45 protein-coding genes and 1 pseudogene (2 of these 46 running past the window's edge) are annotated in these 57671 nt (G+C 44.6%); 33 read left to right on the top strand and 13 right to left on the bottom strand.

Translation table 11 applies throughout. The features are described 5' to 3' along the window. Both KO533_RS00795 and ubiG read right to left on the bottom strand, forming a co-directional pair. Nucleotides 1–528: the 5' portion of an HAD-IA family hydrolase gene (locus KO533_RS00795; RefSeq protein WP_219252436.1), read on the bottom strand. The gene continues 144 nt to the left of window position 1, outside the view; only the first 528 of its 672 coding nucleotides appear in the window; it begins with the start codon at nt 526–528; the stop codon falls past the left edge of the window. A 1-nt stretch (nt 529) separates the two neighbouring features. Further along, the gene (ubiG, locus tag KO533_RS00790) at nt 530–1240 is read right to left on the bottom strand and encodes a bifunctional 2-polyprenyl-6-hydroxyphenol methylase/3-demethylubiquinol 3-O-methyltransferase UbiG (RefSeq protein ID WP_028759866.1); all 711 of its coding nucleotides are present in this window, start codon (nt 1238–1240) and stop codon (nt 530–532) included. A 385-nt stretch (nt 1241–1625) separates the two neighbouring features. Here ubiG and gyrA point away from each other — a divergent pair, with 385 nt between their 5' ends. The 3 genes from gyrA to KO533_RS00775 all read left to right on the top strand — a co-directional run bounded on the left by gyrA (nt 1626) and on the right by KO533_RS00775 (nt 6867). After that, nucleotides 1626–4376, top strand: coding sequence for a DNA gyrase subunit A (gene gyrA / locus KO533_RS00785; protein ID WP_028759867.1), 2751 nt, complete (start codon nt 1626–1628; stop codon nt 4374–4376). 135 nt (nt 4377–4511) lie between these two features. Then, nucleotides 4512–5603, top strand: coding sequence for a 3-phosphoserine/phosphohydroxythreonine transaminase (serC, locus tag KO533_RS00780; protein ID WP_219252434.1), 1092 nt, complete (start codon nt 4512–4514; stop codon nt 5601–5603). Between the two features lie 343 nt (nt 5604–5946). Then, on the top strand, nt 5947–6867 hold the full coding sequence (locus KO533_RS00775) for a LysR family transcriptional regulator (protein WP_168827065.1): 921 nt from the start codon (nt 5947–5949) through the stop codon (nt 6865–6867). Here KO533_RS00775 and KO533_RS00770 read toward each other — a convergent pair. The 3 genes from KO533_RS00770 to KO533_RS00760 all read right to left on the bottom strand — a co-directional run bounded on the left by KO533_RS00770 (nt 6864) and on the right by KO533_RS00760 (nt 10873). After that, entirely contained in the window at nt 6864–7724 is an 861-nt protein-coding gene (locus tag KO533_RS00770) for a YjjW family glycine radical enzyme activase (RefSeq protein WP_219252646.1), read from the bottom strand. The two genes, KO533_RS00775 and KO533_RS00770, sit on opposite strands and share 4 nt — an antisense overlap. 26 nt (nt 7725–7750) lie before the next feature. Next, complete coding sequence (locus KO533_RS00765; RefSeq protein ID WP_219252432.1) at nt 7751–9307, bottom strand: YjjI family glycine radical enzyme; 1557 nt, start codon at nt 9305–9307, stop codon at nt 7751–7753. Nucleotides 9308–9682: 375 nt separating this feature from the next. After that, nucleotides 9683–10873 carry an amino acid aminotransferase gene (locus KO533_RS00760; protein WP_219252430.1) on the bottom strand — a complete coding sequence of 397 codons (1191 nt, stop codon included), beginning with the start codon at nt 10871–10873 and terminating at the stop codon, nt 9683–9685. Between the two features lie 435 nt (nt 10874–11308). On the opposite strand from KO533_RS00760, the gene aroA reads away from it, so the two are divergent. The 10 genes and pseudogenes from aroA (at nt 11309) to KO533_RS00710 (ending at nt 21508) form a co-directional block, all read left to right on the top strand. Continuing rightward, a complete protein-coding gene (gene aroA / locus KO533_RS00755; RefSeq protein ID WP_219252427.1) occupies nt 11309–12589 on the top strand; it encodes a 3-phosphoshikimate 1-carboxyvinyltransferase in 1281 nt (426 codons plus the stop codon). A gap of 186 nt (nt 12590–12775) precedes the next feature. Continuing rightward, nucleotides 12776–13468 (top strand): (d)CMP kinase, encoded by a 693-nt coding sequence (cmk, locus tag KO533_RS00750; RefSeq protein ID WP_028759874.1) that lies wholly within the window; start codon nt 12776–12778, stop codon nt 13466–13468. 99 nt (nt 13469–13567) lie between these two features. Then, a pseudogene (gene rpsA / locus KO533_RS00745) lies at nt 13568–15238 on the top strand (30S ribosomal protein S1); the annotation flags it as partial. A 73-nt stretch (nt 15239–15311) separates the two neighbouring features. Next, on the top strand, nt 15312–15599 hold the full coding sequence (gene ihfB, locus KO533_RS00740; RefSeq protein ID WP_006081718.1) for an integration host factor subunit beta: 288 nt from the start codon (nt 15312–15314) through the stop codon (nt 15597–15599). A gap of 122 nt (nt 15600–15721) precedes the next feature. Next, a complete protein-coding gene (locus KO533_RS00735) occupies nt 15722–15997 on the top strand; it encodes a lipopolysaccharide assembly protein LapA domain-containing protein (RefSeq protein ID WP_028759876.1) in 276 nt (91 codons plus the stop codon). 1 nt (nt 15998) lies between these two features. Continuing rightward, nucleotides 15999–17159, top strand: a complete 1161-nt coding sequence (gene lapB / locus KO533_RS00730; RefSeq protein ID WP_219252425.1) for a lipopolysaccharide assembly protein LapB — start codon at nt 15999–16001, stop codon at nt 17157–17159. Between the two features lie 45 nt (nt 17160–17204). Further along, nucleotides 17205–17900: an orotidine-5'-phosphate decarboxylase gene (gene pyrF / locus KO533_RS00725; RefSeq protein ID WP_113940395.1), complete on the top strand. Its 696-nt coding sequence runs from the start codon at nt 17205–17207 to the stop codon at nt 17898–17900. 186 nt (nt 17901–18086) lie between these two features. Then, entirely contained in the window at nt 18087–18908 is an 822-nt protein-coding gene (locus KO533_RS00720; protein WP_219252423.1) for an SDR family oxidoreductase, read from the top strand. Nucleotides 18909–18978: 70 nt separating this feature from the next. Then, nucleotides 18979–19521 (top strand): DUF2058 domain-containing protein, encoded by a 543-nt coding sequence (locus KO533_RS00715; RefSeq protein ID WP_028759879.1) that lies wholly within the window; start codon nt 18979–18981, stop codon nt 19519–19521. Between the two features lie 229 nt (nt 19522–19750). Further along, the gene (locus tag KO533_RS00710; RefSeq protein ID WP_219252422.1) at nt 19751–21508 is read left to right on the top strand and encodes an acyl-CoA dehydrogenase family protein; all 1758 of its coding nucleotides are present in this window, start codon (nt 19751–19753) and stop codon (nt 21506–21508) included. Nucleotides 21509–21609: 101 nt separating this feature from the next. Here the strand turns inward: KO533_RS00710 and dacB are convergent, their stop codons facing one another. Together dacB and KO533_RS00700 are read right to left on the bottom strand one after the other, a co-directional pair. Then, nucleotides 21610–23103, bottom strand: a complete 1494-nt coding sequence (gene dacB, locus KO533_RS00705) for a D-alanyl-D-alanine carboxypeptidase/D-alanyl-D-alanine-endopeptidase (protein WP_219252418.1) — start codon at nt 23101–23103, stop codon at nt 21610–21612. Nucleotides 23104–23162: 59 nt separating this feature from the next. Further along, the gene (locus KO533_RS00700) at nt 23163–23339 is read right to left on the bottom strand and encodes a hypothetical protein (RefSeq protein ID WP_006081710.1); all 177 of its coding nucleotides are present in this window, start codon (nt 23337–23339) and stop codon (nt 23163–23165) included. A gap of 429 nt (nt 23340–23768) precedes the next feature. Here KO533_RS00700 and KO533_RS00695 point away from each other — a divergent pair, with 429 nt between their 5' ends. Together KO533_RS00695 and pssA are read left to right on the top strand one after the other, a co-directional pair. Then, complete coding sequence (locus KO533_RS00695; protein ID WP_028759882.1) at nt 23769–24101, top strand: DUF1904 domain-containing protein; 333 nt, start codon at nt 23769–23771, stop codon at nt 24099–24101. Between the two features lie 11 nt (nt 24102–24112). Continuing rightward, complete coding sequence (gene pssA, locus KO533_RS00690) at nt 24113–25426, top strand: CDP-diacylglycerol--serine O-phosphatidyltransferase (protein WP_219234133.1); 1314 nt, start codon at nt 24113–24115, stop codon at nt 25424–25426. A gap of 153 nt (nt 25427–25579) precedes the next feature. Here the strand turns inward: pssA and emrD are convergent, their stop codons facing one another. After that, a complete protein-coding gene (gene emrD, locus KO533_RS00685; protein WP_219252416.1) occupies nt 25580–26812 on the bottom strand; it encodes a multidrug efflux MFS transporter EmrD in 1233 nt (410 codons plus the stop codon). Between the two features lie 378 nt (nt 26813–27190). Then, nucleotides 27191–28375, bottom strand: a complete 1185-nt coding sequence (ampC, locus tag KO533_RS00680) for a class C beta-lactamase (protein WP_219252414.1) — start codon at nt 28373–28375, stop codon at nt 27191–27193. A gap of 396 nt (nt 28376–28771) precedes the next feature. On the opposite strand from ampC, the gene KO533_RS00675 reads away from it, so the two are divergent. Beyond that, nucleotides 28772–29536 carry a tRNA-uridine aminocarboxypropyltransferase gene (locus KO533_RS00675; RefSeq protein ID WP_219252412.1) on the top strand — a complete coding sequence of 255 codons (765 nt, stop codon included), beginning with the start codon at nt 28772–28774 and terminating at the stop codon, nt 29534–29536. A 147-nt stretch (nt 29537–29683) separates the two neighbouring features. Here the strand turns inward: KO533_RS00675 and KO533_RS00670 are convergent, their stop codons facing one another. Together KO533_RS00670 and KO533_RS00665 are read right to left on the bottom strand one after the other, a co-directional pair. Beyond that, nucleotides 29684–31741, bottom strand: a complete 2058-nt coding sequence (locus KO533_RS00670) for a PhoX family phosphatase (RefSeq protein WP_173496890.1) — start codon at nt 31739–31741, stop codon at nt 29684–29686. A gap of 420 nt (nt 31742–32161) precedes the next feature. Next, nucleotides 32162–33277, bottom strand: a complete 1116-nt coding sequence (locus KO533_RS00665) for a tyrosine-type recombinase/integrase (RefSeq protein ID WP_219252410.1) — start codon at nt 33275–33277, stop codon at nt 32162–32164. A gap of 590 nt (nt 33278–33867) precedes the next feature. Between KO533_RS00665 and KO533_RS00660 the strand changes: the two genes are divergently transcribed. The 4 genes from KO533_RS00660 to KO533_RS00645 all read left to right on the top strand — a co-directional run bounded on the left by KO533_RS00660 (nt 33868) and on the right by KO533_RS00645 (nt 37506). After that, the gene (locus KO533_RS00660; protein ID WP_219252409.1) at nt 33868–34395 is read left to right on the top strand and encodes a hypothetical protein; all 528 of its coding nucleotides are present in this window, start codon (nt 33868–33870) and stop codon (nt 34393–34395) included. Between the two features lie 167 nt (nt 34396–34562). Then, a complete protein-coding gene (locus KO533_RS00655) occupies nt 34563–34901 on the top strand; it encodes a hypothetical protein (protein WP_219252408.1) in 339 nt (112 codons plus the stop codon). A gap of 348 nt (nt 34902–35249) precedes the next feature. Continuing rightward, a complete protein-coding gene (locus tag KO533_RS00650; protein WP_219252407.1) occupies nt 35250–37238 on the top strand; it encodes a RecQ family ATP-dependent DNA helicase in 1989 nt (662 codons plus the stop codon). Beyond that, entirely contained in the window at nt 37231–37506 is a 276-nt protein-coding gene (locus tag KO533_RS00645; RefSeq protein ID WP_028759892.1) for a hypothetical protein, read from the top strand. Before KO533_RS00650 ends, KO533_RS00645 begins: the two co-directional genes overlap by 8 nt. 86 nt (nt 37507–37592) lie before the next feature. Here the strand turns inward: KO533_RS00645 and eco are convergent, their stop codons facing one another. Continuing rightward, nucleotides 37593–38144 (bottom strand): serine protease inhibitor ecotin, encoded by a 552-nt coding sequence (eco, locus tag KO533_RS00640; protein ID WP_028759893.1) that lies wholly within the window; start codon nt 38142–38144, stop codon nt 37593–37595. Between the two features lie 640 nt (nt 38145–38784). Here eco and KO533_RS00635 point away from each other — a divergent pair. From KO533_RS00635 to KO533_RS00615, 5 genes are all read left to right on the top strand, one after another. Then, nucleotides 38785–40062 (top strand): cation diffusion facilitator family transporter, encoded by a 1278-nt coding sequence (locus tag KO533_RS00635; protein ID WP_219252406.1) that lies wholly within the window; start codon nt 38785–38787, stop codon nt 40060–40062. Continuing rightward, nucleotides 40063–40542, top strand: a complete 480-nt coding sequence (locus KO533_RS00630; RefSeq protein WP_173244777.1) for a MarR family transcriptional regulator — start codon at nt 40063–40065, stop codon at nt 40540–40542. It abuts the gene before it with no gap. Between the two features lie 211 nt (nt 40543–40753). Beyond that, nucleotides 40754–42847 carry a prolyl oligopeptidase family serine peptidase gene (locus tag KO533_RS00625; RefSeq protein ID WP_219252405.1) on the top strand — a complete coding sequence of 698 codons (2094 nt, stop codon included), beginning with the start codon at nt 40754–40756 and terminating at the stop codon, nt 42845–42847. 268 nt (nt 42848–43115) lie between these two features. Beyond that, nucleotides 43116–44741: a phosphoethanolamine--lipid A transferase gene (locus KO533_RS00620; protein ID WP_219252402.1), complete on the top strand. Its 1626-nt coding sequence runs from the start codon at nt 43116–43118 to the stop codon at nt 44739–44741. Nucleotides 44742–44929: 188 nt separating this feature from the next. Next, entirely contained in the window at nt 44930–45958 is a 1029-nt protein-coding gene (locus KO533_RS00615) for a GGDEF domain-containing protein (RefSeq protein ID WP_028759897.1), read from the top strand. 132 nt (nt 45959–46090) lie between these two features. Here the strand turns inward: KO533_RS00615 and KO533_RS00610 are convergent, their stop codons facing one another. Further along, entirely contained in the window at nt 46091–48796 is a 2706-nt protein-coding gene (locus tag KO533_RS00610) for an acetate--CoA ligase family protein (RefSeq protein ID WP_219252399.1), read from the bottom strand. A gap of 276 nt (nt 48797–49072) precedes the next feature. Here KO533_RS00610 and KO533_RS00605 point away from each other — a divergent pair, with 276 nt between their 5' ends. The 8 genes in view from KO533_RS00605 to KO533_RS00570 are tightly spaced (at most 17 nt apart) and all read left to right on the top strand, a layout consistent with a single transcriptional unit that may run on beyond the window. After that, entirely contained in the window at nt 49073–50215 is a 1143-nt protein-coding gene (locus KO533_RS00605) for a methyl-accepting chemotaxis protein (protein WP_219252397.1), read from the top strand. A 14-nt stretch (nt 50216–50229) separates the two neighbouring features. Beyond that, on the top strand, nt 50230–50514 hold the full coding sequence (locus KO533_RS00600; protein WP_219252395.1) for an STAS domain-containing protein: 285 nt from the start codon (nt 50230–50232) through the stop codon (nt 50512–50514). Nucleotides 50515–50522: 8 nt separating this feature from the next. Next, the gene (locus KO533_RS00595) at nt 50523–52256 is read left to right on the top strand and encodes a SpoIIE family protein phosphatase (protein WP_219252393.1); all 1734 of its coding nucleotides are present in this window, start codon (nt 50523–50525) and stop codon (nt 52254–52256) included. Nucleotides 52257–52259: 3 nt separating this feature from the next. Beyond that, complete coding sequence (locus tag KO533_RS00590; RefSeq protein WP_028759902.1) at nt 52260–52625, top strand: response regulator; 366 nt, start codon at nt 52260–52262, stop codon at nt 52623–52625. A 17-nt stretch (nt 52626–52642) separates the two neighbouring features. Further along, entirely contained in the window at nt 52643–54799 is a 2157-nt protein-coding gene (locus KO533_RS00585; protein ID WP_219252391.1) for a chemotaxis protein CheA, read from the top strand. Nucleotides 54800–54809: 10 nt separating this feature from the next. Further along, nucleotides 54810–55322 carry a chemotaxis protein CheW gene (locus KO533_RS00580; protein WP_049821692.1) on the top strand — a complete coding sequence of 171 codons (513 nt, stop codon included), beginning with the start codon at nt 54810–54812 and terminating at the stop codon, nt 55320–55322. A 5-nt stretch (nt 55323–55327) separates the two neighbouring features. Beyond that, nucleotides 55328–57325 carry a methyl-accepting chemotaxis protein gene (locus KO533_RS00575; protein ID WP_028759905.1) on the top strand — a complete coding sequence of 666 codons (1998 nt, stop codon included), beginning with the start codon at nt 55328–55330 and terminating at the stop codon, nt 57323–57325. Then, on the top strand, nt 57326–57671 hold the start of the coding sequence (locus tag KO533_RS00570; protein ID WP_028759906.1) for a CheR family methyltransferase. Its footprint extends 500 nt past the window's final position; the window shows 346 of its 846 coding nt (coding positions 1–346); it begins with the start codon at nt 57326–57328; its stop codon lies off the right edge, out of view.

Here is a 57671-nt window from a genome sequence, read left to right as displayed (position 1 = left end):
GAGCAGATCTCGCTCGGCATCCCCAAGATACAAAATGTGCTCTGGAGCACAGTTTAGTTGTTGTGCGCCTAACAGCATTGGTGCGGTGTGGGGTTTTGGGTGTTTTGTAGAATCGCCGCTGATGATAACGGGCATACGCAAGTGTAAATTCAGTTTTCGCAATAAGGGACGGGTAAAGCGCGCAGGCTTGTTGGTGATCACCCCAAACGGCAACTGAGTTAACTCGAGCCAGTCGAGTAATGCCACTATGCCTGTAAATAGCGCACAATGATCGCCATTTATACGCTGATAGTGGGCGAGTAGCCCTTGCTGAACTTGAGACCGAAGATCTTCTGCCGCATCAGGGATCGCGGCATCGACTAAGGCAAAACTGCCGTGGGATGCGGCGTAGCGCATGGCCGCTAACGGCTGCGCGGCGATGCCGACGTCTTGAAGACTTAAATTGAGGGCCTGCACTAGATCCGGCGCGGTATCGGCTAAGGTGCCGTCGAGATCGAACAGTACGCCTTTGATCTGTGCCAGACTCATATTAATCAACCTTACGCGTCGCTATCATGTAATTCACATCAACCTTAGGCGTGTACTTAAAAATGCCCGTCAATGGGTTGTAGCTTACCCCTAAGGCATCGGTACAGATAAGATCGGTATTATCTACTAGCTCAATCAGCTCTGAAGGCTTAATGAATTTTTTATGCTCGTGGGTGCCAACTGGTAGCATTTTTAGCAAATATTCCGCGCCTAAAATGGTGTGCACGTAGGATTTAATGTTGCGGTTGATGGTGGAGAAAAACACATGACCACCGGGTTTAACCATGTCACAGCAAGCCTTGATCACAGATTGTGGATCGGGTACATGTTCGAGCATTTCCATGCAGGTCACCACATCGTAATAGGCTTGATGATCTTGGCTATGGGCCTCGGCAGTATTTTTTACATAATTAATGCTCACGCCCGTTTCGAGGGCATGTAGGCGGGCGACTTCTAAGGGCTCATCACCCATATCTAAGCCATCAACCTCGGCGCCGATGCGGGCCATGCTTTCAGACAATATGCCGCCACCACAGCCGACATCGAGCACTTTCTTGCCGAAAATACCGCCAGCGGTTTGATCGATATAGTTTAAGCGCAGCGGGTTTAATAGATGCAGCGGCTTAAATTCGCCGTTGAGATCCCACCAAGTTTCGGCCATACGTTCAAACTTTGCGATTTCCTGTGGGTCTACATTGGTATTCTGATGCATGCTATTACCTGAAGAAGCTGTATTGTGCGGCTATTATAACGACTATGTTTGATAAACAAAGTGCTCGACTGAGCTAAGCCCTTGTGGTTGAGTGAATTTTCAGCAGTTATCTGCTTTTATGTTAATTGTTGTGCTCCGTATCGACCTTTTACTTCATCCCGTTGACGATTTTTCCTCATCGTAAGCCGTGTATTTCAACGCTTGTTTATAGCTCAAACGACCAAATTGACAGTGTTTTCATCTATTAAGCCACCAGACTCTCAATTCGATAATGATAGGTCTGGCGACATTAAATAACTGTGTTAGAATGCCAAATCACGTTTTTGGGCTAGGCAATGATACGGATTATACGTTGTCGGCTATTTTTCAGGGGAACGAGCAGTTTATGACTGATCTGGCATCATCTATTTCGCCAATTAATATCGAAGACGAACTAAAGAATTCGTACCTTGATTACGCCATGAGCGTTATCGTGGGACGTGCATTACCAGACGTGCGCGACGGCTTAAAGCCGGTTCATCGTCGCGTTCTGTTTGCCATGAGTGAATTGAAGAACGATTGGAACAAGCCTTACAAAAAATCTGCCCGTGTGGTTGGTGACGTCATCGGTAAATATCACCCCCATGGTGATTCTGCTGTTTATGACACTATCGTCCGTATGGCCCAGCCATTCTCACTGCGTTACACCTTAGTAGACGGCCAAGGTAACTTCGGTTCGGTCGACGGTGACTCAGCGGCGGCAATGCGTTATACCGAAATCCGTATGGATAAGTTAGCGCACCAATTACTGGCCGATCTTGAAAAAGAGACAGTGGATTTCGTCCCTAACTACGACGGCACAGAACAGATCCCAGCTGTATTACCTACACGCGTACCTAACCTGTTAATTAACGGTTCATCGGGTATTGCAGTGGGTATGGCAACCAACATCCCACCCCACAACTTAACAGAAGTGGTGAAAGGCTGTTTGGCACTGATTGAAGAACCCTCACTGTCGATTGAACAGTTGATGGAATACATTCCTGGTCCGGATTTCCCCACAGCAGCGATTATCAATGGCCGCAAAGGCATTATTGATGCCTATAAAACTGGCCGTGGCCGCGCGATCATGCGTGCTCTGGCAGATGTGGAAACCGAAGATAATGGCCGTGAGCGCATTATCGTCACTGAAATCCCGTATCAGGTGAATAAAGCCCGTTTAATCGAGAAGATTGCCGAGCTGGTTAAAGATAAAAAGCTTGAAGGCATCAGCGGTCTACGCGACGAGTCTGATAAAGACGGTATGCGTATCGTTATCGAAATTAAGCGCGGTGAAGTGGGCGAGGTTGTACTCAATAACCTTTATGCTCAAACGCAAATGCAGTGTTCTTTCGGGATTAACATGGTGGCCCTGACCAATGGTCAGCCTAAACTGTTTAATCTTAAAGAAATGCTCGAATGCTTTATTCTGCATCGCCGTGAAGTGGTGACGCGTCGTACCGTATTTGAACTGCGTAAAGCCCGTGAGCGTGCCCATATTTTGGAAGCGCTGGCGGTTGCACTGGCTAACATTGACCCGATTATTGCACTGATCAAAGCCTCACCCACGCCTGCAGATGCCAAAGTGAAATTGGTTGAGCAAGGTTGGGAATTAGGCCACGTTCAAGGCATGCTGGAAAAAGCGGGCGATGACGCCGCGCGTCCAGAGTGGTTAGAGCCACAATACGGTATTCGTGACGGTCAATATTTCCTGACTGAGCAACAAGCTCAGGCCATTCTGGAACTGCGTTTACACCGTTTGACCGGTCTTGAGCACGATAAGATCATCGCCGAATACGAAGAACTGCTCGAATTTATCGCGGGTCTGCTGTTTATTCTGCGCAGTCCTGAGCGTTTGATGGAAGTGATCAAGGAAGAATTAGTTCAAATCCTTGAAGAATATGGTGATGCGCGCCGTACAGTGATCAATGCCAACGAAGTCGATATGAGTCTTGAAGACTTGATCAACGAAGAAGACGTTGTGGTAACACTGTCGCACTTAGGTTATGCCAAGTATCAACCGTTGACCGATTACCAAGCTCAGCGCCGTGGTGGTAAAGGTAAAGCCGCGACGAAAGTGAAAGACGAAGATTTCGTCGAGAAACTGTTAGTTGCCAATACCCATGACACCATTTTGTGCTTCTCTGACTTTGGTAAGATGTACTGGCTCAAAGTGTATCAATTGCCATTAGCGAGCCGTACGGCCCGTGGTCGTCCAATTGTTAACTTGTTGCCGTTATCCGATGGCGAGCGCATTACTGCGATTCTGCCAGTACGTGAATACGCGGCTGACAAGTACATCATCATGGCGACCTCACACGGTACTGTGAAGAAAACCGCACTAACTGCTTATAGCAATCCACGTGCAAACGGTATTATCGCCGTTAACCTCAAAGACGGTGACCAACTGATCGGTGTCGATATCACTAACGGTGATGACGAAATCATGTTGTTCTCGAACGAAGGTAAAGTGGTTCGCTTTGGTGAGAAAGTACGTGATTCTGAAACAGGCGAAGTGAAAACCGATCCTGAAACCGGCGAAGAAGTCTTGTCCTTACGTCCTATGGGCCGTACTGCAACAGGCGTTCGTGGTATCCGTTTAGAAGAAGGTCAGAAAGTCGTGTCGCTTATCGTACCCAAAGGCGATGGCGCGATTCTGACTGTGACTGAAAACGGCTACGGTAAACGGACGCAACTGTCTGAATATCCAGCGAAGAGCCGTGCGACTAAAGGTGTGGTTTCAATCAAGGTGAGCGAACGTAACGGCGCTGTTGTTGGGGCTGTTCAAGTCGGTCTTAACGACGAACTGATGCTCATCAGTGATAAAGGTACCTTAGTGCGTACACCTGCGAGCGGCGTGTCTATCATTGGCCGTAACACGCAAGGTGTAACGATTATCCGTACTGCGGGCGACGAGAAAGTGGTCGGCCTACAACGTATCGACGAAATCCAAACTGAAGAAGATGAAGTCGAGCTGGATGAAAACGGTTTACCGATTGTTCCTGTCATTATCGAAGGTGAATTAGCCGACGAGGCGCTTGAAGAAGCGCTGGATGATGAAGAAGAGTTGGACGAAGATGAAGACGAACTTGCTGATGATGAGCAAGACGAAGAGTAATTAAGTGTCATATTAACGAGCGTCCAATTGGACGCTCGTTTTTTTAATGGCATTGATGTTGATAGCATTGTTCGTTTTAGAATGGTTTCGTATTTATCAATACATACATCATGGTTGGGATTAAGGAGAGTGTCAGTGAGCGCGATTTATAATTTCTGTGCTGGACCTGCAATGTTACCCGCAGCGGTAATGAAAAAAGCACAACAGGAATTACTTGATTGGAATGGCCAAGGCGTTTCCGTGATGGAAATCAGCCACCGAAGTAAAGAGTTCATCGCGCTTACACAACAAGCCGAGTCTGATTTACGTGAACTGATGCAGATCCCCACAAATTACCATGTGCTATTTATGCACGGCGGTGGTCGTGGACAGTTCTCCGCTGTTGTGAATAATTTTTTAGGTAATCATGGCAGAGCTCTGTATTTAGTCAGTGGTCAATGGTCATCTGCCGCATTAGCCGAAGCACAAAAGCTCGTGGGTGAAGAGCAGATTGATAGCTTGAATATTGTTGAAAAACACAATGGACTCAATGCGGTTGTCTTGCCTGATTTACATAAAATCGATGCCGATTATCGCTATGTTCACTACTGCCCTAATGAGACAGTAGATGGTATCGAAATTTTTGATGAATTAGACTCACCTTGGCCAATTGTTGCCGATTTATCGTCAACCATTATGTCACGTGAAATCGACGTCAGCCGCTACGGTTTGATTTACGCTGGCGCACAAAAGAACATAGGTCCATCGGGTCTGTCGATAGTGATAGTGCGCGATGACATGTTAAAACTGCCGAGTTTACCGCAGTCGTCCATCATGGACTATCGTTTAGCCGTTGAGCATGACTCTATGTTCAACACACCGCCAACCTTTGCTTGGTATCTCGCCGCTGAAGTCTTTGCTTGGCTTAAGTCCATTGGCGGCATTGCGAGTATTGCAAAAATTAATCAACAAAAAGCGCAGATGTTATATCAATGCATTGATGGTAATGCTTTCTACCGTAATGGGGTTGTTGCAGCGAACCGCTCACAAATGAACGTGACTTTCCAATTAGTCAACGAAGCGCTCGATAGTGAGTTCCTAAAGCAAGCGCAAATTGCTGGACTCGTTGCCTTAAAGGGCCATCGTATCGTAGGGGGTATGCGTGCTAGCCTCTATAATGCAATGCCACTCGATGGCGTAGTTGCCTTGGTCAAGTTTATGAATGAGTTTGCAAACAAACATAGCTAGGCTTAGCTGTATTGAGTCACTCATTAGCTTGCGACGCTTAGCGTCTAGGCTTTGCTGCCTGAAAATCAACGTTATGCTTATTGAATGTTGATCATCAGTTAGCCATCTCAAAAGCGAATGCTCAAATGCATTCGCTTTTTTGTTAGCTTTAATTTATCGACAATGGCGTTAAGCAAGATGACGTTGAGACCAGATGCCTTCAAGAACACTCGCGGTGAGAAAGCCTGTGAGCTGACGCGCATTACTGAATAAGATGATGGGTTAGTTGTATGTTATTGTTTATCATAATTAAAAGAACGTATTTCTGGATGCGTATACACGATAAATCAATAGGATGTCACCGATGGATTTGGCCAAGCTTTCGCGGATTAGTATGAAGCATTTGATCACTTTGCATGTGATGCTCGATACCCTGAGTGTAACCGCCAGCGCCGAACGTTTATGTTTAAGTCCCTCATCCGTCAGTAAAACCTTAAGCCAGCTCAGGGACAGCTTGAACGATGAACTGTTCTATCGTAACGGCAACTCACTGGTAGCAACCCCATTGGCAAGACGATTAGGGCCAAGTGTGCAGCAGATGATCAATGATATGAATCAGATCATGAGTCAGGATGCGTTTAACCCTGCACATTTTGAGGGGCGTTTCTCGCTTGCGATGCGCGAAAGCACCTTTGAACTGCTGGCCGCCAAGCTAAGCGCCCATATTCTGAGCTTGGCTCCTAATATCCGCCTCGATATTTACAGCAAAGACAATATTGGTTTTGATGGATTGCTTAAAGGTACATTAGATTTTGTGCTGTTACCCCACGATCTGAGTCAACCTAATCCTCTTCAAGACGATCTGGTGTGGGAAACCTTGTTTAGCGATGAAATGATCTGCCTGATGAATTCATCCCATCCCTTGGCTAAACAGCCGCATATCAGCTTCGATGATTACCTGAGTTTTAGCCATATTGGCATTACAGACACAGATTTGAGCACGCCTTTTTTTGATATTTTGCTCGCCCAGCAATCTAAAAAACGGGCCGTCCCCATTTCGGTCCCAGACTTTGGCAGTGCGGCGTTAATGTGCCATCACAGTGAGCTGCTCTTTACCTGCTCGCGCCGCTGGGCATCCATCGCCAGCCAAGCTCAAGGCTTAACGATTAAATCTTTACCCATAGAATATGGTAAAGTGGCTTACAGCCTAGTTTGGCATAGTCAAAGCATGAAAGATCCCGCACTGCGCTGGCTTTATGAGCAAATTTTGCTTTGCAGTCGTTAAAGGTATATAGAAGGTAACACGAGATTGGTTACGCCTCGCTTTGCAAGCGTTGCGGCTAAGCGTTCAATATCGGCTTGTTTACAGCTTGGCCAATTGAGAGCTTCATCGACAACACCATGATGGTGAAAGGCATTTAACTTAACTCGCGTATCTGGGCCTAGCAGAAGTAAATAGGTCGCTAGCGCTTCTATTTCGTCCTCATAATCCGTGATGCTCGGAATGTGCAGCAATCTCACCTCATACAGTTTTTGCTGTTTAGCCAATAACTGGATTGATTTGAACACGGCATGGTTATCACGACCAGTAATGTATCTATGGGTATCTTGCTGCCACGCTTTAAGATCCACCATAGCGCCATCTAAAAACGGCAGCAGTTTATGCCATCCCGTTAGACTCAAACTGCCATTGGTGTCGAGCATACAAGTCAGGTGTGATAACGGTTTTGAGGCCTTAATCGCTTGAAACAAGGCAATAATAAACGGCAGTTGCAGGCTCGCTTCGCCGCCGCTAACCGTAATGCCATTAATAAAGTGACGCTGACTATGGAGAATCGTCAGTATCTCCTCAACGGTGTAACGAGTGAGCTTGGGGCTCGCTTGTTTTGGGCACACGGCAAGGCAGGTATCGCATTGGCTACAACGCTCACTATCCCATTGAATATGATGCTTATTATTGAGATTTATCAATGTCAGCACATTTTCAGGGCAGGTGGCGACACAATCGCCACAGGCATCGCATAAACCTATGGTATGTGGGTTATGGCAGTTTTTGCATTGATAGTTGCAGCCCTGCAAGAATAACACGAGCCTGCTGCCAGGCCCGTCGACGCATGAAAAGGGCAATAGCTGACTGACTATTGCCTGTTTATTTATGGCCGGTTCATTTAACAACACAGGGGGGAGTGCTCATGGGCGATAACGCGTGCTTGTCGTTGCAATATTCCCGTATTAACCGCAGCTTCTGCGGCTAAGCCTGTGGTATTGAGACGCGAGCCGCACTGTTTAAACGCGTCAATATCTGAGCGTTTTACCATATAGCCAGTCACGCGCATTAAATCGTTAGAGGCGACATTGGCGGTAAACTCCCTAAAACCTAACTCAAGTGCGGCTTTACATAGTTGGAACATGGCTTGAGGATTGGATTTTACAGTTTCATCTATGGTCAAAATATCGCTAATCCCCGCCGTATAATACTGATGATGCTGCGCTAAGGCTTGAATATGGGCGATGGGATTCGGTTCAGTGCCATAGGGGATGCGAACGCCAGGAGTCACATCGTTGTCGATACTAATACCGCCCTGTGAATGCAGTAGTGCCCGCCCATGGTAACCATGTGCGACGGGTGTGGATTTCACTATGGCATCGAGCGTGGCAGAAATACGGTAGCCAAGTTGATTTGCGTCCGTGCTATGGCCATAGCCAGTGTGTTGATCTCGTTGAGATAACTTCGTTGCATCAGTAGCCGTAAATGTCCGCAGAATATTCACGGCTTCTGCCATGCCGTAAATACCAAACATGGGTGCAAAGCGCGATTCATCAATCAATTGCTCTTTAACTAAAAAGCTGTCAAAGAAGTGTGATTCTTGATGCAAAAATGCCGAGCGCGCGTCAATGAGCTCGAAGGTGAGTGAGCAGTAATTTGGCAATACAGTATCAAAAAAATCGTTTATAGAATTGGCCTTTAACGCAACTTCTTTAAGATTAAGTCGAACTAAGGTATTGGCGCCGCCCGCTAACGGCAACGCGTTGTAGCAACTGACAATACCAAAACCGCGCTCATCAAACGCACTGGCATGCAGTGGGTAATTCGCGATATGCGGCTTACTGCACTGACAAATATTGGTGGTCGCAAGCAACAACAATTCATCCGGTGTGACGGCGGGGTCGTACATAAAAGTCAAATTGGGTGCAACTTGTTTTAACTCGGCATCAATGCGCAGCAGGGTGCGGCAAACGATGTTATCTGTAGGGCCAATATTCACATGCATAAAGGCATCGGGCAGGGTTCTGTCGAGCATGATCCAAAACAGTTTTAATTTACGATAAAGGATTTCCGCATCCATTCCTTCAACGAAAGGCATCAAAATGTCATCCAGCTGACCTAAATACACAGGGATATTGGTCACCGATGGCACGTGATGATACAGAATCGTTAAGGCATTGATGGCTTCGTCCAAGTTTTTTGCCGCAGATAACTCTAAGTATTCAGAGCCTTGTTGAAGGTAGCGGGCATAATCTGGCAACACATAGCGTGGTTTAAACGGCGCATGGCCTTCAAACATGTCGCAAATAATACCGTCATTCATCGCCGCTTTTACCTCGGGCGATATCGACATATAGGGCAAACTGGCTTCCGCTTCTAATGCTAAATAGTTGGATTTTTGCTTGGGTGAAAGCAGCGGGTTGGTGACGATTTGCACTAATTTATCTTGTAATAACATGGCTGAACATCCACAAGTTCTATGATGACCACTAATCTACTCAGTGGCGTTGGCTTTAAAAAGTGAAAATAGCCGCAGTCCTGATTAATGAAATGGAAATCCGCCGACCGAGGTCACAATCTGTGGCTTATTGCGATAACGCCGCGATGATAAAATCGCTAGAATGTGGTTTTACGATTAAAAATAAATGCTTGAACAGTGAGACGTGGCCTTGCTTGTCATATTGTGAATATGAAACTGAGGTTAATGAACTGCCAAAACTGATCGGGTGGGATGATTGAAAAATTTAACATTTGAGGCGGTAAATGAACTCTGCTGTATTCCTTTATTGCGGGAATACAGCAGAGTGAGCGGTGCAGATAAACTCAGCGGCGCTTAGAGCACTTTAGCAATTGATTGGGCTAAGTAATCGACGTTATCTTCACTGATCCCAGCAATACTGATGCGGCTTGAACCTACCATATAGATGCTGAATTCTTTTTGTAGGCGCGCCACTTGCTCTGGAGCCACCCCAAGGAAAGAGAACATACCTTTTTGGCGGGCGATAAAGCTAAAGTCACGGTTTACGCCGTTGGCTTTAAGTTTATCCACTAAAATGGCGCGGTTGCCGTTGATGCGATCGCGCATCACTTTCAGCTCATCAAGCCATTCTTGGGTTAATTCTTTTGATCCTAAAATCGTCTCAACAATCGCCGCACCATGGGCAGGTGGCATAGAGTAAAGGCAGCGAACCACATAAAGCAGTACAGATTGCGCGATATTGGCGGTATTGGCATCTTTGGCAATCACAGAGCAGGAACCAATACGCTCACGGTACAAACCGAAGTTTTTCGAGCATGAGCTGCACAGGATCATATTATCGACCGCTGCCGCCATATGACGCACGCCGTAGGCATCAATATCAACGCCATCACCAAAGCCTTGGTAGGCCATGTCAATCAGCGGCGTAAAGCCTTGATCTTTTGTAAGGGCAACCACTTTATCCCATTGCTCTGTGGTTAAATCCATTCCGCTTGGGTTATGGCAACAGGCGTGGAATAACACCACATCATCAGGACTTACTTGCGATAATGCAGCAAGCATCTCATCAAATTTCAATGATTTGCTATCGTAGTCATAGTAAGGATAGGTTTTAACAGTAATGCCAGCCGCTTCGAATAAACCGATATGGTTTGCCCAAGTTGGATCGCTTACCCATAACACAGCATTCGGGTTGCAGCGTTTAATAAAGTCACCCGCCACGCGCAGCGCGCCTGTACCACCGGGTGTTGAAACGGTGCGGATACGGTTAGCGATAATGGCACTGTGGCCAACACCAAAGGCTAATTCCGTCATCAAGGTGTTGAATTGTGGTGAGCCTGTTGGGCCGATATACACTTTGGTGGTTTCGGTATCGAGACGGAATTTTTCCGCTTTTTTCACGCAGCTTAGAATAGGGGTAACGCCGGTAGGATCTTTATAAACGCCCACACCTAAATCCACTTTTTGTGGGTGAGAGTCTTCGCGGTACTGAGTTAACAAGCCAAGGATGGGGTCCGCTGGCATTGCGATGAGTGAGTTAAACATAGCTCCATCTACCTTTCTGGTTATAGTGCAAACGTGATTGTTCGTATCAGATATGCGTTATTTATCGTTTGGAGGTTAGAATAGCGCGGAAAGGTAAAGTAATTAAAGTGAAAACTGTGATTACACGCCAGTTATCTTGGCAAAAAAGCCTGCCAAAAATACGGTTAAATCATAAATTAACCGCTTTAATTTTGCGTTTTTGTTATTTTTACACTGATCTCAGCAAATAATCTGACCAAAATGCCATTTTTCTCGAAAAAACGGTTGAATCCTTAGCGACAATCGGTAATTTTATAACGACGAAGCACCAACAAGGCCCCAATCTCCTTTTATTTGTAATCTTAACTTGACGCGCTGTAGCGTGAAGTTGCCATTTTGCGTATTCAGTCCGCGTGATCGTGATGATGACGCCCTATAGAGAAAGAAGATTTATTCATGAAGCAATTACGTCTTGAACCTGTTGTGCAAGTCCGCGGTGAAATCAATATTCCGGGCTCAAAAAGTATTTCAAATCGAGCCTTATTATTGGCCACCTTAGCCCAAGGTACGACTACGCTCACCAATCTGCTCGACTCAGATGATATCCGCCACATGTTGGCCTCCCTCAAGCAGTTAGGGGTGAACTACCGTTTATCGCAAAACAATACTGTGTGTGAACTCGATGGTTTAGGTGGTGTGATTTCCTCAGCATCCGCGCAGGAATTGTTTTTAGGCAATGCGGGTACCGCAATGCGCCCCTTATGCGCCGCCTTAACCTTAGGCCAAGGTGAATTTATTCTCACGGGCGAACCACGTATGGAAGAGCGTCCGATTGGCGATTTAGTCGATGCCTTAAGGCAACTCGGTGCCAATATTGTTTATCTTAAAAATGACGGTTTCCCGCCACTGACGATTAATGCCACTGGCCTTAATGGCGGTGATGTTGAAATTGCAGGCGATTTATCGAGCCAGTTTTTAACGGCTTTGTTGATGGTGGCGCCGCTTGCTAAGGGCAGCGTCAATATCCATGTCAAAGGCGAGTTAGTCTCTAAGCCTTATATCGATATTACTATCGCCTTGATGGCGCAGTTCGGCGTTAACGTCATTAACCATGACTACGCGCGTTTTGAGATTGTTGCAGGCCAGCGTTATATATCACCAGGCAAAGTACTGGTAGAAGGCGATGCGTCATCGGCATCGTATTTCCTCGCGGCAGGGGCGATTAAGGGCGGCGAAGTCAAAGTCACGGGTGTGGGTCGTTTAAGTATCCAAGGCGATGTAAAATTTGCCGATGTGCTCGAAAAAATGGGCGCAGATATCGAGTGGGGCGATGACTATATTATTGCCCGCGGTTCCCAATTAACGGCCGTCGACTTAGACATGAACCATATTCCCGATGCGGCCATGACCATTGCAACGGCCGCATTATTTGCTAAAGGCACGACGGTTATTCGCAATATCTATAACTGGCGTATTAAAGAAACCGACCGGTTAGCGGCTATGGCAACTGAACTGCGAAAAGTGGGCGCCGAGGTTGAAGAGGGGAATGACTACATTAAAATCACCCCGCCAGCCGTGATTAACACCGCTGAAATTGATACCTACAATGATCACCGCATGGCCATGTGCTTTTCTATGCTGGCATTTGCCGATTGCGGTATCACCATCAATGATCCAGATTGTACTTCTAAAACATTCCCTGACTACTTTAAGCAGTTTGCGAGCCTGCAAGGCTAAGTCTGTTTGTTTCGTCATTGTTACAACCATCGATGTCAAGAATAGCAAGCCGTATTTGTGCGGCTTCTAATCTTCATAAAAAATCCACGGATTTTGTTTGTCTTTTGTTGTACAATGCGGCGCGCTCATTTTCGGGGGCTCACTTGATGAACTCACGGATGATGGTTATTTTTTGCGGAGGAATGTATGTCTGAACGGGCTCCTGTAGTCACAATCGACGGCCCAAGTGGTGCTGGCAAAGGTACAATTAGTCAATTATTGGCTCAGCATCTAGGTTGGCAACTACTTGATAGTGGTGCTATTTACCGAGTTCTTGCGCTTGCAGCAATTCATCATAACGTTGAACTGGAAAATGAAGAGTCTATCACGTTGTTAGCGGCACATCTGGATGTGAAGTTTCTAACAGGCAATGATAAAGATCCGGTTCAAGTGATATTGGAAGGTGAAGACGTCACCAACGACATTCGCACCCAAGAGTGCTCGAATGCCGCTTCAAAAGTCGCTGCCTTTCCACGGGTGAGAGAAGCCTTATTACGTCGCCAACGGGCCTTTAAAACGGCGCCAGGATTAATTGCCGATGGTCGTGACATGGGAACAGTGGTTTTCCCAAGTGCGCCGGCAAAATTATATTTAACCGCCTCAGCTGAAGAGCGTGCCCAAAGACGCTATAATCAGTTGCAGGACAAGGGCTTCGATGTTAATATCGAGCGCCTTTTAAGTGAAATTATCGAACGTGATGACCGCGATATGAATCGTCCGGTGGCTCCTTTAGTCCCCGCCGATGACGCGCTCATTATCGATACTAGCGGTAAGGGTATTGATGAAGTGCTAGCGCTTGCGCTTAACTTTATCAACCAAAAATTATCCGGCACTAACTAAGTTAGTCCACCGGATAGGTATTCGTATTAAGGATGATACGGATAATTTGACTGACTCCACGTCTAGGACGGACAGTGGTTTAATAAAGAAAGTAACCTAAACATGACTGAATCTTTTGCTGATCTATTTGAACAATCCCTTCAAACTCTGGAATTCCGTCCAGGCTCTATCGTTCGTGGTACTGTTGTATCAATCAAAAACGGTATGGTACTGGTTGACGCGGGTCTGAAGTCTGAAAGCCCAATCCCAGCTGAACAATTCAAAAACGCTCAAGGCGTTTTAGAAATTCAAGTTGGCGATGAAGTTGACGTAGCTCTTGACTCTGTTGAAGACGGCTTCGGTGAGACTCAACTGTCTCGCGAAAAAGCGAAACGTCATGAAGCTTGGATCGTTCTGGAAAAAGCTTATGAAGATGCTGAAACTGTAATCGGTATCATCAATGGTAAAGTTAAAGGCGGTTTCACTGTTGAATTAAACGGTATCCGTGCCTTCTTACCAGGTTCTCTAGTTGACGTGCGCCCAGTTCGCGACACCGCTCACTTAGAGTACAAAGAATTAGAATTCAAAGTTATCAAGCTAGACCAGAAGCGTAACAACGTTGTTGTTTCTCGTCGTGCAGTTATCGAATCAGAAAGCAGCGCTGAGCGTGATGCACTGTTAGAAAACCTGCAAGAAGGTCAAGCAGTTAAGGGTATCGTTAAGAACCTGACTGACTACGGTGCATTCGTAGATTTAGGTGGTGTTGACGGTCTGCTACATATCACAGATATGGCGTGGAAACGTGTTAAACATCCATCAGAAATCGTCAATGTTGGCGATGAAATCAACGTTAAAGTACTGAAGTACGATCGTGAGCGCACTCGTGTGTCTCTAGGTCTGAAACAACTTGGCGAAGATCCATGGTTAGAAATCAGCAAACGCTACCCAGAAAACACACGTTTAACTGGTCGCGTTACTAACCTAACTGACTACGGTTGCTTCGTAGAAATCGAAGAAGGCGTTGAAGGTCTGGTTCACGTTTCTGAAATGGATTGGACTAACAAGAACATTCACCCATCTAAAGTGGTTAACTTAGGTGATGAAGTTGAAGTTCTGGTTCTGGACATCGATGAAGAGCGTCGTCGTATTTCTCTAGGTCTGAAACAATGTAAGACCAATCCATGGGATGACTTCGCAACTCGTTACAACAAAGGCGACAAGGTTTCTGGTAAGATCAAGTCAATCACTGACTTCGGTATCTTTATCGGTCTTGACGGCGGTATCGATGGTCTAGTTCACCTGTCTGACATTTCTTGGAACGGTACTGGCGAAGACGCAGTTTCTGAATACAAGAAAGGCGATGAAATCCATGCAGTGGTTCTGTCTGTAGATCCAGAGCGTGAGCGCATCAGCTTAGGTGTTAAGCAAACTGAAGATGATCCATTCAACGCATACTTGGCTGACAAGAAGAAAGGTACTATCGTAAACGGTACTGTTTCTGCTGTTGATGCTAAAGGTGTGACTGTTGAACTGGCTGACACTGTTGAAGGTTACATCCGTGTAGCTGACATTTCACGTGAGCGTATCGAAGATGCATCTACTGTCTATAATGTAGGTGATGCAATCGAAGCTAAGTTCATGGGTGTTGACCGTAAGAACCGCTCTATCAGCCTGTCAATCAAAGCGAAAGACGAAGCTGAAGAGAAAGAAGTAATGGCGACTCTGAACAAACAAGATGACGCTGTTATTAGCAATGCAATGGCTGAAGCGTTTAAAGCAGCTCGTAAATAATCGCCTGTTGTTTGGGGAGGCATCTCTCCCCATTAGGCGACTGTGTTTGGCTTGATAATAGGGGATAGCTAGGATGACGAAATCTGAACTTATCGAAAAACTCGCCACCAGGCAGTCGCAGCTGTCGGCGAAAGAGGTTGAAGGCGCAATCAAAGAAATGTTGGAGCAAATGGCAACAACATTAGAAAGCGGTGATCGTATTGAGATCCGTGGCTTTGGTAGTTTCTCGCTTCACTATCGTGCACCGCGGACTGGCCGTAATCCAAAGACTGGTTCATCAGTCGATTTGGAAGGTAAATACGTCCCGCACTTTAAGCCAGGCAAAGAACTGCGCGAGCGTGTTGACGCCGTTAATGTGTGATTGACCGCATAGTAAAAAGCCTCCGTTAGGAGGCTTTTTTGTATCTATTGCAAGGCAATGCTGGTCAGCTTAGTAAATTTCTTGGATAATCATTAAATTGAAACGCGTTTAGGGAGTGCAGCGTGAAATCATTTGTAGCAACTGTGCTTGTGGCACTGTTATTTATTCTGGCGTTGATTTTTGGCGCGCGCAACGAACAAGTGGTGACCATCAGCTATTTTGTCGCACAGGGTGAATATCGTTTACCTGTTGTCTTAGCGATTGTCTTTTTTGCTGGTTTTATTTTGAGTTGGTTATTTGCTAGCTACTATATTGTCCGCTTGAAATTAAGTTTAGCGGCAACTAAAAAGAAACTAAATCAAGTGATCGCTAAAATCCCTCAGGATGTAGACGCCTAATATGCTTGAGATCCTCTTTCTGTTGCTTCCCATTGCTGCCGCCTATGGCTGGTATATGGGGCGACGGAGCATAAGGCAGAATCAAAGTAATCAACGTAAACAATTGAGCCGGGATTATTTTACTGGCCTCAATTTCTTACTGTCGAACGAATCGGATAAAGCCGTCGATTTGTTTATCAGTATGCTAGATGTTGACGATGAAACCATCGATACCCATCTGTCACTCGGTTCGCTGTTCCGTAAGCGAGGCGAGGTCGACCGCTCTATTCGTATCCATCAAAATTTAATCGCGCGGCCTACATTAACTAATGAGCAGCGCGACATCGCTATGATGGAGCTGGGTAAAGATTATCTAGCAGCAGGTTTTTACGACAGAGCCGAAGAAATTTTTATCAACTTGGTCAGCCAAGACGATCACAGTGAAGAGTCTGAAACTCAGCTGATTGCTATCTATCAAGTGATTAAAGAGTGGCAGAAAGCCATTGATATCACTAAGCGTTTGAGTCGTAAACGTCAGCAAGTTTTAAAGCCGTTAACGGCGCATTTCTATTGCCAGTTAGCCGATGAAGCCAGTGATGATGCGCAGAAAATTAAACTGCTGCAACAGGCGCTGAAGCAAGATGCCCAATGCGGTCGTGCATTATTGACCCTAGCGAAAAAATTCCTCGATATTCAAGATTATGCCGAGTGTAAGCAAATGCTGCTGCAACTGAAAAAAGCCGATATCGAGCTTTTTGCCGATGCAATTCCAACGGCCAAACAAGTTTATCGCGACACGCAAGATAAAGAAGGTTTTCAAGAATTACTCGCGGGCGCCATGGCCGATGGCGCTGGAGCTTCTGTGGTGGTCGCCTTAGCGCAGCACATGATAAGTCTTGATGAGATTAAAGCGGCAGAGACCATGGTGCTCGATGCGTTATATCGCCATCCGACCATGAAAGGTTTTCAGCACTTGATGCAGATGCATTTGCGCCAAGCCGAAGAAGGGCAAGCTAAGCAAAGTTTAACTATGCTAGAGCAGCTCGTTGAACAACAAATTAAATTCCGTCCGAGTTACCGTTGTAAGGAGTGTGGTTTTCCTTCCCATGCGCTTTACTGGCATTGTCCTTCCTGTAAAAACTGGGGCAGCATTAAACGGATCCGAGGCCTAGACGGCGAATAATCTATTAGAAGAATACACAGTTTGTGTAACCCCGTTGGAGAGATGATGACGACTAAACCTATCCTCGTAGCGCTTGATTACGATAATAAAAACCATGCTTTACAACTGATAGAAAAACTCGATCCCAACATGTGCCGCCTTAAAGTCGGCAAAGAAATGTTTACTTTGTTTGGCCCGCAACTGGTGAAAGATATCCATGATCGTGGTTTTGATTTATTCCTTGATTTGAAATTTCACGATATTCCCAATACTGTCGCCAAAGCCGTGGCCGCAGCCGCAGAGCTGGGCGTATGGATGACGAACGTACATGCCAGCGGTGGCTTAGCCATGATGGAAGCGGCAAAAAAAGCATTACTGCCATACGGCGATAAAGCGCCTATGCTGATCGCGGTCACGGTATTAACCTCGATGAGTGATGACGATCTTAAATTACTCGGCATCAATGTTCCTGCGTTTGAGCATGTGCAACGTTTGGCGAAGCTCACGCAGCAAGCGGGACTCGATGGCGTGGTGTGTTCCGCCCAAGAAGCGACAGCCTTGAAATCACTGTTAGGTCATGATTTCAAGCTCGTGACGCCGGGGATCCGCCCAGTTGGCAGTGATGCTGGCGATCAACATCGCGTGATGACGCCACCTCAAGCGATTGCCGCCGGTTCAGATTACCTAGTGATTGGCCGCCCAATCACCAAAGCTGCCGATCCGTTAGCGGCATTGCAAGCGATTCACCAATCATTGGCATAGGCGCCACACTAGCCGTCTAAAGCGCGGTTTGAAAGCCGTTTGATCGTCGTTTAAATAAAAAAGGCTTGGAATCGCTTGTTGGTATCCTTGATATGATTGATAAAAGTTGAAATAGTATCTTGAATGACAGCATAGAATAATGAATCACATCCTGAGTGCTTATCTCACTGTTCACGGAGAACGCCCATGTTTAATGCTACGATGTTTAACTATCAAGGTAAGAATGTTGTCGTTGTCGGAGGAACCAGTGGGATAAATCTCGCGATTGCCATTGCGTTCGCACAGGCTGGCGCAAATGTGGCCGTTGCAAGCCGCAGTCAAGATAAAATCGATGCCGCGGTATTGCAGTTGCAACAGGCCAATCCTGACGGTATTCATTTGGGGGTGAGTTTTGATGTGCGCGATCTTAGCGCCCTTGAAGTCGGTTTTGATAAAATCGCTTCTGAGTTTGGTTTTATCGATGTGCTGGTAAGCGGCGCGGCGGGGAATTTCCCTGCCAGCGCCGCAAAGCTTTCGGCCAATGGTTTTAAGTCGGTGATGGACATTGATTTGCTCGGCAGTTTTCAAGTGCTAAAGCAGGCTTATCCTTTGCTGCGTCGCCCCAATGGCAATATTATCCAGATTTCGGCGCCGCAGGCTTCGATCGCTATGCCAATGCAAGTTCATGTGTGTGCGGCTAAAGCGGGTGTGGATATGCTGACGCGAACTTTAGCGTTAGAGTGGGGCTGTGAAGGGCTGAGAATTAATTCGATTATGCCTGGCCCCATCGCCAATACTGAAGGTTTTAATCGCCTTGCACCCAGCGCCACATTACAGCAAAAGGTTGCCCAATCCGTTCCGCTAAAACGCAACGGCGCAGGTCAGGATATCGCCAATGCCGCGCTATTCTTAGGCTCTGAATTAGCTTCCTATATTACGGGAGTTGTGCTGCCGGTTGATGGCGGTTGGTCACTTGGCGGCGCCAGTATCGCGATGACAGAGCTTGGCGAACTGGCCGCAAAAATGTAGTTTGGTTTTAGATTATTGAGATTCAAAATCGAGAACTTTGATTTTATATAGATTAAGTAGGTAATGATCCATGGCTAATGCATTACAAGAGCAGCTACTCAAAGCAGGGCTTGCCAGTAAACAAAAGGTTCGCGACGTTAAGACTCAAAAACGCCGAGACAAAAAATCTCGAGTTGATGATGGCTCAAGTGCTTTTAAGCAAGAAGTGGCCGAGCAAAAACGGTTGCAGGCGCAAAAAGATAAAGCGCTAAATGAGCAACGTTTTGCAGAGGCATCAGAGCGTGGACAGGTGCGCGGTTTAATCACTGAGTTCACTAAGTCTGCGATTAAGATCCCAGCTTATGCTGAAGTGAAATTTAACTATACTCTTGATAATAAAATCTATTCTTTATACATAGATGAAAAACTGCAGGCAGAATTGCTTAAAGGGCAGTTAGGCATAGTGCGTTACGAAGATAAGAGTTACTTAGTACCACATAAGTTAGCCGAGCGAGTGAAACTGCTGGTGCCGCAGTGGTGTGGTTATTTGTGGCAACAGGATGAATCTAAAGCTGTGGTCGTTGAAGATGATCCCTATGCAGATTACGCAATTCCTGATGATTTAATGTGGTAATTGCCACAAGCCTGTGAGCTAACGCTGCGACAATCCTGTGGTAAAGCTTATAAAATAGAGACCCTTAAGTTCAGGCTTAAGGGCTTTTTTATGCGTTAAATTTATATTTAGCTCGCACACTCGCATACTTTTATATTATTCACAGCTGTATTTGTAATGAGATTGTTTTCTACAGTGAACTGGTATAAATTAAAACAACTGTTTTAATCCTACGTTTAAGAGTCTACCAATGAATCCTTACCAAGCCCCGTTAACGGATATGCGTTTCCTACTGGAACAGGTATTTGATGCTCCAAACACTTGGGCACAATTGCCTGAGATTGCAGAAATGGTCGATATCGACACGGCTAATGCCATTTTGGAAGAAGCAGCCAAGATAAGTTGTGAGTTGATCCATCCGCTGAACCGGACGGGCGATGAGCAGGGCGTGTTGCATCAAGACAATCAAGTGATTACCCCTGATGGCTACAAAGCCGTTTATGAGCAGTATTCCCAGGGCGGTTGGATTGGTTTGTGTGGCGATCCTGAATTTGGTGGCATGGGGATGCCGAAGATGCTGGGGATCTTAGTCGACGAAATGGCTTACAGTGCTTGTAATGCGTTTACGCTTTATGGCTCGTTAACCGCGGGGGCGGCTTTATGTATCAATGCCCACGGCAGCGAAGAATTGAAACAAGCTTATTTGCCTAAGTTATATTCCGGCGAATGGGCGGGTGCTATGGATATGACGGAGCCGCAAGCGGGTTCTGATCTGCGTAATATTCGCACTCGAGCTTTGCCGCAGGATGATGGTAGTTATGCCATCACGGGCAGCAAGATTTTTATTACAGGTGGCGATCATGATTTAACTGAAAACGTCATCCACTTAGTGCTTGCTAAGCTGCCGGATAGTAAAGGGATTTCACTCTTCCTGGTACCTAAGATATCGGTGAATGCCGATGGCAGCTTAGCCAATGCCAATGGTGTATCAGTGGGGTCTATCGAGCATAAGATGGGCCTTAAAGGTTCTGCGACCTGTGTGATGAACTTTGATAATGCCCAAGGTTTCTTGATTGGTGAGCCTAATCGTGGCCTAGTGTGCATGTTCACTATGATGAACTATGAGCGTTTAGCGATTGGTATTCAAGGGCTTGGCTGTGCGCAGGCGGCGTACCAGATGGCGGCCGATTATGCTAAAGAGCGTAATCAAGGCATCGCCGCTGGCGGCTCACCGACGGGCAGTGATTCTGATCCCATTATTGTCCATGGCGATGTGCGCCGTATGTTGTTGACCATTCGTGCGATGACAGAAGCGGGCCGTGCTTTGTCTGTGTTTACAGGACAACAGCTGGATTTAGCAAAATATGCCCAAGATGAGGTTAAGGCTAAAGCGGCGCGTTATGTGGGTTTATTAACGCCAGTGGCGAAAGCATTTTTAACCGATCGGGGTCTAGATGCGACTATCATGGCGCAACAAGTCTTTGGTGGACATGGTTATATTCGTGAAACAGGTATTGAGCAATTAGTTCGTGATACCCGTATCGCTCAGATTTATGAAGGCACCAATGGCATTCAAGCCATCGATTTCCTCGGTCGTAAAGTCACTGGCGATAACTTAGCCGCATTAAATGAATTTGTGGCTGACTTGAAAGCACAAATGCGCGCATTTACTCACGTTGATGCGGTGAAAGTGGCGGCAGTATGCGCACGTTTAGATGCCTTGGTCATCGTTGCCGAGTCAGTTAATGATCGCAAAGTGGCTCAGCCTGCACTTATTAATGCGTGTGCGGTCGACTTTTTAGATGCCTTTGGTTACACCCTGTATGGTTTCTACTGGTTGGCTATGGTCGATAAGGTCGCGGATCATGAAGATAAAGCTTTCGCCGAGCAGAAAGTCTATTTGGCTAAGTTCTATTTTGATAAGTTATTGCCAAAAGCGGATTACCATATCGCTCAAGTCAGAGCTGGTGATGCGACGACTATGGCGATGCCTGCGGAGTTGTTTTAACAAGGCTTCGGTATATTCGTTTAGATAAAAACTGAAAAAGCACTGATGACTCAGTGCTTTTTTGTGCAAGTTTTTTACTCTGTAGCAGTTAATTAATGACTCTAGTGAGCCGCAGTATTCACAGTCGCAGTGGTTGATGACGGTTGCAGCACTGAAATCAATTGTTTAAGAAACTCGGCATTGAATGAGGGTTTATGTTGATTTTTCAATTCAGGACTCATGCCATTCTCAAGGATTACAAACAAGGTATCGTTATGCTGGGGCAAACGGATAAACCCCGCTAAGTTAGACACGCCTTGCATCGAGCCTGTTTTAGCAAAAATTTGCTGTTTAAGCGGCGGCTTGTTGTAGCCCATGCGATATCTTAAGGTGCCGCTGATCCCCGCCTGTGGCAGACTCGTGATTAACGGACTAAAGCGGCTATCTTGGTGGATTAGCGCCAACACCGCGGCTAACTGCTTGGCATTGAGCAAGTTATAGCGTGACAATCCTGAACCATCCACAATATTGGCGTTACTCAAATCTATGCCTAAATTCGTTAAAATTCGCTGCATGGCAGCGGCACCATTGGTAAAGCTGCCTTGGGTCTTAAAATAACTTTTACCAAGTTGCTTAAAAAGGCTATCGGCAATCAAATTATCTGACTTGAGCAGCATAGTCTCGAGCAGCTCAGGTAAGGGCGCCGAGCTATGGCTGGCAATTAGTTTTGCCTTTTGGGGTAAGCTAGTGCCGAGTTGTACTTTACCCGCAAGAGACATCTCGCCTTTAAGTAGGGAGGTGAGGTTATCTTGGGCAAATTTGAACGGATCGCTGACCGCAATCGCCAGTGGTATCGCCTCACCGCCAGGGTAACAGCCGCGTAAATGGTAGTTATTTTGACCTAATCTGACCATATCAAGTTGGCAAAATTCGCGGCTCGCCTTTTGATCAAACACCGCATCGCTGCTGATTTTAACTCCATAACTCCCCGCGCGCAGACTTACCTGTGAAGGTTTGCTGGTAGAGCTTGGGCTAAACTGACCATAGACGCAGTTCTGATTGATAATATAACTCGACACTGGCGCGGCAAAACAAATGCCCAAATCATCCCAAACCCAACCCGGAGCTTGCATTTGCTCTTGTTTATCGCCGAGCAAATACAGATGTCCATCAATGCGATTAATGCCTTGTTTTACGAGATTGGCAAAAATGGCCTTGAGATCGGCTTGAGTTAGCGTGGGATCGCCACTAAAACGCAGATAAGCACTGCCTGCGATATGGCCCTTGCGTATCGGTGCATCTGTCCATAATTCCGTGACATAACGAAAATCAGGCCCAAGCTGAGCCACAGCACTGACTGCCGTGAGCAGCTTTTGGGTACTGGCTGGAATAAACAAGGTCTCAGCTTGTTGGCTATAGATTACTTGATTGTTCGACATATCCATTGCCAGTAAGGCGATTTGTGAATGTCGAGGGCTGATCTTGCTGATTGCTTGGCTAAGCGAAGTGGTTTGAGCACTTATCGGCCTAGAATCATGTTGCTCTGCATAGGCCATATTATGACTTGCGGTTAGGAGCAGGCCGGCATATAGAGTGGTTTTCAGTAACGTTTCCATGTTAGCTATTGGCCATTTTTATCAAAACATCATTAAGATTAGGTTGGTATTGTGTGCGGTTAATCCTCACTGCTGCCGTCATCCTTTTCCATCAAGCGATATAAACGTAGGGTAACAAACAATACCAGCCCAATAAACAACGGCAGGATGAGTAACCCTAACTGGGTTTTAAAATGGAAAATACCCCAAGCAAACAGTAATGTCAGTGCTAACGTCAGCAGAATTTTTTTGTTCATAGTCTTAATCTTGTATCGTGTGGTCTAATCGCAAATAGGCGGTTTAGTTTACGCTAAATCACTGGATTCGGGGTGAATGAAATGGGTTTGAAGATTATTTTGTGATTTGGCAGACATTTTGGGTGCAGTTTAGTGAAATTTGGACTGATTTGTAGCGTTAAGAATCACCCTATTTAGGGGCAACATATTGTGTGGACGGGCAAATAATGCCGAAAATATCCGCCGTAAAATGCGATTTCAAGCAAGGGTAAATGAAGATGATTTTTAGGTAAATTGGTGCACTGAAGTGGAATAAAATCGCGTGAGGTCAAATTACCAGCAAAACCGTTAGGTTTAACAAGACTTTTGGGAGAAAAGTCTTGCCGAGACGAGGTGAAGTCGGTAATTTCTACCCCTTACGATTTTAGGTTCTTAGGTAACAACTAAACCATGCCACATATTAGTATGCGCGGCTTACCACAAGCGGTCGTTGCAGCGTTCAGCCAAACATTACTGCAGTCATTGGCGGATATATGTAAAGGTAATGCAGAGAGTTTCACATTAGATTGGATCCCAAGCATCAGTTTTCGAAATGGAAAAATTGATCAACGCTTTGTCCAAGTTGAGTTACTCTGGTTCCCTAAGGACCCTGATATACATCTTAAAGTAGAACAAACGATCAGGTTGGCAGTGACAGAGGCCTATCCAGAGTTAACACATATTGCTGTGATGTTTTTATCACTGAACCCCAGTGCTTCCTATCGGGGTGGTCAGCATGTTTAAAGGAGGATGCCTTGCTAGATAAGCTTGGTGGAATAGCCGTTCAACCCGAGGCTTTAACGTGGTTGCTCACGCCATGCCGTTTCAAGGCAGAATTACTCGCTCGTATTGCGAGCGCCAAGCACAGTATTTATATTGCGGCGCTGTATTTAGAAGATGACGAAGCGGGTCGTGAGATATTACAAGCCCTCATGGATGCCAAAGCAGCAAATCCAACGCTTGATATCAAAGTGTTAGTCGATTTTCACCGTGCGAGACGTGGCTTGATTGGCCATAAAGGTGATAGCGGTAACTATTTGATGTACCGCAAAGTTATGGCTGAAGCCGAACATCCCATCGATATCTTAGGCGTACCCGTCAAATCCCGTGAATTTATGGGTGTGTTGCATCTTAAGGGATTTATTATCGATGATGCCGTGATTTATAGCGGTGCCAGTCTCAATAATATCTATTTGCAACAACACGATAAGTATCGTTTCGATCGTTATCACTTGATTGAGTCTGCCGAATTAGCACGCAGTATGCGCGCGATGATCCAGAAAAATATCATTTCTGATCCAGCTGTGTGTTCATTAACGCAAGATGCTGAGCAAGAAGTGCTACCACCAAAGACGGACATGCGTAGCTTTAAGCTGAGACTGTCTGACGCTGAGTATCAGTTTAAGGAGACCCGTGATGGCAATCGCATCACGCCGTTACTTGGGCTAGGACGCAAGAAAAACTTGCTCAATAAAGTGGTTGTCGCCTTGGTGGAAGAGTCAAAAGACTCGCTGTTTATTTGCACGCCCTATTTCAATCCGCCGTACATTTTAGTGCGCGCTTTAGCTAAGCATTTACGCAATGGCAAACGTATCGATATCGTTGTGGGCGACAAGACGGCTAACGATTTTTATATTCCGCCTGAGCAGGATTTCTCGACCATAGGTGCCTTGCCCTATATGTATGAGCAATCATTGCGTAAGTTCGCTAAACGCCAACAGTGGGCGATTGATAATGGTCAGTTGAATATCCATCTGTGGAAACACGGCATCAACAGTTATCACCTCAAAGGCATCAGTGCCGACGGTAATAAGCATTTGATCACAGGTTCTAACCTGAATCCAAGAGCTTGGGCGCTGGATCTTGAGAATGGTTTGTTGATCCAAGATGAAATTGGCTGCTGGAAAGCCCAGTTTGAAGCCGAGCAGGCACATATTCTGGAACACACACAGCGGTTATATCACTACAGCCAAGTGGATACCTTACAGAGCTATCCTGCGCCAGTGAAGAAGATCATGACCCGAATTCGTCGCCTTAAAGCTGACTTTTTACTGCGTCGCATTCTGTAACGATTAAAGCTATCGAAGCAATAAATTAATCGATATTTTTGATTTATTACAGTGTCTTATCGATTTAAAAAGCCCACAACAATGTGGGCTTTTTATTGACTGACGGTAATAGATTTAGCTTAAACCAAGAATTGTCGCTTCAAATCATATCCATTAAATCTGTGGCATTAAATTCTGGTGAGTATCATTTTGATCTTTGGCGTAATAAAGAGACAGGATCACTAAAACCACCATTACAGCACTTAATAAACCTATGCTCAACTGGCCGCCCATAGGCACTAAAGACATTGTTAATGCGGCAAGTCCGGCACCAAAATTTTGTAATCCCCCCAATAATGCGCCCGCAATCCCCGCCTGACGTGGAAATGGCTCTAACGCAGCAGATGTTAGGGTAGGGAACAGCATGCCTGCGCCACTGAAGAATAAAATTGATCCAATAAGTAAGCTCCAGCCAACCACTAAATTAAAAAGCCCCGGGATCAACATGAATAAGGCGCCAGCACCGAGTAACGCAACACCTTGGTAAACAACTCTTTGTGGCTTATTCTGTCGGCCCGCGATGAGTGCCCCCAGTAAGTAGCCAGGAATTGGCGCAACAAAATAACAACTGACCATAAAAGGTGTCAGTCCGAGATATTGGCCATAGAGTACACCAGCAATTGCTTCAAACGCCGCAATACCGGCAAAGGTGGCGATCAATGAAAATAAATAAGCGCGAAACGCTCTATGGCGTAGGACATGCTTATAGGATTTGAAAACGGCTTGATGTTCCCGTTGCGTCTTGGGTAAAGACTCTTTAAAGAGGAATATTAACAACAGCCAGACCGCGACACCGAATCCCGCTAATACCCAGTATACGGCTTGCCAGCCAAAATAGGCCGCAGTGGCGCTGCCGATAAATGGTGCAAGCAAAGGTAAAAACACTACAGCCATAGAGACATAGCTATTAAATTTTACCAGTCGGTCACCAAAGTAGTGATCGCGGGGAATGCTCCGGCATAATGCGCCTGCGCTGGCTGTGCCTAATCCTTGGATAAGGCTTGCCATAATTAGTAGGTTAAAGCTTGTGGCCTTCGCCGCGAATACAGCGCCTAGAACGAAAATTGCGATACCCACGACGAGTGGCATTTTGCGGCCAACGCGATCTGACACTGGGCCATACACAAATTGAAACATCCCGTAGGAGAGTAAGTAACAGGCCATCACGGCTTGTAGTTGGCTGGCGTCCACATGGAGCCCGAGTGCGATTTGTGGAAGGGCAGGTACAAAAATCGTCTGCGCCATTTGGCCACAGGCGACCATAAAGACAATCATTAACAGTAGGCTAGACTGACTCGCCGCTGGAGCGACATCGTGATGAATAGGAGAATGTGGCGTGCCTGACATGATATTTCCGAAAAAGGTCACTTAAGGTATTTGCGCGCATCTTACTCCCTAAAAGCGTAACTTCAAGTGTCAATCATATTGATTTAACGAAATAATTTTTAATGTGATACATAAGTTTTTATCCTGATTTTAAGCTGTAAAGCTAAACTTACGATAGGTTATTTGTCTGTTAACTAGGTCGATGAGTTGCAAATGAATTAACGCAAGGATTAACTCTGTGGTGCATATTTTCTTACAAGCCGCCGATGAGGAAAGGGAGATTGCAAGGAAACTGTGAGTTAGCAGCAAGGTGTCAGCCATAAATCAGTAGCGACAAGAATATTGTTAAGAAAAAGGAGATAGCACCAATATACTTATCTCCTCTATCCTAGTGCATGGTTATTTTTGCAACTTTTCGATCCCAGTTAAAATCTGGTAGCCCACAGTGACCCGTGGCGGAACGGGGGTGTTTTTATTACTCAGCAGTACAATGCCGAGTTTTTTTGCAGGAATAAAGGCAGCATAAGCGGCAAAACCGCCAGTAGAACCTGTTTTATTGATCCACACATTTTGTTGCGGCGCGAGGGGCGGCACTATGGGTTTAACGGGTGTACTGCCAAACACGACTTCCTGAGTATGGCCCATAAGTATTTTATCCAGATCAATAGGATATGAGTAATGCTCCCAAATCATATCTTGGGTCATCATGCCCACATCAAAGTATCCCGTGTGGGTCTTATCGAGTGCCGTTTGCAGTGGTTTGGAAAGCGGGTGCATTTGCATATTGGCCTCAACAAATTGCAGTAAATCCTTGGCTGAGGTTTTAACGCCGTAGGCTTCATCGGCTAATACACCGGGATTGACTCGCACTGGCATGTCTTGCTTATCATAGCCTTGGGCATAATCGGCCATTTTGTTGCTAGGAACCTTGAGATAGCTGTTTGTCATACCCAATTGTGGAAATAGTGTTTGCTCAAGTACTTGTGGAAACGTTTGCCCTAAACTCTGCGCGGCAATCATGCCAAGCAGCCCAATACTCGGATTGGCGTAATTTCTGTGGGTCCCCGCGGCAAATGATGGTTGCCAATGCTTAAGGTAATCCATTAACTCTGCGTTATTAGTGACCTTATCAGGAACTTGCATCGGCAAATCCCCCGCTGTGTGGGTGGCTAAATTGATGAGACTAATCTTATCAAAATGGCTGCCTTTTAATGCTGGAACATAATCACTGGCCATGTCCGTGAGTGTTAATTTACCTTCGCCCTGTGCATAGTTAGCCAGTGTTGCGGTAAAGGTTTTACTGATAGAGCCAATCTCGAACAGGGTATCTTCAGTCACACTTTGCCCAGAGGTTTTAGAACTGACGCCATATTGGTAAAAATACTGTTTACCTTCTATGGTGATGCCAATTACTGCACCGGGAATAGCATACTCGGCCATCAGTGGTTTAACTGCGGAATCTACAATTGACTGGATGTCTTTGGTATTAAGCGTTTGGGCCGTAGTGACAGTAGAAAATAGCGTAGCAGTGAGCAGTACACCGCTTAATAACGGTATAGAAGCGATCGGGGCTTTTGGGTGCATAATTGACCTTTCATTGAGATTGTATTTGTAGAGTAGATTTTCGCATGATATTAGGGCAATTCCACACTAAGTTAAGTCATTACTGATATTTAGCTTCAATACTCTCCCAATAAGTAAGTTAAACGTTAATTTGGTCGGTTTAGTGTTGCATACTAAGTGGCAACACAGATTAATACATTACAGATGTTTTAAGAGATGGTTGCTCTGTGCTCTTAAATTATCTCGCTGACGTTAGGCTGCAGATGAAACCACAACCACTGACACCGGCCTTTTATCATGATAATGTATTACGCGATTGCACCATTGATGGCCAAGGGATAAACTGCGCCACCGCGATTAAAAGTGCTAACTGATGTGGTCGCGATCCTTAATAAGTTTGATAGAGAATTGGTTTTTATGGCTTTAGCCCCCCATGCAGTGCACCATTTATATCAGTACCGTAAGTCTATTTCGACTAAACCCTTTGGTGCCCGCGGTAAAAAACTGATCCGCTGTCCATTATGCCTCTTAGGTGAGCAGTTCTGTACCTGTGCGCTACGCCGTCAGTTAGATACTCACGCCAGTTTTCTGCTGATTATGTATAACGATGAGGTGTTAAAGCCGACTAATAGCGGACGACTCATAGCGGATCTTATTCCTGATACCCACGCCTATATTTGGTCACGTACAGAACCTGAAGCTGAGTTGCTTGCTTTGCTGAATTCGCCGCAATATCAACCCTATTTAGTGTTTCCTGCCCAGTATGCAGAGCAAGGGCAAACCGTACTGAACCAAGTGCCGATGTCGACATTGGCCGAAGGTAAACGGCCGCTGCTTGTTCTGCTTGATGGCAGTTGGCGTGAAGCGATTAAAATGTTCCGTAAGAGTCCTTACTTACACTCACTGCCGTTGCTTTCCTTCGATCCCGACACGCTCGCGACCTATGCATTGCGTAAAGGTAGTCATGATTTTCAACTTGGCACCGCCGAGGTGGCATCATTGGCTTTAGGAGCGATTGGCGAAGCGGCTAATGGCAAAGCCTTAAGTACTTGGTTTGATTTGTTTGTTGAATCTTCCTTACTTGGCCGCAATCGTCGTTGCCGTGAGGACCTTCTGCCAATTACAGATTTTACCGATGCTTTTGAACTGGCCTTTGAACAGGCAAATCATAGTAAGAGTTAATATATGTTGGATTGAATCTATTTTGAAAAAGGCTAGTTAACTATCTTCTTAAATAATAAATCCCCTACAGTGAGGGGATTTTTTATGTGTAGCAATTAACTTATAGGAACTTCATATTAAGAAGATACCTCGCACAAGCATAATTGTTTATACCGCGACTTCTTTACCATCTAACTTACGGATAACGACCGTAGCGGCGCGAGGGCGTAATGTCGTACCCGCAGGCGTTTTTTCAGCGGCATTGGACGAATAAGGCCAATTACCGGGATGCTGAATGTTAGCAAAAACAGAAGTGTAATCAGGGCTAATAGCAAAACCCGTAACTTCACAGTCGTTTGGTCCAACAAAGAAACGCTTTAATTCCATTTGGTTATCAGCCGTTACGCCTAGCTGTTTCTCTTGGCCATCAACAAGCGTTGAAGGCACTATTGCTAGCATCTGATCGTTGGTTTCTTCTGCGACCTCCTTGGCTCCATTGTCGGTTTGAACCCACAAAATACCGCGTTGATCGAAGGCTAAACCGTCTGGGCTGGCAAATTGGTTAAGATCTGTTAAGCCTGATAAGTTTGTCTCTGCGTTACCATCACTTGGTGATCCGAATACGAAGATATCCCATGTAAATTCAGTATCTTTGTCACTTTCATCCCAACGAATAATATGGCCAAAGTGGTTTTTCAATCTTGGGTTCGCTGGATTGGTTTCAGTTCGTTTTGAGTTGTTGGTCAAGGTCAAATAAATTGAACCTGTGAAAGGATCGACAGCACACCATTCAGGGCGATCCATAGGTGTTGCACCAACAAGATCCGCTGCGCCTGCTGTGTTCAAAATAATCTCGGCTAAGCTAGCGAAAGTATTGCCTAGGGTTTTTCCGTCCGTAGTCTGGCTATCTAAGGTTAAAGGCAACCAAACACCACCACCGTTTGCATTAAACTTAGCTGCATATAAAGTACCTTCATTCATATACTTATCGCCAGTTTGTATGCGATTGCTGCTGTCAGCATCTTTTGCATCCCACGCCGCGGCCGAGACAAATTTATAGAGGTATTCGAATTGTGAATCGTGGCCAGAATAGAACACTACTGGCTTACCTTCGGTTAACTTGCCAAAGGTACAACCTTCATGGCGGAAACGACCAAGCGCGGTACGTTTTACTGCGCGCGATGTTGGATTGAAAGGGTCAATTTCAACAATATAACCGTGACCATTCGCTTCATTACGATAGTCATCTTGAGCACTTGCACCTTTTGGCGTGACATCAAAACGCGCGAATTCATCGAGACGTTCCTCATCATGACCTGCAAGATCATCCCAGCCATAACGTGTGCTGGTTTTGCTGATCCCAATGCGATTTTGCTCCGCAGTTAACGTACCACGGTTTGCGAAATAGCCTGGCCAGTTTTCTTCACAGGTCAAATAAGTGCCCCAAGGCGTGTAACCATTGCCGCAGTTATTTAATGTACCGCGAGCCTGACTCCCGTCGGGAGAATAGCGGGTTTCGAGTAGAGAAGAGTAGGCGAGAGGACCGCTAATATCCATCACAGTCGCACCGGTGAATCGGCGGTTATGGTTATCATTACTAACCACTTCCCATTGATTACTAACCAGTTTTATACGTACAACCGATACGCCATGGGCGTTGATTTCTTTACGTACTTCATCGATAATCGTGCGCAAACCTGAAGTAGGATCAAAAGTTTGTCCTGCAGGATGTAATGCAACTTCATCAATGTATTCATGGTTAATGCAAAGTAAACCGTCATTACCCGAATCATTTAATGGAAAGAAATGCATGCCATCATGGTGCATACCGACTGAGTTCGCTTGGTCATCGGCAGTGTTACTACCATCGCTTTTCCATGGTGCTGCTTTTGCATTTAATGGCGTGCCCCATGGTGCAAGTACCTGCGCTGTATAGCCTTCTGGCACAACGACGGCATCTAAACGAGAACCCGCAACTGACGTAAAGTTTAGCTTGGCGGTACTTTTTGTTGGTGGCAAAGGTGTCACAGGATCAACAGGTTTTGTAACGGGTGTGTCATCTGATCCGCAAGCAGTTAAACCTACACTGGCAAAAGCTGTCATAGCACTGAGGCCTAAACCACTTTTGACGAAGTTACGGCGAGATAAATGTTTATCCAACACTTGGTTAAATGGCTCGTTATTACTTTTATTATAAAGTGTAGGATCAAAGGTGGCCTTACTCATATATTACTCCGGCTAGTACGATGGATTAAATTTCGTGACTAAGGCTAAAGTATCAATATGACAATAAAGATGATTTTATATTACAATAATACTGCAGTGAGCAATAAACCCGATATGCTATAAAAATGTTAACCAGCAGTTTGCTATGGTCTAAGCTGCTGAGGTCAAAGTAGCTCAATTAGGATTTTTATTCTGCTATGATGTCAAATCTTGTATCCAAGATAAAAATATATAATGTGAAATTATTGCTTTAATTATTTTTAAAATGAAAATTTGAAATAATTTTAATATAAATTACTGAATATCATTTTTATTCATAAACATGATAGATTTATATTTAACATTAAAATTGCTATTTTATTTTAGGTAAAAGACTAACTGATTCTTATCGAGTCATGATCTAGTTTAGTCTTTTGGGTTTTAGTCTCTTGGTTTTAAATAATGGCGAAGTGAGCGCGGATCGGTATGGCCAGTTCTGGCCATAATGTATAAATGATCTTTATCATTTTCATGGAGTTGAGTCACACAACCACTGCGCAAACTGTGGGCACCATAAAACTTTGCGGGTAGGCCCGCTTTTGTGCAATATTTTTTAATGATGCGATAAATATCGTCTCCCGTGAGAAAACCACTATTTTTATGTAAACTTGAATTAGCTTCAGAGTGATGTTCTACTATTTGATAAGGGCGTAAATATTTCCCATCACGGGAAAGCGATCTAAATAAATGTCCATCCTCTATATTGGCTAGTGATAACCAATTTTTTACCGCGTTGAGTGCTGCAAAAGGTTCATGATCCGGTAGGTCTTTCCATTCCCGTTGACCTTGCTGATTACTCTTCGAATAAGGTAGGCGAACTTTTAGCTTATTGCGTAAAAAACTGACATATTGAACTTTTATATCTGCAAGTTCAGAACGGCGAAACCCACCTTGTAATCCTAACTGAATAATGGCTTTGTCTCTTGCTCGGGTTAATGGTTGCACTTGTTCATCGATAGCTTGAATGAGCATTTCCACTTCATCATACATAATCGGTTGTTGATCATAATCACTCACATGGCGAGATTGATTTCTGCTCAAGCCACGCATCACTCTGATCACCAGTGGATGTTCGGTAGGCGAGTGGAATCCTGCTTGAATATGATGGTAGCGAATGGCTGCCAACCTTGTGGTTAATGTTTGCTTTGAAAGTTGAACGCCAGTACTTTCTTGGATCAATTCTTTTTGCTGACCAATAAATGAAATTACGCTTCTTGGATCTGCGGGCAGGGCCTGCAGTTGGTGCTCGGCACAATAACGGCTAAATACACTAAAGCTCGTATTATAAACACGGCGAGTGTTGACTGAAATTTCGTATTCAGTTTCTTCGGCGGCGCTTAAATAATCACTTCGAACAGATTGTGGCAGGAAAGTCTCTTCAAAAAAGCGTGGCTGTTCAGCACGGTTATTATTGTGATGATCTGATCTAGTCACTTTTTCATTCGATACATTGGTGTTATTTTGAGCATTACTATTTGTCCGGATTATTTTAGACATGCCGTTGAAGTCACCTGATATCGAATTAAGAAGGCGTAATTATACGCAAATCACGCCTACATCTACCAGTGATAATCGTCATTATCACTGGTAGAGTGCTTATTTGTTCAAATAAACTTCTGTTATCGGAATAGGGCGCATTAAATAGCATTTAGTTGGTTTTTTTAGTTTAAAAAATAGCCAAGATAAACCTATTCTAACAATGGCGATTAATTAAGCGGATATAAAATTAAAGGCAATGATAGTATGAAATTCGTACTTTCTCTATGCAGTGGTTTCGAACTTGGTTAGCCAAAGAATCACAACTTTAAAGAATGGTTTAACCATTTTATTGACTTTGTTGAATGGAATGCCGCTAAACTAGGCTTGCGTGTTGGGTGAAATTTAAGCTAATAACGACAACCGCTTATCGGGTTCTTAGCCTGTTATGAGTTGAGCTATTTCTGCCAAAGGCAAAATGAAGCATAAGGGATCGATTCCCAGTCAATAAAATGGTTGAACCATATATTAATACTTATCGATTTGTACTAGCATGAGGTCCCATTTATTTCATCCGCATTAAACGCATGCTTAGCTAAAGAAACGTATTTATGGAACCGCAAGCCTGGATATATCAACAAGACAAACCAACAGCAGGGAGAAAATTATTATTGCTTGAGGAAGCAGAATTAATTTTTGCCTTACCCTTAATTTATCGCCTTATCAATCCTGAAGCTGTGGCATCTAAACCGGATTGGTTTTGTGACGCTGAGTTACAAACGGTTTTCTATACTAAGTTGGTGACACAACTAAATGAATTAGTCCGATTACGCAAAAAGGCACAGCGGATCGACAACGAGCTTACTAATGTAAACAAAATGCTCAATCAGTATTTTACTGATTTTGGCTGGCGTATGGTTCGTAAAGAATTATCTCAAATAAAAAAACGGCAAAAAAAGTCTCATATTGAGCTGAGCAGGGATATTATTTTGAGGTTAAAACGTTATATGGAAACTCAAAAGTTAGACAGTTTTGACCAAGCCATTGATACTCTATTGTCAGAGCATAATGAAAATATTTCGCTTAATGTTTTACAACATACTGATGAGGATGTTGTAGACGACATTGTTGATGAATAGAACAAAAAAACGCGGATCTATGTTTTGAAGAATATGATTTTAAAGTTGTTCTATTGCCTAAAATGGATTATCTAATAAGGGTAAGTTAGCCGTGACTTATCTGTGCAGACACGTAAAATTACTGTTAAGATCTTATGTTTACGACTAGATAACGCGGGGCATTAGAGATGAGTTTAAGTATTGCAAACGATAGGAAAATTGCGGTTTTATGCCGAATTGAACCTGGCTGTCTCGGACCAGATGGTGTGGATCATATTGAGGCTTTTTGTGCTTTGGCCCAGAAAGCGATGCAACATTTCGACGTCGATGTTGGCACTTGGTTGCTGATCCCAAGATACGATAAAACCTTGGATGAGATGCAATACAGTGTTGCCAATAAATTACTTTCCCGCGAACAAGCGACTAAATATCTTGTCTCTATCGGACGTGATATTGATAGTTTTGAAGAAAGATTTCAGGATAAACTCACCTCGCTGATCAATCTATATCTTGCTAGAAAACCTTAAATGCTCAATTTATCGGAGATATATTTTTTGCTGAGATTCATCTGACTTCTTGTTTTTTCATGGGAAATATCGGATTTGTATTTTTACAAATCGGTTTTATTTTCATATTTAATTTCCGACTAAAAAATAAAATTAATCCTATATTAATCATTGTTTTGCAACAAAATTCGAACCTATAATTACGCTCCTCATGAGCAGTTAAGTTGGCTTGAAAACTCAGTTGTTGCTAATTAACTCCGTAAAGTACGTCAAAATTTGCTAGACTAGTCGACTCACTTAATGCTGAATCTTTTTCTTGCGGTATGCCCGAATTTTGTGGGTGGTAAGGATAAGTGTAAAGGACGGTTGATGTTCAATCCCATTCCGGAAACCAATCCATACGTTAGTTTATTGCAGCAGGATTTCGGGTTTTCTGAATTTCGTCCTGGCCAAGCGCAAACGATAACACAACTGTTGGCGGGGAAGTCGAGTTTAGCGATTTTTCCGACGGGTTCTGGTAAATCCCTTTGTTATCAATTTACAGCATTGCAGTTACCCCATTTGAGTTTAGTGATTTCGCCTTTACTCGCCTTGATGAAAGATCAGCTGGAATTTTTGCAATCTAAGGGAATTCATGCGGCCAGCATAGATTCAACCTTAAGCGCTGAGCAGAGTCAGCAAGTGATGACAGATGCGCGCTCTGGCAAACTGAAAGTTTTAATGGTGTCGGTGGAACGTTTCAAAAATGAACGCTTTAGGCAGTTTATTCAATCGGTTCCGCTATCTATGTTGGTCGTAGATGAGGCGCATTGTATTTCAGAATGGGGCCACAATTTTCGGCCTGATTACCTTAAATTACCCGATTATCGGCGCGAACTTGAGATCCCGCTGGTACTGTTACTGACGGCCACCGCGACACGTAAAGTGAAACTGGATATGGCCAAGCGCTTCGATATTGCGCCCGAACACATAGTACAAACGGGATTTTATCGACCCAATTTAGATTTGACAGTTCTGCTCGTGTCGACTCAAGAGAAAAATGCCTTACTGGTTAACCAGATAACATCATTCTCAGGTGCTGGTATTGTGTATGTGACGTTACAGCAAACCGCCGAAACAGTCGCACGACTCTTGAGCCAACAAGGCATAGTCACCAGTGCTTATCATGCTGGATTTGAAGATGAAAAACGTCAACAAATTCAAAATGATTTTATGCAGGATAAGCTGCAAGTGGTGGTTGCTACCATCGCCTTTGGTATGGGAATCGATAAGAGCAATATCCGTTTTGTGATCCACTATGATTTGCCTAAATCTATTGAAAACTACAGTCAAGAAATCGGCAGAGCAGGGCGTGATGGTGCATTATCCCATTGTGTGACTTTAGCCAATCTTGACGGACTCAATACCGTTGAAAATTTTGTGTATGGCGATACGCCTGAGCGAGAAGGTATAGCGCAAGTCATTGAAGCTATTCGACTTGAACAAGATTCTGGTCAGTGGGAATGTCAGCTTAATGGCGTGTCGACGGCGAGTAATATTCGCCAGTTGCCGTTAAAAACGTTACTTGTGCAGCTAGAAATTCTAGGTGTGGTTAAGCCGTTATTTGCTTACTACGCCGATGTTAATTACAAATTTTTAGTGGATAAACATGTCATTCTGAGCCGCTTTAATCCAGAGCGGCAGGCCTTTTTGACGCAAATTTTTAATCATACGCAGATGAAGAAAATATGGGGCGCATTAGATTTTGATGCCTTGTACAGTGCAACGGGCCATGAACGCAGTCGCGTGTTGGCCGCGCTGGAATATTTAGCTGAACATCAGTTGATTGAATTAGAAACCAAACGAATTACTGATGTTTATTGGGTGGATGTTGCCGCATTAGCGCGTCCGGAACTCATCGATGAGCTGTACCATTATTTTATTGATAAAGAGCAGAAAGAAATTGCGCGAATAGCGCAGTTAGTCCGCTTTTTTGAACTTGAGACGTGCTTAAGCCACAATTTATCCCGTTATTTTGATGATAATGAGACGCCGGCTTTCTGCGGTCATTGCAGTGTCTGCCGCGGCAATTTTGCTAAGTTGAGTTATTCGACGGAACCGACTTGGCCGACAGATCAGCAGATGTTGGCTGATTTACATGAGTTGAAGCACCATTTAACGGCCAAAGGCATAGATGCTTTATCACTTGATACCTATTGTCGTTGCCTTGCTGGCATGTCAGTTCCTTTGGTGAGTCGTTTTCAAGTGCGTAAGTTGAGTGGTTTCGGCCGCTGTGAAAAATTGAGATATGCTGAAATTAAACAGAAAGTTGAGTCACTGTTGTCGCAACTAGATGATAAAAGAGTTGAACATGAATAAGGCCGTAAAAAAGATGTTAGCCACCCATGAACATTTGGTTCACTCTGAAGGTGTGACTGTGGTTTCGCATATGCAAAGGGAAAAAGCGGAGTGGATACAACATACTGTTATGATTGAAGATTGTGACGTGCCGTTTAAATTTAGACGGGTCAAAAAGTATCGTAATCTGCAAGGGCAAAAGATCAATGTCATCTATTACCCAGAGACAGAAACTGTGGCAGGTTTTGAAATAGAAATTATGCAAGTCGTTAGAATCAAACGATTCTAGTTAATGCGCTTCGAGTCTTTGCTTTTATCAATCAGCAAAGACTCGAAGCGCATTTGATTGATGACGCAAGAGTTAAATTCGGCTATTTACTTGGAATATTGATAGGTTGAATCTACTTTCCAAGTTCTGAAACGCAGTTCAGCGCCTTCTGGTAGATAAAACACCTTAGGCAAGCGACTGTCATAGCGCATTTTTAGTTCACCCGGAATACGTACAAAAGCTTCTTTCTTCGCCAATTCGAAACAGGCCATCATAGTGCTTGGGCCTTCAGCGATTTCATCCACTTGATAGTAGTTATAACCCCAACCTTGCACTGTCAGTTCCTTCAATTCCCCGTTTAATCCATGCTTATTGCAATCAACCATTTGAGTCTGACCAATTTGGATTTCGACCATGTAGTCATCTTCGTTTTCTAATTTAGGTAAACTTAAAATGTGCTGCACCATACCTGCTGCCGGAGCAGGGAACATCTTAGTGGCTTCCTGTGCGCTGTAATCTTTTGGATCGAAACGTTGAATACTGATCATAGGCGCATTTAACCCTGTTGGATGTGGTGGGCTCACCGCCGCGGCATTGAATGACAATAGTGCAAATGCAAGGGGAACAGTGCTAACGCTAAATAAGGTCTTCAATTTCATTTTGTTTCTCCTAATCGAACTGAATTGATGTCGATAAATTTGTCTGTGTTCTGCTCCCTATAAACGCAGCAGAGGTAAAAAAGGGTTAAATTATTCAATAAAAAATCGATTTTTTATTCAAATAATCTTTATCAATCTGAATAGTAAGGGTTAATTACACTTTCCAATGACTTATTTTGTTAAGTTCGCAGCTATTTCAATTCTTTGCTGTGGCTGTTTTATGACTCATATCATGCGAAAAATATACGAAATAGCCTAGATAAAACCTTAAAACTTGGATTTCAACTTGCACTGAAAAGCCACCGCTGTGTCTGTCTATAACTGCATAAGGCTGTAATAAAGCCAATCTAACTCAGCTATGTGAGCTTTTTTTACTCATAAATCAAGCGCTAATCCATTAAACCTTGCCTGATATCCTTTGCCTAGTCTAGCTGCCTATCTTAATTTACATATCAGTGTCTCGACTGATGGCAGGAGAGCAGATGCATTATGGGGATCCAAATACACGTTTAAAAGTTTGAAAACAGTATATCTTGATAAATAGTTAATTTGATCTTCATATATTTTGATTTTCAAACTATAATTCAAGCGACGAGTTTTTCACCATTAATAGCGATAGAAATGGAACAGGGGCCATACAATGAAATCAATGACAGCCGAGCAAGCGACAGGGCATCAAGCTACTACGGGAAGCCGCCAAGGGCACTCACTCGCCCAGTGGCAGCACGCCCATGAGTTTTCGAGTCAGAACCGCGATGGCGAGAAGAACACTCGCTATGTACTGTATTTAACCGTGATCACTATGGTGGCTGAAATTGCTGCCGGAACCATCTACGGTTCTATGGCACTGCTCGCCGACGGTTGGCACATGGGAACCCATGCCGCGGCCTTTATGATCACGTTATTCGCCTATTCCTATGCCCGTAAACACGCTAACGATCCTGCATTTGCTTTCGGTACTGGCAAAGTGAGTGTGCTTGGCGGTTATACCAGCGCAATAGCGCTAGGACTTGTGGCACTGGTGATGTTGATTGAATCGGGAATGCGACTGATTAACCCTGAGCAAATCCATTTTAACGAAGCCATATTTGTGGCTGTCATAGGTTTGAGCGTTAATGTGCTGAGTGTATTGTTACTCAAAGATCACCATACCCACGACCATGGGCACACTCATGGTCATAGTCACGATCATGGACATCAAGATGATCATGAAGACGAGCATGCTCATCACAGCTGCGAAGCACACTCCCATGACGATCACGTCCATACGGCTCATTCACATGATGTGGATCCACATACACATGATGACTCACATGCACACGATGAAAGTCATCAAGATCATAGCCATTGCCATCATAAACAGGAGCACCATGCTGCTGAGCATGAGCATGAGCATGAGCATGAGCATGAGCATGAGCATGAGCATGAGCATGAGCATGAGCATAAGAGTCAGAAGGCACACGGTGGTCATGATCACAACCTACGCGCCGCCTATTTTCACGTATTAGCCGATGCGTTAACGTCAGTGCTCGCCATTGCGGCCTTGTTGTTTGGTAAATACATGGGACTGACTTGGCTCGATCCGGTTATGGGTATAGTGGGTGCTGTAATTATTAGCCGTTGGTCATGGGGACTCATTCAGCAAACGAGCCCTATCTTACTGGACGGTGGTGTTAAAGCGTCATTGCAGCGTAAGGTCGTGGAAACCCTTGAGGCCGTACCGGATCATCAAGTGGCCGATTTACATCTTTGGCGAGTGAGTGCCGATCACCATGCTATTATGGTGTCTATCGTGTCCCATTCACCGAAAGATGTCAGTTATTTTAATCAGTTACTGTCACAATTTCCTGAATTGGCTCATATCACTATTGAACTCCATACTTGTCGTCAGCGCGAGTGTATGGTTAAGGAAGCCTAAATGACTGTTGAACATCATCATTCATCAAACCTGAATTTAACGACTGCTCATTCAACGGCCGCACATTCAACAGATCATGCATTAAATCATGTGATTATTGAATTTTATGAAAAGCTGTCGTCTTGGGAACACGCCATTGTGCGTGACAAAGGTTTTAGCCTATCGCAGGTGCACACCATTGAGTTACTCGGCGTGCACGGCGCTATGAGGATGAAAGAACTGGCGGATAAAATTGGTGTCACAACAGGCACACTAACGGTCCAAATCGACAAAATGGTAGAAGCTGAGTGGGTTGTACGTCGTCCCCATGAAACCGATCGTCGTTCGATTCTGGTGGAGTTAACCGAAAAGGGCCAAACTTTGTTCCTCGAACATGATGCATTACATCTACAACTCACCACAGATCTCACCGCTAAAATGAGCAGTGAGGAACGAATCGTACTGCTCAATTTGTTGTCTCGTATGAATAACGAGTTTTAATTTACCCTATTTCATCCACTAAAAAGCGTCCCTCGTGGACGCTTTTTTATAGCATGACATTTTTAAAAACGCGATTCATTCTAGATTAATCATCAGCTATTACAGTACCTTACCTTTTGTTACATTCTTGTTGGATTAATAGTTGAACTGGATATTAATTAAGGTAATGTAAGGGCAGATCTCAAGATGGACTTTGTTTAAAAGGAATAGAATGAATAATAAATTACTGCCTTTGTGCATTGCAGGAGTGCTCGGTATGAGCGGTCAACTTCACGCAGAAGAAGATAAATACATTTGGTTAGAAGATGTTGAAGACGCAAAGCCGATGGAATGGGTGAAAACCCAAAATGCTGCATCTGCCGCCGAAATTAAAGCGTTTAAAGGTTTTGATAGCTTAGTGGCGAACAGTCTCGCCATCCTGAACGATAAAGAACGCATTCCCTACGCGACCCACATTGGCGACAAGTTATACAACTTTTGGAAGGATGACACCCATGTGCGCGGTATTTACCGCCGTACTACCATGGAAGAATATGCCAAGGCCGATCCTAAATGGGAGACTGTGCTTGATATCGATGCCTTAGGTAAAGCTGAATCCGTCAATTGGGTATTTAAGGATATTAGCTGTCAGTATCCCGAAAATGAGCGCTGTTTTGTCTCACTTTCCCGCGGCGGTGCCGATGCGGTGGAAGTGCGAGAATTTAATTTAAATACTAAATCCTTTGTTGCCACCAAAGATAAGCCATTCTTTTTAAAAGAAGCCAAATCAAGTCTGAGCTGGATAGATAAAGACCACGCCTTTGTCGGTACTGATTTTGGTGATGGTCAAAGCATGACTGACTCAGGTTATCCACGGGAGGTGAAACTCTGGCAACGTGGTACAGCACTCGAGCAAGCGAAACCGATTTTCACTGGCGACAAAACCTCAGTTGCTGTATCAGGCTGGGTTTTATTCGATGATAAAACGCCGCTGAGTTTAGTCACTGAGGCACATACTTTTTATACCGCCAGCCAATATGTCTATCAAGATGGCAAACTCATAGGGTTGCCATTACCTCAAGATGCTGAGATTAAAGGTTATTTTAAAGGTAAGTTATTTATTGAGTTAAAGAGCGATTTAACCAACAAAGACGGTAACTTTAAGCAAGGCGCGGTCGTGTATGCCGATGTGGCGGATCTTATCGCCCAAAAAGCCAAATTCAGTTTATTTGTGAGCCCGACTCAGACCGCATCGATAGCGCAGCTTAGTTTTAGTAAGAGTGCGATTTTCGTGAATTGGCTCGATAACGTGAAAAGCAAATTAGTACGGTATGAGCAAGACGAAAAGGGCGCTTGGCAAAGCACCCAAGTCCCATTCGAAGCGAATGGCGCCTTGACGGTAATGGACGTTGAGCAAGACAGTGATGATTTTTTCGTGAATTACACCAGTTTTCTTGAGCCTTCAAGCCTCTATACGGTTAATGCAAAAACCTTAAATCCGAAGAAAATTAAAGGTATGCCGCAACAGTTTGCTGCGGATAAGTTTAAAACTGAGCAATACTTTGCGACGTCTAAAGATGGCACTAAAGTACCGTACTTTGTGGTGATGGCTAAGGATATTAAGTTAGATGGCACTAATCCTACGCTACTTTATGGCTATGGTGGGTTTGAAGTCTCACTGCGTCCATCCTATTCGGCCACCATTGGTAAGAATTGGTTAGAGCAGGGCGGCGTATATGTGTTATCTAACATTCGTGGCGGTGGCGAATATGGCCCAGCTTGGCATCAAGCTGCGTTAAAGCAAAATCGACATAAAGCCTATGAGGATTTCGAGGCAATAGCGGAAGATTTGATTGCCCGTAAAATTACATCAAGTAAACATTTAGGCATCCAAGGTGGCAGTAACGGTGGCCTGTTAATGGGGGCGGCATTTACCCGCAGACCGGATCTGTACAACGCCGTCGTGTGCCAAGTGCCTTTACTTGACATGTTTAGATTCAATAAGTTACTCGCCGGTGCCAGCTGGATGGGGGAATACGGTAATCCGGATATTCCTGAGGAATGGGCTTACATTAAAACTTACTCTCCGTACCATAATCTGCATAAAGACGTGCATTATCCAAAGGTCTTTTTCACCACATCGACCCGTGATGATAGGGTTCACCCAGGTCACGCCCGTAAGATGGTTGCTAAGATGAAAGACATGGGAATTGATGTTTTGTACTACGAAAATATTGAAGGTGGCCACGCCGGCGCTGCAGATAATAATCAAGCCGCGGAACTTAATTCAATGGCGTTTGCCTACTTATTACAGCAATTAAGATAATTACCGCTGGGTTAGCATGAATTGTTAACTCTTCACTGGTAAAACCGAGCAAGACCCTAATAGGTTGGGGAGCAGAAAACGGTCGAACTTATTGAGGTTCGGCCGTTTTTTTACGTTTATTATTTAATGTTAACAATACCCACAGATAATTTGAGCCATTGCCAAGAGCTTGCTACTATTGCGAAAAAATTTCACTGTCAAAGGCTAAGACTACCTTAAGAATACTAAGTTATTCTCGACAAACAACTAATTTGAGTGAGATCTATCAGTGTTAGCAAGATTTAAGACTCTATCGGTGAATCGATTCACTTTTATCACAGCGTTATTTTACGTCTGTATTTTCAATATCCCATTGTTTGGCATCATTAAGAAAGGCATTGAAAAACAACCTGATGTCGATCCTATCTTCATCGCTACAGTGCCGTTGTTTTTAACCTTTGCACTCAGTTTCGTATTTTCCTTATTTACGGTGAAGTATCTCGTTAAACCGTTTTTCATCTTACTCACCTTGTTATCATCGAGTGTGTTCTTCGCTGCCTATCAATACAATGTCGTCTTCGATTACGGCATGATAGAAAACACTTTTCAAACCAATCATGCCGAAGCGTTCATGTATGTGAATTTTGCTTCGATAATGAATATGTTACTGACGGGAATTTTACCCGCGTACCTTATCTATAAAGCGGATATTCAGTACAAACCTTTCCTAAAAGAACTACTGCATAAAGTGCTTTTTATGCTGGCGATGTTGGCGGGACTGGGCATTATTGCTTTCTTCTATTTTCAAGATTACGCGGCCTTTGGCCGTAACAACGACGAGCTAAAACGTTACATCGTGCCGACATATTTTATCGGTGCTGTGTCTAAGTACATCAATGTGCAGTACTTGCAAACGCCAATGGAATATCAGCAACTTGGCCTCGATGCAAAAAATGTCAGTGCCAACTCAAATGGTAAACCGAATTTATTAGTCCTCGTCGTGGGGGAAACCGCGCGTTCAATGAGTTATCAGTATTATGGCTACGACAAGCCAACCAACGCCCATACCCAAGACCAAGGATTAATAGTCTTTAAAGATACCCATTCATGTGGCACGGCAACGGCGGTATCTTTGCCTTGCATGTTTTCTCGCATGGGACGGGAAGATTACGATTCACGCCGTGCCTATGCTCAAGACACCGCCGTTGATGTGTTGGATCATGGCGGTATTAAAGTGCAATGGTTTGACAATGATTCTGGCTGTAAAGGGGTGTGTGACCAAGTTGAAAACATAACTATTGATTTGAACAGTGATCCTAAGTTGTGCACTGGCCAATATTGTTTCGACCAAGTATTACTGAACAAATTAGATGAAGCCTTAGCCAACGCAGAACGCAAAGATACTGTGATTGTATTGCATGTCATTGGTAGTCATGGCCCGACTTATTTCTTACGTTATCCAGCAGAACACCGTAAGTTCACACCGGATTGTCAGCGCAGTGATATACAAAACTGCAGTGAAGATGAGCTGATGAATACCTATGACAATAGTATTTTGTACACTGACTATATTATTAGCGAAGTGGTTAAAAAGTTAGAAAACCAACAAGATAAATTTGATCCAGCCATGTTGTATCTGAGCGATCATGGCGAGTCTTTAGGCGAAAAAGGCATGTATTTACATGGCGCGCCTTACAGTATTGCACCGATTGAGCAGACGAGCATTCCTATGCTTGCTTGGGTATCAAAAGATTTTAGCAAAGATAATCAATTGGATATGGATTGTTTGGCTGAGCATGCGGCGAAAGGTGGTTTCTCCCATGACAATTTATTCGATAGTCTATTGGGACTAATGAATATCAAAACTGCGGTATATCAGCCTGAATTAGATATCTTTGCTCGCTGCCGCGGTTAATTGTGGACTTAATTGTCGCGAGGTTTAGCTCGTTCTAGTTGGTTCGACACCATGATGAGGAAGAGGATGGCAACATCCTCTTTTCTTTTGCTCCCTGTCATAATAATTGATTTCTCCCATATCCAAATTGAACCAGTTGAGTTAACTTAATGTATACAAAAACATAACAAATCTATGGTTCGCGATTTATGTCTTCTACTGCAGAAAATAAAGAACTTGATTCTGCCGCGCAAATTTTGCGTTTGGCCGTGCCGCAAATGTCTGCCCTCGATATTCCTGTTACTCCTGAAAATTACACTGTTTGGTATGAATATTTTGCAGGCACAAATCTCGATTTAAATCGCGCGATTGATGGTTTTTTGGCGAATTCTGTCTCTTTTACCAAGGAAGTTAATACCAGTCTTTATAAAACCTTTATCCAAGAACAGTCACCAGAAGTGATTGAAAATGTTCAGATTGAAACACAAATCTTGATCAATAGCCTGTTGAATAAAATCAGCCAGTTGAGTCAAGGAACCGCGGCATTTTCTGGCTCATTAGCCGAGTTTGGTTTGCGATTACAAACTAATCCCGATATCAATACCTTAAACGAGCTGGTTGATGGTGTGGTCGATGAGATGCAGATGCTACTTATCAACAACCGTGAGATGGAGCAAAGTCTGTGTACCATGGGTCAAGAAGTGCAAAATCTTAAATCTGAAATGGAAAATCTTAGCCTCGCGGCGATGACAGACCAATTAACGTCTCTGCATAATCGCCGCGCCTATGAATTGAGTATTCAGGATCAAATCTACCGTTCACAAGATCACCAGACCCGCTGTAGTCTCTTACTGATTGATATCGATAATTTTAAAGCCTTTAACGACACCTATGGTCATTTAACGGGTGATAAAGTATTGGCCTATGTCGCATTAGCCTTAAAGCAATGTGTGCGTGGAGATGACTTTGTTGCGCGTTATGGCGGCGAAGAATTTGTGGTGGTGCTACCTAACACCCATTTTCACGACGCATTGCAAGTGGCTGAAAATCTGCGTGAACGTATTTCTGAGCGGCGCTTAACGGTAGGGAAAGACAAAAAGCTTTCCCTTGGCGCGATTACTGTCTCGATTGGGATGGCCTCATTGCAACAGGGGGATGATGCTGAAACGCTGTTTAGTCGCGCCGATAAAGCACTGTACCAAGCTAAGTCCGAAGGCCGTAACTGTGTTAGAGGCTGAGAATATGGGTGCGAGTGTCGATGTTTCAAGGCGTTAAGTATTAGCTCGGTCGCTATTTCGTCAAATAATCATTTACTTAGGATAACAAAACGCCGCAATGATTTGCGGCGTTTTTGTTCGTCTGGGTAGGTGCTATTGATCACTGGGCGGTTTTAAATCCATGTGCATTTTGATCAAATGTTCCTCCATATCGAAGGTCACTTTAAAACCGAGACTCTTGGCAAGACTGGCCATATTGCGATTCTCAAACATGGTAAAGCCGGTGAGCACGGGCGTGTCGTTGGCCTGATAATATTTGATCAATTTTTCGAGTAACAATTTGCCTAACCCTATACCTTGATGATCGCCACGCACCGCCATGGCAAACTCGGCCTCGGTATTATCAGGGTCAATAGATGCACGCACGGCACCTAAGGTGATGTCATCGCCATCGGGTCCCTTAGCCGTGGCGATAAAGGCCATCTCACGGGCGTAATCGATTTGAGTTAATACCGCCATTTCTTCATGGGTCATTTTCGAGCGCACCCCAAAATAACGTTTGTATCTGTCTTCATCGGATAACGAATTATCGAAGGCCAAATGTTTAGGCTCATCTTCGGGCAAAATCGGCCTTAGCATTACCTTAAGGCCATTTTTAAGCTCAGCGAATTCTTCTAATTCCTTCGGATAGGGCATGATGGCCATCCGCGATGAACTGTCGGCATTGGCATCATGCAAACGGATATTCACATCGAGCAGAGTGATGTTTTCACCCGCGGCCAGTACTGGGTTTAAATCTAACGAGGCGATTTCAGGGCAATCGATAATAATATGGGATATTTGCGTTAACATCACGCACAGGGCATTCATGTCTAGGCCCAGTGGTAAATGTCTGTCTTTTAACTTATGGGTCTTTAACGCTTGGATCACCATATAACGCGCCAGTGCCATATTCAGGGGAGGCAGGGCAACGGCAGCATCATTGGTGGGGTCCCATTCTGAGCCACCTTCGCCAAGGCAAATCGCCGGACCAAAGACGGGATCGCTTATCACGGCCACGCGGATTTCCTGCGCGCCAGCGGTCAACGCCATTTTCTGCACTATCATGCCTTCAATAATGGCTTCGGGATTGGCTTGATGCACCCTTTGGGTAATCGCATTCGCGGCGTGGTGGATATCTTCAGCCGAGGTTAAATTGAGCATCACTCCGTGCACATCGGACTTATGCAAGATGTTAGGGGATTGCACTTTTAACGCTAAGGGATAGCCCGCTTCATTCGCAATGGCCACCGCTTCATCGGCATCTTTCACAAACCAAGTGTCTATGGTGTTAAGCCCATAAGCCCGCAAAATAGGGCTGGCCTCATGGGTTTCCAGTACTGACTTTCCTTTAGCTTGAGCCGCTTGCAGTAATTTGCGCGCCGTGAGGCTATCTGTCGGAATATTATCGGGGATCGATTGCGGCACTTCTTGCAGCAGTTTTTGGTTACGACGGTATTCAACCATGTGCATAAAGGCACCCACAGCACCTTCGGGTGTACGGTAGGTAGATATACCGCCCTTAGTGAAGCGTTTTCGTGCCTGATAAGCCGAGTCTTCACCGCTCCAGTTCGTCAAAATATTGAGACGATTCTTTTTGGGATGCGCGTGGATCACACTCACCAACGTATCAGCTATCTCAACACTTTCACCGAGTGCTGAAGGGGAGTGCAAGACCAAAATAGCGTCAAGTTCATTGGAATCCATCAAGATAGTCAATGCTTTAGCATATCGTGACGCGTTCGCATCACCAATAATATCGATGGGATTTTGCCTTGACCAAGTATTAGGTAACACAGCTTCTAATTTGGCTATGGTGTTTTCTGATAACTCCGCCAGTTTACCGCCGCGCATAATGAGTTCATCCACAGCTAACACCGCGGGGCCGCCACCGTTACTGATAATCCCTAAGCGCTCACCTTGCAGCGGATTGGAATGCGCTAAACTTTCAACCGCGGCAAACAGTTCAATTAAATCGTTAACCCGCAACATACCTGCACGGCGAAACGCCGCTTCATACACTGCATCGTTACCGCCAACACCGCCCGTATGCAATTTTGCGGCGCGGGCACCTTCGGCGCTGCGGCCTGATTTAATCACTAGAATTGGTTTATTGCGTGAAGCGGCTCGAGCAGCCGAGAGGAAATGGCGCTTCTCATTCACCGAGTCGATATAAAGCATGATGGCGCTGGTGCGGCTATCGCGGCCAAGGTAATCGAGCAGTTCGTCAAAGTTAATGTCGGTGGCATCACCGAGGGAGATAAAGGAGGAAAAGCCAATACCTTTGTTATTAGCCCAATCGAGTACCGTTGTACAAATGGCGGCAGATTGAGACACAAAGGCTATTTTGCCCGGTAGTGCGCTGGCGTGGGCTAAGCTGGCGTTTAATCCCAATGGAGGTAATAGCATTCCTAAGCTATTTGGCCCCAGAATGCGCATCCCGTAACGCTTAGCATTTTGCATGGCAAGGTCGAGCAGACTCACTCCATCTTCGTTAAATTCCTGTGCCATTCCCGCTGCCATAATAATGGCCACCTTACAGCCAAATTGCGCAAGGGTTTCAACGATGGCGGGCACACGGCAAGCGCGGGTACAAATAACTGCTAAATCGGGTTTGATGGGTAAGGCTTCAATATTGGGATAGGCGAGCACGCCCATCACTGCCCGATACTTAGGGGTGACTGGCATGATAGGTCCCGAAAAACCACTCGATAGTAGGTTTTTCATCAGCACATTACCCGCGCGTTTTTCGGTATTCGAAGCGCCGATAATGGCAACGGAAGTCGGTTTAAATAAGGAGTTTAATGTACGTTGACTCATAAGCGATTCCATCCCAATCCATGACGCTTCCAGTGTAACCTAGGGTATGAGGACTGCACAGTTAAGTTTCAGGTTCCATTAAGACAAGTTTATTAGCAAATCATGAATTTACGCCAATTTACTGAGAATTAATGCTCAATGCTGAGGATTTCTATCGCGATAACTGCATTTTCCGCATTGCGACACGTAACAATGTGAATAATTTCACTTTCGTGTTTGAAAATCACCCAATATGAAACTACTTTTTAATCACTGTACAATTATTGTGAAGTCCATATGACATACAAGGATGGGGTCGTTGCGGTGCTCGCGGCAGGCGTTGGATATGCGCTGAGTTTGATGACATTGTGGGCTATTGGTCCGGTTATTTCTGTATTGATGATGTTGCTGTGGCAATTTTATCAGCATAAGCAAATGCAGTCAGTTCAACAGCATGATGATAAGTCCTTCAACAACCAACTTGCCGCAGATTGGCAAGCCCATATCAATCTGTATCAAGAGTCAATCACGACGCTTAACGGCTGCGAGGCTAACATTGACAGTGTGCTAGCGGTGCAAGGTGACGCAGTCAATTTGCTCGGTGAGTCATTCGATGGTTTAGGGCGGTTAATGACGGAGCAGACAGGATTTATTTCAGATCTCGTTAAGAGTACTGATGATGCTGAGTTATTCCATTCAGATCAAATGAAGCAATTTGCCAACAATACCTCAATGACGTTAGAGCGCTTTATTCAATCCACCATAGAAATGTCGGCATCAACTATGGAATTGTTGGAAAAAGTGAATCTCATCTACGAGTCTATGCCTCAAGCGATGAAAGCCTTGCAAGACATAGATCAAATCTCGTCCCAGACTAATTTGCTCGCTTTAAATGCGGCAATTGAAGCGGCGCGGGCGGGTGATGCGGGTAGAGGCTTTGCCGTTGTGGCAGATGAAGTGCGCGCTTTATCCACTCGTAGCGCAGGTTTTAGTGAAAGCATACAAAAACAGCTTAAATCAATCCAAATTCAGATTGAACAATTGACGGTACACGTGAGTAAAGTCGCCGCTCAAGATATGACTTATATTATTGATGCAAAAAAGGATATAGATACTGCATTAAGGCAGATTATCGTTAAAGCAGAGAAGGATTCTCAAGTGATTGAACGTATCGATTCATCGGCACATGAACTAGAACAAGCCATCTCGGATACTATTCGGGGATTGCAGTTCAGTGATATTACTTCCCAAAGCCTGATTTACACAAATCAGTCCCTAAACCATTTAAAAGAATCGCTCAATCGCGTCACCACTATGTCACAACAGGAGTTTGGCATTAAGGGGGATGACATCACAATACAAATGAGTCGCCGACGTCAGGAGACTCATAATCCCGTTTCAAGGGATCAAATTACCTGTGGTGAAATTGAACTCTTTTAATTAGGGATAACATAATGTCAAATATTAAAGTTATTTTATTGCCAGAGCGCTTTGACTTTTATTACCACAAGAAATTCACCAGTGATTATCAAGATATTTTAACGCTTCCAGAGGTTAACCATATTATTTTAGATTTTAGTCGAGTGCTTTACCTCGATAGTTCTGCTTTAGGCATGATGGTACTGCTGCATCGTAAGGCGCAGGAGTTACATATTTCTACGTCTGTAAAAGGTGCACATGGTCAGGCGAATGAAATCCTTAGTATTGCCAATATGCAGAAAATCTACATCATAGAGTAGCACTCATTATGGTATCTCTTACTCAGCCGGAACATTTTATTTTAGTTATCGATGATGACGCTATTGCGAGTCAAAGGATCAGTGACTTTATTCATAGCAAAGGTTACAACGTTATTGTTTGTAGTGATCTAGAAGAAGGTTTATTTGAAATAACGCAAAATACGGTTGATTTAATTCTGATTAACTATTGGTTAAAGGATGGTACCGCACTGGCGTTACTGGATAAGTTGAATAAGGATAAAAAAGAAACACCTGTTATAGTCATGAGCGAGACAAAAGAAAATCAATCCGTGTTAGCCTGTTTTAGAATGGGGGTTTTGGATTTTGTTGTTAAACCGATAAATGTTGAAATATTTTGGTACAAGGTTGAATGTTTACTTACCCGGGTGCAACTTCAGCATAAAGTAGAGCATCAAAGAATTGAACTTGAAAAAATGCTTTATGAAAAGGCCCGAGAAGAACACATGGCCCGGCATTTATTTGAGCACTTAGTCAATATTGATAATACTGACTTTGATTTTGTACATACTTACTGCCAAGCCAGTGCCAATTTTAGCGGTGATATTATCCTCAATGGCATAGCGCCTAATGGCAATTTCTTCTTAATTCTCGCCGATTCAACGGGTCATGGCCTGAGTGCTGCCATGCCCATCATGCGTGTTGCCAGTACATTTAGGGCCATGGTTTCAAAGGGATTTTCTTTAGTTACTTTTATTTATGAACTGAATGCTAAGCTCCACCGAGAAAACCCTGAAGACAGATTTGTTGCCTGTATTATTTTAGAAGCCGATTTTAATCGTAATAAATTACACATTTGGAATGGTGGTATGCCCCCCGTGTATATTCAAACGGGGGGAATTGACTGTTTAACAAACCACAATATTAAAGAAACTGACCATTCTCGTTCAGTCAGTAATCAATCCATCGATAAATTTAAATCGACAAATATGGCCCTTGGTATTTTACCTCCGCATACTTTTATAGCGGATATTGTTACGGTTGATTTACCATCCCATGGGCATGCTTGTCTTTTTAGTGATGGTTTAATAGAGCAATATACCCATGACGGCAATCCATTTGGCATTGATAAATTAAAAGATCTTTTTATTCATTTTTCAGGTGGTTTAATAAAATATTTAGAGAACAATATGCATGAGTACTGTTCTGCTGAAAATATTGCCGATGACATCACTATTTGTACCTTAGATTTCGAACGATTAAACACTTGGCATCAAGATCGTGATGTCAATCGTATTAAAGCCATTATGGATGGTGAGTTCTGCTGGGATGTCAGCATTGCAGGGCCTATGTTACTCAGCGCTGATTATTTAAGTTCATTGAATCAGTTTCTCAGCATATTGGGATTTGCGACTAATTTCTGTCAACGGGTTTTTACTGTTGTCGCAGAGTTATTTAGCAACGCTATTGATCATGGTGTACTAAAATTAGATTCTCGACTAAAAAATGATCCAGAAGGCTTCGAACTGTACCATAGTATTAGGGACAGTTTTGCAGATAGGCTCACGGAAAATGATTGGGTAAAAGTAAGCATCATCTGGCGTTCATCGCAGAATGAATTACATATTAGCGTGGCTGACAGTGGCAAAGGCTTTGAGGGTGATGAAAATTTGATGGCGGACATTCCTCAGTTGTCTGGGCGCGGTCTATCGCTGGTGAAAACATTATCTAAGACATACGAATTAGTACCGCCAGGGAATATAACTAAAGTCATAATGGAATAGCGCATGAGTAAAAGAATATTAATTGTTGATGATTCCGCAGCGATTCGACAAATGGTCGAAGCGACCCTTAAATCGGCTAATTATCAAGTAGTACTGGCCAAAGATGGTCGAGAAGCCCTCGATATCTGTAATGGGCAGAGATTTGACTTCATTCTGACAGACCAAAACATGCCTCGAATGGATGGGCTGACCTTAATTAAATCCTTACGTGCTATGTCGGCATTTATGCGTACGCCGATCATTATGCTCACCACGGAAGCGGGCGATGACATGAAAGCCCAAGGGAAAGCCGCGGGTGCGACGGGATGGATGGTAAAACCCTTTGATCCTCAAAAGTTGTTGGCTATTACGGCTAAAGTGCTGGGTTAACTGCAACGGGGTGCGTTATGTCCATCAATATGGCCGAGTTCCATCAGGTCTTTTTTGAAGAAAGTCATGAACATCTTGAAAATATGGAACAATTGCTATTGGCATTGGACCTTGCTTCTCCCGATCCTGAAGAACTGAACACCATTTTCCGTGCTGCACATTCTATAAAAGGCGGCAGTGGTATTTTTGGTTTTACCGCATTAACCAGTGTCACCCATGTGATGGAAAACCTGCTGGATAAAACGCGTAAGGGTAACTTCCAATTAACGTCATCTATTATCGATTTACTGCTGAGTACTGTGGACACGTTATCCCATATCTTGAGCTTGTACCGCGAAGAAGAGCAGATTGATTGGCAGGAGGTCGAATACAGTAAAAGTCAGTTGGTCGCAGCGTTAAATGGTGAGCCTTTTAGTTCATCAGTTGCGATACGTAATGGTACAGACGCCGCTACTAGCACTCCCATCATAAATGCAGCACCCACCATACCAGTGGAGGCAGAAGATCTGGGTTTTGGATTTTTTGAAGATGAAATGGCACGTGATATTGCCATCGAAGGTGAAGACTTTGGATTTTTTGATGAGCCTTATCAAGCGGAAGACATCAGCGCTGACAGTGTGGCAAATAATAAAGAGCGTACTGCTGAGCTGTGTGATGTGACAATTGACGATGATGAGTTAGGCTTTGGTTTTTTTGAAGCATTAACGCCAGAATCCTTCGCTAATGAAATCGAGTTATTAAGTTCAAAACCGCTAGTGCAGAAGGTTTATAAGCCAGCGACCAGTCGAGCACATCAAGCCAAGGAAACTGGAAGTAGCCAATCCAAAAACACCTTATTTAAAGCCAAAGCGGCTGAGTCCACTGCACCCATTTCAACCGTGCCTACGAGTCCTTCTGTGAAAGCAAGCTCGCCTGCAATACTGAGTTCAAACGCAACATCAAACTCATCTGTTGTCCCAAAGCCCAATACCGCAGAAGTGAAAACAGCGACTAAAAAATTAGCCGCGTCGGCTCAGGATGCCACCTTAAGGGTCGAAACCTCTAAGATAGATACTTTGGTTAATCTCGCGGGCGAGCTGGTGATCACTCAGTCTATGTTGACTCTCATTGGTAACGAGATGACGGGCGATTTAGGTGAGCGACTCAAGACCGCACTCAATGAATTGGAACGTAATACCCGTGAGATGCAAGAGGCAGTGATGTCGGTGCGTATGCTGCCGGTATCCTTTGTGTTTAACCGTTTCAACCGTTTAGTGAGGGACCTTTCTGAGCAACTGGGTAAAAACGTCAATCTCGTGATTGAAGGTGGCAACACAGAAATTGACAAGGGCATGATTGAAAAGCTCGTCGATCCGCTGACCCACTTAGTGCGCAATAGTTTAGATCACGGTATCGAAAAACCTGAAAAACGGCTCGCAGCGGGTAAATCTGAAGTGGGTGTGTTATCCCTTAAAGCCAGTCAAAGGGGCGGCAATATCGTTATCGCTGTGCACGATAACGGCGCAGGCTTAAATCGTGAACGCATTATTCAAAAGGCGCGGGAAAATGGTTTGCAAGTGGCTGATAACAGTAGCGACAAGCAAGTCTGGCAATTGATTTTTGCCGCAGGATTTTCAACTGCGGAGGAAGTCACAGATGTGTCTGGCCGTGGTGTTGGTATGGATGTGGTGCGCCGTAATATTGAAGCCTTAGGCGGACGCATTGATATTGAGTCCACTGAGGGCCAAGGCTCAACCTTTGAAATCCAGTTGCCACTCACGCTCGCCATTGTCGATGGTATGACGGTTTCTGTGGGAAATCAGATCTACATTCTGCCCTTAGTACACATCATAGAATCTATTCAGCCGCAAACGGAACAACTTAAATTTCTCGCCAAAGAAAGACTCTTAAAAGTACGTGAAGAGTACTTACCTCTGCTCAATCTTTATCAGCTGATGGAAATTGAGCCCAATGCCCGCTGCCCAGAAGAGGGCATAGTCGTATTGCTCGAAAGCAACCACAAGCGCTTTGGCCTGTGCGTTGATGCCTTAGTTGGCCAGCAGCAAGTGGTGATTAAAAGTCTTGAAAAACATTATCGCAGGATCCCCGGAGTTTCCGGCGCCACCATCATGGGCGATGGCAGCGTCGCGTTGATCCTCGATGTCGAATCGCTTGCTCTGCACATTAAAAATTAAGGAAATAGCCATGGAGAGTCGATCAACTATGACCGCCAAAGTGGAATACAACGCCCATGATGAGGTGGAGTTTTTAAGCTTTATGTTAGGCGAAGAGCACTATGCCCTCGATATTATGTCCGTCAAAGAAATTCGCGGCTATGAGTCAGTCACTAAAATCGCCAACGCCCCTAGCTTTATAAAAGGCGTGATTAATTTGCGCGGTGACATAGTGCCCATCGTGGATTTGCGTATGAAATTTGCTGTTGGAACCGCCACTTATAACGAGTTCACTATCGTTATTATGCTCAATGTGTTTGAACGTATAGTCGGCATAGTGGTCGATGCCGTCTCCGATGTGATTAAGCTGTCGGCGGAGGAAATCTTACCTGCCCCAGAATTTGGGGTGGCGTTCGATAGCCGCTACCTCAAAGGCTTAGCCACAGTCGAGGATAAGATGATCATTTTAGTAAATATTCAGGCTCTGATCAGCAGTGATGAGCTGGGTCTAATTGATGCAAATAGTCTGACTGATCAGGAGTAACAATAATGAGTATTTTCAATTTTTTTGGCAATGATGAGGCGCGTGAGCAAAGGGATGAAGAGCGTCAGCGCTATTTTCAGCTACTTGATAACAGTGGCAACAGCTTTATGATAGCTGACAGTCAGCGCAATATTATTTATGCGAATAAAGCCGTCGTCCGTTTACTACAAGAGGCAGAGGACGATATTCGTAAAGAGTTACCTCAGTTCTCGGTTGCCAAACTGATCGGCAGTAATATCGACATTTTCCATAAAAATCCTGCACATCAGCGTAATTTATTAGAGCGTCTAACCCAATCCCATACCGCGCAAATCACCATAGGCAAACGTACTTTTAGGTTGATTTTGACGCCGATTATCACGGCTGAAAATAAGCATTTAGGCACAGGTGTTGAGTGGATAGACCGCACCGAAAGTATCGAAGCCGAGCGAGCAACCCTGCGCATCCTCGAAGCGCTCAATAATACCAGTACCAACGTTATGATAGCCGATGCTAACCGTACGATCATTTATATGAATCGCTCGGTCGAAACTATGTTGCGCCATTCTGAAAGTGAGATCAGACAAGCCTTACCGCATTTTTCCGTGGATAAAATCCTCGGCAGCTCTATGGATATCTTCCACCGCAATCCTGCTCACCAAGCAAGTTTACTCGATAAATTAGACCGTAAATATGAATCGCTTATCAAGGTCGCGAGTTGCCATTTTCGCTTAACCGCCAGCCCCATAGTGTCTAAAGGAGGTGAGCGCTTAGGGACTGTGGTTGAGTGGCTCGACCGCACCATTGAAGTCCAAACCGAGCAGGAAATTTCCCGCATAGTCACAGCCGCAGCTGCGGGTGATTTCTCCCAAAGGGCGGAAACAGATGGCAAGCAAGGTTTCTTTTTAATGCTAGCGAACAATTTAAATTCGTTAATTGAAACCTCGGAACGTGGATTGCAAGATGTGGCGCGGGTGCTGATGGCGCTGGCCGACGGAGATCTCACCACTCGCATTTATAACGACTATGAAGGCACCTTTGATGATTTGAAAAATTACTCAAATCAAACGGCTGAAAAGTTATCCTTCATGATCCAAGATATTCAACGAGCCGCGGATACCATCAATACCGCTTCGGCAGAAATAGCTCAAGGCAACGCTGATTTATCCAGCCGCACCGAAGAACAAGCTTCGAGCCTAGAGCAAACCTCGGCCAGCATGGAGGAACTCACAGGTACAGTGAAACTCAATGCGGATAATGCCAGTCAAGCCAATGCCTTAGCCTCTAAAGCGGCTGAAGTCGCTGTGGACGGTGGTGAGCTTATTCAGCAAGTTGTCCAGACCATGGCATCGATTAATGAATCGGCGCGTAAGATTGCCGACATTATTGGTGTTATCGATGGCATTGCTTTCCAGACCAATATCTTAGCGCTCAATGCTGCGGTTGAAGCGGCGCGGGCGGGCGAACAAGGCCGCGGCTTTGCTGTGGTCGCGTCAGAAGTGCGTAGCTTAGCCCAACGTTCGGCCAATGCCGCTAAAGATATCAAGGCACTGATCTCGGATTCTGTGTCTAAAATCGAGAGTGGCAACAGCCTTGTCGGTAAGTCCGGCGATACCATGAAGGAAATCGTCATCGCCATTAAACGGGTGAACGACATCATGGCGGAAATTGCCTCAGCCTCTAATGAGCAGGCCATCGGTATCGATGAGATCAGCAAAGCCGTAGTGCAAATGGATGAAATGACGCAACAAAATGCGGCATTGGTTGAAGAAGCGGCCGCCGCAGCGGAAAGCATGCAATCCCAAGCGCAGCAACTCTCAGACAGTGTCGCCAGTTTTCGCGTGGACGACGAAGATGAAGCCCCAAGACGCAGCAACGCGAGATTAGCGGCGCCCAAAGCGAAGGCGATGAAACCCATCAAACAGCAGCTTCAACCTATGGCAAAATCAAGGGTGACAGAGAAACCTAAAACCAATGCGATGAAGCCCATGAAGCAAGATCAAGATGAATGGGAAGAATTTTAATTGAGTGAAAACAAACCATTGGAACGAGAGTTTGCCTATACCTCGGTGCACTTTAATACCGCGAGGACGACGCTGTACCGCTTAGCGGGGATCAAACTCGCCGATAGCAAGGATGCTATGGTGTATAGCCGTTTAGTGCGGCGGATCAGAACATTGAAATTAGCCGGTTTTTCGGCTTATTTTGAGTATCTGCTAAGCCATGAAAACGAACACCAAGAATTTATCAATGCGTTAACCACTAATCAAACAGCATTTTTTCGGGAGCCGCATCACTTTGAGGTGTTAAAACAGTATTTAATCGATAACCCTGATACTCGCAGGATCTGGTGTGCGGCCAGTAGCACAG

The organism is Shewanella sp. NKUCC05_KAH (assembly GCF_019345585.1).
GTDB lineage: Bacteria > Pseudomonadota > Gammaproteobacteria > Enterobacterales > Shewanellaceae > Shewanella > Shewanella oncorhynchi.
This window is presented reverse-complemented; position numbering and strand designations above follow the sequence as displayed.

Coding starts and splice junctions, on each gene's coding strand:
- KO533_RS00720 (WP_219252423.1), top strand. CDS start 18,087: ATGTTTAATGCTACGATGTTTAACTATCAAGGTAAGAATGTTGTCGTT.
- KO533_RS00775 (WP_168827065.1), top strand. CDS start 5,947: ATGGATTTGGCCAAGCTTTCGCGGATTAGTATGAAGCATTTGATCACT.
- KO533_RS00715 (WP_028759879.1), top strand. CDS start 18,979: ATGGCTAATGCATTACAAGAGCAGCTACTCAAAGCAGGGCTTGCCAGT.
- KO533_RS00670 (WP_173496890.1), bottom strand. CDS start 31,741: ATGAGTAAGGCCACCTTTGATCCTACACTTTATAATAAAAGTAATAAC.
- KO533_RS00580 (WP_049821692.1), top strand. CDS start 54,810: ATGGAGAGTCGATCAACTATGACCGCCAAAGTGGAATACAACGCCCAT.
- KO533_RS00665 (WP_219252410.1), bottom strand. CDS start 33,277: ATGTCTAAAATAATCCGGACAAATAGTAATGCTCAAAATAACACCAAT.
- KO533_RS00575 (WP_028759905.1), top strand. CDS start 55,328: ATGAGTATTTTCAATTTTTTTGGCAATGATGAGGCGCGTGAGCAAAGG.
- KO533_RS00760 (WP_219252430.1), bottom strand. CDS start 10,873: ATGTTTAACTCACTCATCGCAATGCCAGCGGACCCCATCCTTGGCTTG.
- KO533_RS00700 (WP_006081710.1), bottom strand. CDS start 23,339: ATGAACAAAAAAATTCTGCTGACGTTAGCACTGACATTACTGTTTGCT.
- KO533_RS00695 (WP_028759882.1), top strand. CDS start 23,769: ATGCCACATATTAGTATGCGCGGCTTACCACAAGCGGTCGTTGCAGCG.
- KO533_RS00650 (WP_219252407.1), top strand. CDS start 35,250: ATGTTCAATCCCATTCCGGAAACCAATCCATACGTTAGTTTATTGCAG.
- KO533_RS00605 (WP_219252397.1), top strand. CDS start 49,073: ATGACATACAAGGATGGGGTCGTTGCGGTGCTCGCGGCAGGCGTTGGA.
- dacB (WP_219252418.1), bottom strand. CDS start 23,103: ATGGAAACGTTACTGAAAACCACTCTATATGCCGGCCTGCTCCTAACC.
- KO533_RS00625 (WP_219252405.1), top strand. CDS start 40,754: ATGAATAATAAATTACTGCCTTTGTGCATTGCAGGAGTGCTCGGTATG.
- eco (WP_028759893.1), bottom strand. CDS start 38,144: ATGAAATTGAAGACCTTATTTAGCGTTAGCACTGTTCCCCTTGCATTT.
- KO533_RS00675 (WP_219252412.1), top strand. CDS start 28,772: ATGGCTTTAGCCCCCCATGCAGTGCACCATTTATATCAGTACCGTAAG.
- cmk (WP_028759874.1), top strand. CDS start 12,776: ATGTCTGAACGGGCTCCTGTAGTCACAATCGACGGCCCAAGTGGTGCT.
- ampC (WP_219252414.1), bottom strand. CDS start 28,375: ATGCACCCAAAAGCCCCGATCGCTTCTATACCGTTATTAAGCGGTGTA.
- KO533_RS00765 (WP_219252432.1), bottom strand. CDS start 9,307: ATGTTATTACAAGATAAATTAGTGCAAATCGTCACCAACCCGCTGCTT.
- KO533_RS00660 (WP_219252409.1), top strand. CDS start 33,868: ATGGAACCGCAAGCCTGGATATATCAACAAGACAAACCAACAGCAGGG.
- KO533_RS00615 (WP_028759897.1), top strand. CDS start 44,930: ATGTCTTCTACTGCAGAAAATAAAGAACTTGATTCTGCCGCGCAAATT.
- emrD (WP_219252416.1), bottom strand. CDS start 26,812: ATGTCAGGCACGCCACATTCTCCTATTCATCACGATGTCGCTCCAGCG.
- KO533_RS00635 (WP_219252406.1), top strand. CDS start 38,785: ATGAAATCAATGACAGCCGAGCAAGCGACAGGGCATCAAGCTACTACG.
- KO533_RS00630 (WP_173244777.1), top strand. CDS start 40,063: ATGACTGTTGAACATCATCATTCATCAAACCTGAATTTAACGACTGCT.
- aroA (WP_219252427.1), top strand. CDS start 11,309: ATGAAGCAATTACGTCTTGAACCTGTTGTGCAAGTCCGCGGTGAAATC.
- KO533_RS00600 (WP_219252395.1), top strand. CDS start 50,230: ATGTCAAATATTAAAGTTATTTTATTGCCAGAGCGCTTTGACTTTTAT.
- ihfB (WP_006081718.1), top strand. CDS start 15,312: ATGACGAAATCTGAACTTATCGAAAAACTCGCCACCAGGCAGTCGCAG.
- KO533_RS00585 (WP_219252391.1), top strand. CDS start 52,643: ATGTCCATCAATATGGCCGAGTTCCATCAGGTCTTTTTTGAAGAAAGT.
- KO533_RS00590 (WP_028759902.1), top strand. CDS start 52,260: ATGAGTAAAAGAATATTAATTGTTGATGATTCCGCAGCGATTCGACAA.
- pyrF (WP_113940395.1), top strand. CDS start 17,205: ATGACGACTAAACCTATCCTCGTAGCGCTTGATTACGATAATAAAAAC.
- KO533_RS00645 (WP_028759892.1), top strand. CDS start 37,231: ATGAATAAGGCCGTAAAAAAGATGTTAGCCACCCATGAACATTTGGTT.
- gyrA (WP_028759867.1), top strand. CDS start 1,626: ATGACTGATCTGGCATCATCTATTTCGCCAATTAATATCGAAGACGAA.
- lapB (WP_219252425.1), top strand. CDS start 15,999: ATGCTTGAGATCCTCTTTCTGTTGCTTCCCATTGCTGCCGCCTATGGC.
- KO533_RS00710 (WP_219252422.1), top strand. CDS start 19,751: ATGAATCCTTACCAAGCCCCGTTAACGGATATGCGTTTCCTACTGGAA.
- KO533_RS00595 (WP_219252393.1), top strand. CDS start 50,523: ATGGTATCTCTTACTCAGCCGGAACATTTTATTTTAGTTATCGATGAT.
- KO533_RS00655 (WP_219252408.1), top strand. CDS start 34,563: ATGAGTTTAAGTATTGCAAACGATAGGAAAATTGCGGTTTTATGCCGA.
- ubiG (WP_028759866.1), bottom strand. CDS start 1,240: ATGCATCAGAATACCAATGTAGACCCACAGGAAATCGCAAAGTTTGAA.
- KO533_RS00610 (WP_219252399.1), bottom strand. CDS start 48,796: ATGAGTCAACGTACATTAAACTCCTTATTTAAACCGACTTCCGTTGCC.